Below are 55,290 nucleotides of genomic sequence, written 5' to 3' on the forward strand. Positions count from 1 at the left end.
CGTTCAGCCTCGCCTGGCGGCGGCGGGCAACCGGACGCTGCACCGCCAGCTCGGCTGGACCGGCGCCGCGCTGGCGACGATCATCGTCGGGCTTGGCATCTTCACCGGCTTTGCCGCGGTGATCCTGCACCGCCAACCGCCCTTTTTCACCGCACCCTATTTTCTCGCGCTGACCGCAATCGAAGCGATCGCTTTCGGGCTGCTTGTCTATGCTGCGATCCGCCGCCGCCGTGCCACCGACTGGCACCGGCGCCTGATGCTGGGGGCGACGATCATCGTCCTCGAACCGGCGCTTGGGCGCGTCTTGCCGCTACCGCTGATGATCGGCTGGTCCGACATTCCGATCGGCCTCGTCGAACTCGCGGTCGTCGGCCTGATCGCGCTCCATGACCGCCGCACGATCGGGCGCGTGCACCCGGCGACGATCCGGGTCGCGCTCGCGGTCGTGGTAACCCGCATTGCGGTCTACTCGCTCGCATTGGCACCGCCGGTCGAGGAGCTTGCGCGGCGCCTTGGCGGCGGCTGACCGGCCGCAGCCGACATATGCCGCGGCGGGCGCGTTTGCCCTCGCGCTGACGGCGGTGTAGGGAGCGCCCGACAAGCACCGACAAGGAACCGCCATGACTGCTCCCGTCCGCGAAAATCTCTCCGGCCTCGACCTGCGCGCCGAGATCGATCGCCTGCGCAAGGAGCGCAATGCGGTGATTCTGGCGCATTATTACCAGAAGCCGGAAATTCAGGATCTTGCCGATTTCGTCGGCGATTCGCTCGAGCTTTCGCGCAAGGCGGCCGAGACCGATGCCGATGTCATCGCCTTTTGCGGCGTCAAGTTCATGGCCGAGACCGCAAAGATTCTCAGCCCCGAAAAGATCGTGATCCTGCCCGATCTCGACGCCGGGTGCAGCCTGGAGGACAGCTGCCCGCCCGAACAATTCGCGCGGTTCCGCGCCGCCCATCCCGACCATATCGCGCTGACCTACATCAACTGCTCGGCGGCGGTGAAGGCGCTCAGCGACGTTATCGTAACCTCGTCGAGCGCCGAGACGATCATCAGCCAGATCCCGCCCGAACAGAAGATCATTTTCGGCCCCGACCGCCACCTTGGCGGCTATCTGAACCGCAAGTTCGGGCGCGACATGCTGCTCTGGCCCGGCGTGTGCATCGTCCACGAAGCCTTCAGCGAAACCGAGCTGCTGAAGCTGAAGGCGCAACATCCGGACGCGCCGGTCGCGGCGCACCCCGAATGTCCGCCCTATATCGTCGATCATGCCGATTATGTCGGATCGACCAGCGGCATCCTGCAATTCGCCAAGACCTTCGACGGCGATACGCTGATCGTCGCGACCGAACCGCATATCATCCACCAGATGCAGCTCGCGCTGCCCGAGAAGAATTTCATCGGCGCGCCGGGCGCGGACGGCAACTGCAACTGTAACATCTGCCCCTATATGGCGCTCAACACGATGGAAAAGCTCTACATCGCGCTGCGCGACCTGAAGCCGCAGATCGAACTCGACGAGGACCTGCGCCTTGCCGCGCGCAAGAGCCTCGACCGGATGCTCGAAATGGCGTCGGGAACCGTCGGCAAGGGCGATCTGGGCGCCCGCTGAGTCGCGAGTCGTCGTCGCGCGGGGCGAGTCGGATCGGCGAGTCGTCGGTCAAACCGCCTCTGGGCGAATCCGAAAATGCTGCAGCGCTGTTACAAAAATGCTGCACCGAATCCGCTTGTTGCTAATGCCGGACTTATCCACAGAAGGCGGAGTGTGCTGCGCGCGAAAGCGCGTTTTTTATTTGGCGCTCCGCGGCCTTCATGTCAGCGTCAAATCATCGGACGACAGAGACGTCGGACCGCCGGGACACGAAGGGTGGTTGCAAGACTAGCCAGAAGAGAACGGGCCGGTTGACGAGGAAATTGGCCGATAGCTCGATCACGGAACGCCGCGATTCCCACGAGTTGAGGCGAACCCGATCGGGTACGGGAAAGCAGACCGTCGCTTGGACGGCGACCGCTTCGGCGGACGCGCAGACCGGATGACGAAGGGCTTTCCGGGTGAGGCCGGCCCCCGAAAGGGGGCCGACCGAACCATCGCCGGATCGAGCCGGCGCGCGCCGCGACGCATCGTTTGGCGGGCTGCTGGTCGCCAGGCCAGCGGTTCGGGATGAAGCGGAGCGGACGCGCAACGATCGAAACCGGATAGTGGGGGTTGGCAGCGATGTCGGCCCCCATTTCGTTTGCGTGCTGCGCATTTCGCTGCCGCTGCCTGCCTTCGGCACTTTTTTTCGCGCCTGTGATGTCTGTCACAACCGCGGCGTACCAATCCCCCTAAATCCCGTCCTGCGACCCGGAGCAGTTCCCCGACCGGAACTGATCCCACTGTCCCGGCCGTGACCTTTCGGGGAAGCGGCCGGGAACTTTTCGCCCTCCATCGACATTATGATCGCATCGTTGAAGCGATGTCGCACCGCGACTGGCCGAGCGTCGGAACGGGTGCCGCATCGATGTTCGACTGTGTCCAAGGAGGAGATTGCAACATGATCGGCATTATCATCTGGCTCGTTGTCGGCGGTGTGGTCGGCTGGCTCGCCAGCATCGTTATGCGCACCGACGCGCAGCAGGGCATCCTGCTCAATATCGTTGTCGGCATCATCGGCGCCTTCATCGGCGGTCTGCTGATCGGCGGCGGTTCGATCAACAACGCGATTACGCTTTACAGCTTCCTCGTGTCGCTGCTGGGTGCGATCATCCTGCTGGCGATCGTGAATCTGGTGCGCCGCGGCAGCGTCCGCTGACGTCCGATGGCGGCGTCCTTCGGGTCGCCGCCAATTCGTTAGGCAATCGGGGCCGTTCGCGTTATCAAGCACATACCCGCAGACAGGCGGGCAACAATGATCGTAGGGGGTCAATGTCATGATCGATTTCATCATCGCTATCGTCGTGGGCGGCATCATCGGCTGGCTTGCCAGCATCGTGATGCGTACCGACGCACAACAAGGCATTTTCCTGAATATCATCGTCGGCTGCATCGGCTCGATTCTGGGGCGGTTTCTGCTCGGCGGTCTGATCGGCGGCGGCCATTTGCGCGGCGACGCTTTCGATCCCAAGACGTTGCTTACGGCCTTTCTGGGCGCCGTGATCCTGCTTGCCATCGTCAATCTGGTCCGGCGCGGCAGGGTGCGCTGACGCGCTGAAGCCGACATAGCTCCAAAGCGGAGCGAAGGTTCGAAAAGGGCGGTCTGCGGTAGCAGGCCGCCCATTTTCATGGACCATAAACGCTGGAAAAGACGGATGATTTCGTCTAGCCGCGCGCGGCTGTGTGTGGGGTGTGCACGCGCTCAATCGCCTCTTGTAAGTGGTGATGTAATAGGGTAATACACCTTCGACATATTTGTCCTGCCGTTCGGAAGAGAGGGGCGGCCGTCACGGACGGCTGCGGCACATGCCGGCGCGGAGGGATGGGGAGTTCGATGTGAACTACGAGCGGAAAGTGGATTCGATGGATAGCCTGGCGGGTTCGACCCAAAGCTTTTACGAAGAGGCGGACAATCGCCGCAAGCGCACGATCCTGATCGTCGCGCTGGTGTTGACCGCGATCGTGCTTGCCGTCGCCTGGTTTGCGTTCGGTTCGGGCAAGGCCGGCGACGGCGCGGCCTCGGGCGGCGCGGCGGGCGCCGCTGCGGGCGCCAGCACGCCGACCGTGACTGTGATGATCCCGGGCCGCCAGTCGGTCGAAGCGGTCATCGCCGCCAATGGCACCATCGCCGCACGGCGCGAGATGCCGGTCGGTGTCGCGGGCGAGGGCGGCCAGGTCGTCAGGGTCCTGGTCGAACCCGGTCAATGGGTCGGCGCAGGCCAGACGCTCGCGGTAATCGACCGCTCGGTGCAGGCGCAGCAGGCCGCGAGCCTTTCCGCATCGATCCGCGTTGCCAGGGCGGACGCCGATCTGGCGCAATCCGAGCTCGATCGCGCCGAAGCGCTGGTCAGCCGCGGCTTCATCTCCAAGGCGGATCTCGACCGCAAGCGCGCGACGCGCGACTCCGCGAACGCGCGGGTTCGCGTTGCCGAGGCACAGTATAAGGAAGCCGTTGCGCGCAACGGCCGTCTGAACATCGTCGCGCCTGCGGCGGGTCTGGTGCTTACGCGCCAGGTCGAACCGGGTCAGGTCGTCGGCGCCGGAAGCGGCGTGCTGTTCCGCATGGCCAAGGGCGGCGAGATGGAAATGCTCGCGCAGCTTGCCGAGAGCGACCTCCAGCGTGTCCGCACCGGAACGCGCGCGACCGTGACCCCGGTCGGCACCAATCTGCAGATTGCCGGACAGGTGTGGCAGGTGTCGCCGGTCGTCAATCCCGACACGCGGCAGGGCATGGTTCGCATCGCGGTTCCCTACAGCGATGCGCTGCGCCCCGGTGGTTTCGCCGACGCGCGTCTCGTCTCTGGCTCCACCGAAGCGCCGCTGCTTCCCGAAAGTGCGGTACAGAGCGGCCCCGAAGGCAATTATGTCCTGATCGTCGGCAAGGACGACAAGATCGAACGGCGCCCGGTCAAGGTCGGCACCGTCACCGATGGCGGCGTGTCGATCGCGTCGGGCCTGACCGGCAACGAAAAGGTTGTCTTGCTTGCGGGCGCCTTCCTCAACGTCGGCGACAAGGTGAAGCCGACGATCCAGAAGTCGTCGCAATAAGCCTCTCCCCCGGACCGACTGCGCACAAGGGCGTTTGAATCATGAGCTTTCGCAACATCTCCGCCTGGTGCATCCGCAATCCGGTGCCGCCGATTGTCCTGTTCGCGCTGCTGCTGCTGGCGGGGATCGTCAGCTTCAACCGGATGGACGTCAACGACAATCCCGATATCGAATTCCCGGCGGTGCAGGTCATCGTCGCGCAGCCTGGCGCTGCGCCTTCGGAACTCGAAACGCAGGTGACGCAGCGCGTCGAGGCCGCGGTGCGCAGCGTCAGCGGGGTCGATGAACTCTCCTCCTATGTCAGCGAGGGCAGCAGCCGCACCTTCATCCAGTTTGCGATCGGGACACCGATCGATCGCGCCTATAACGACGTCAATCAGGCGATTTCCCAGATCCGCAGCAATCTGCCGGACGGGATTCTCGAGCCGCAGGTGGTCCGCGTCGATATCGCGGGCGGCCCGATCACCTATTTCTCGGTCGAGGCGACCGACATGACGCTCGAGCAATTGTCGTGGTTCGTCGACAATACCGTGGCTAAAGAGCTGCTGTCGGTCCCGGGCATGAGCCAGGTGCGCCGTTCGGGCGGGGTCGACCGCGAAATCCGCGTGATCCTCGATCCCGCGCGGATGCAGAGCTATGGCCTGACCGCAAGCCAGGTGAACCAGCAGCTCCGTCAGGTCAATTTGAACGCGGCGGGCGGGCGCACCGAAATTGCCGGGTCGGAACAGGCGGTCCGCGTCCTCGGGAACGCGCAGAACGCGTTCCAGCTTGGCGAAACGCGCATTTCGATCGGCAACGGCCGGACGATTCAGCTTTCGGACGTGGCCAAGGTGACCGACGGTTATGCCGAACAGCGTAATCTGGCGAAGATCAACGGCCGTCAGGTTCTGTCCTTCTCGATCGAAAAGGCGAAGGGCTCGTCCGACGTCAGCGTTCATGACGAGGCGATGAAAAAGCTGGCGGAGATCGAGAAGAACAACCCCAAGGTGAAGTTCAAGATCCTCTTCACCCGCACCGAATATACGAAGGAACAATATCGCAGCTCGATGGCCGCGATGATCGAAGGCGCGGTGCTCGCCGTCGTCGTCGTCTTCCTGTTCCTGCGCGACTGGCGCGCCACGATGATCAGCGCGATGGCGATCCCGCTGTCGGCCATTCCGACCTTCTGGTTCATGGATCTGATGGGCTTTTCGCTCAACAGCCTGTCGCTGCTGGCGCTCAGCCTTGTCGCCGGGGTGCTGGTCGACGACGCGATCGTCGAGATCGAAAATATCGTCCGACACATGCGTATGGGCAAGACAGCCTATCAGGCGTCGATCGACGCCGCCGACGAAATCGGGCTCGCGGTTGTGGCGACGACGATGTCGATCGTCGCGGTCTTCCTGCCCGTCGCGCTGATGCCCGGCATCTCGGGCCAGTTCTTCATCCAGTTCGGGATGACCGTGGTGTTCGCGGTGCTGATGAGCCTTGCCGTCGCGCGTATGATAACGCCGATGATCGCGGCCTATTTCCTGGCCGCGCACGGCGAACAGGCGCACGCCGAAGGGCCGTGGATCGATCGGTACGAGCGCGTGCTGCGCTGGACGCTCGACAATGGCAAGCATCACGCAGTGCGCGCCCGCTACGAAGCGGTGCCGACCCGGCTCGCCTTCCTTGCCGTTCCCCTGATCCTGTCGGGCCTCTTCGTCCTCTATTCGGCCTACGCCTATTTCCAGCCGGTGCCGGTTGGACAGGATGCCCCGAATACGGCGCTGTATTTCCTGCTGCGCACGCCGGCGCTGACAGTGATCGTCTTCCTTGCGACCAGCTTGCTTGCGATCTTGCTCGGTGCGCTCGCCTGGTTTGTCGGGATGCGCCAATGGGCCTTTACCGGCTGGGCCAAGTTCATGCTGCAGCGCGCCTGGGCGCGGGCGTTCGATCACCGTGTGTGGATCGTCGGTATCGGCGCCGCGGCCTTCGTGCTGAGCATCGTCCTGTTCGCCACGTTGCCGCAGCAGTTCCAGCCGACGATCAACAGCGATTACAGCCAGATCAAATATGAACTGCCGCCGGGCTCGACGCTGGCGCAGAGCGAGCATATCGCGAACCAGGTTTCGTCGATCCTCAGCGCAAGCCCCGCCGTCGACACCGCCTTTTTCGACGTCAATGTCGGCGGCGGCAACGCCTTCCTGACGCTCAAAAAGGACCGCGACGTCAGCAGCGTCGAATGGGAACGCAGCCTGCAACCGAAGCTGACCGCGATTCCCGATGCGCGCGTGTCGTTCCAGAGCCAGTCGGGCGGCTTTTCGGGCCGCGACATCACGATGATAATCGGCGGCGACGATCCGGTCGCGCTGGAAAAGCACGCGCTCAAGATCGTCGACGAAATGAGCAAGCTCAAGGAGCTGCGCGCGCCGCGGATCGAGGGCGACATTCCGCGGCCCGAGATCATCGTCAATCCGCGCATGGATCTGGCCGCCGAGCTTGGGGTTACAACCGCGGCGCTCAGCCAGACGATCCGCATCGCGACGCTGGGCGATATCGATCAGAATGCGGCGAAATTCTCGCTGTCCGATCGCCAGATACCGATCCGCGTGCTGCTGTCCGAAGATTCGCGCCGCAGCCTCGCGACGATCGAAAATCTGCCGGTGCCGACCTCGCGGGGGACGACCGTGCCGCTGAAATCGGTGGCAGAAATCGGCTTCGGCGCCGGTCCGACCGAATTGCGTCGTTACAATCAGACGCGTCGCATCGTCATCGGGGCCGACCTTGCGCCCGGCCTTGTCACGGGCAATGCGCAGGAAAAGATCGATGCGCTGCCCGCGGTCAAGAACATGCCGCAGGGCATCCGCAAGGTCATCCAGGGCGACCAGAAGTGGCAGGCCGAGTTGATCAAGAACTTCCTGATCGCGGTCGTGTCGGGCCTGATGCTCGTGTTCTCGACGCTCGTGCTGCTCTATCGCCGCTTCCTGTCGCCGCTGGTCAACATGTCGTCGCTGCTGCTGGCACCGCTCGGCGGGTTGCTCGGCCTGCTCGTGACCGGGATGCCGATCTCGATGCCCGTCTATATCGGCCTGCTGATGCTGCTGGGGATCGTCGCCAAAAACTCGATCCTGCTCGTCGATTTCGCGATCGAGGAAATGGACAAGGGGATCGGCAAGGTCGAGGCCCTCGTCGATGCAGGGCGCAAGCGCGCGCAGCCGATCATCATGACGACCGTCGCGATGGTCGCGGGCATGGTGCCGACGGCGCTGTCGCTGTCGGGTGACGGTGCATGGCGCGCGCCGATGGGCGTCGTCGTCATCGGCGGCCTGATCCTGTCGACGATGCTGACGCTGCTGATCGTACCCGCAGGCTTCAGCCTGGCCGACAGCATCGAAAAGCGCCTTGGCCGCTTCTTCTCGAGCAATCTGCTCACCTACAAGAAGGGCGACGATACGCGGCCGCACGGCGATGCCGCGCCGCAGCCGGCCGAGTAACCGGACGCGACCGGCGACCGCGCGCGCGGTCCGCCGGTTGCAACCTTTGGCGGGCTGCCCCATTTGAACGGCATGACCAGCGTATCGCCCCCGACCGAAAGCAGGCGCGCCCACCCCGCCGGAGTGGGCGTCGCCGTTCCGACCGGCGGCATCAATGTCCGCATTGTGGCAACCGGACTGCTGCTCTTCATGGCCGCGGTCTTCGTGACCGCAAAATATTATCAGGATGTGCATCCCGCGGTCGGCTTCGTCCGCGCCTTTGCCGAAGCGGCGATGGTCGGCGGGCTGGCCGACTGGTTTGCCGTGACCGCGCTGTTCCGTCACCCGATGGGGCTGCCGATCCCGCACACGGCGATCGTGCCGCGTAACAAGAATCGCATCGGCGACACGCTGGCGCGCTTTCTGCTCACCAATTTCCTGTTGCCGCGCCTGATCGCGCGCAAGATGCAGACGGTCGACGTGGCAGGCGCGGTCGGCAAATTCCTCTCGCAGCCTGCCGAGGGTGGCGGGCGGCTGAGGCTCGGCGCGTCGCGGATCATCGCCGACGGGCTCGGCGCGCTCGATCAGCAGCGGCTCGGCGGCATGGTCAAATCGGCGATCGCGGACCGGCTGCGCGAACTCGATGTCGCGCCGCTGCTCGGGCAGGCGCTGCAGGCGGCGCTGGCCGAGGGGCGGCATCAACCGTTGCTCGACGCGATGGTCAAATGGGGGTCGAAGACGCTCGACCTCAACGAGCATCTGATCCACCAGATGGTCCACGACAATTCGGGGGCCATCGTCCGCTTCACCGGCCTCGACGAGAGCATTTCGAACCGCATCGTCGCCGGCCTGTCGAAGCTGCTCAGCGAAATGGCGGTCGACGAAACCCATCCGATCCGCATCCGCGTCGAAGAGGGGCTCGCAAAGCTGGCGCTCGATCTGCAGCATGACCCGGAAATGCAGGAAAAGGTTGCGCGGGTGCGCGACGAACTGCTCGACAACCCGGCGGTCAAGCGCTGGCTCGACGGATTGTGGGAACAGGGGCGGGGCGCCTTGCTGCGCGCGGCGCGCGATCCCGAGACGATGCTCGCGGGCCGGATCGGCGAGCTGGTGACGCAGTTCGGCGCGATGCTGGGCGAGGACCGGGCGATCAAACGCACGCTCAACCGCTACGCCCGCCGCGCCGTCGTCGGCGCGGTCGACAGCTATGGCGAGACGGCGCTGAAGCTGGTATCGGACACGATCCGCGGCTGGGATGCGAAAACGATCACCGACCGGCTGGAAAACGCGGTCGGCGACGATCTGCAATATATCCGCATCAACGGCACGCTCGTCGGCGGACTGGTGGGTGTTTTGATCCACACAATCGATATCTGGATTTGACCGTCGCCCCGCGAAGGATGGGGCCGCTGGCTTAAAGACAGGCCGCCAGTCCCTCGCGAAAACTCGGGTAGCGCGGAATCCACCCCAGCAGTCGTTTCGCCTTGCCGTTCGCAACGCGGCGATTCTCGGCATAGAAGGCGCGCGCGGCGGGCGACAGGCCGGCGGCGTCGAGCGATTGCATCGGCGGCAGCGGCGCCCCCAGTAGCGCGCAGCCCCATTCGACGAGGCGGTTCTGGTGGCACGGGGCCTCGTCGGCAAGATTGTAGACGCCCGCTGGGCCGCGGAAGGAAGCGATCACGCCGCCCGCGATATCGTCGACATGGACGCGGCTGAAAACCTGGCCGGGCAGATCGATCCGGTGCGCACGGCCTTCGCGGATACGATCGAGGATGCTGCGGCCGGGACCATAGATGCCCGGCAGCCGAAAGACGCACATGTCGCCGCGCAGCGCGGCCCACGCCGCATCGGCGGCGTTGCGGTCGGGACGGCGGCCTTTCACCGGCACGCTTTCGTCGACCCACGCGCCGCCGGTATCGCCATAAACGCCTGTCGAGGAAAGATATCCGGTCCACCCCGCCGGCGCGAGCGCCACCGCCTCGCCATAGCGGGCGAGCACCGGGTCGGTGCCGTCCGCCGGGGGCACCGACGACAGGATATGCGTCGCCGATCGCAGCGCGCCCAGCACCGCGGCCTCGTCGGCGAAGGCGATGCTGTCGCCGCGTCCGTCGCGCGTCGTCCCGCTCACCTCCCACCCGCGTGCGCGCAACCGGTCGGCGATATGGCCCGCCGCATAGCCCATTCCGAAAATCAGCATATGTCCCATCGCCGCCCTTATTGCGCGGCGCGCGGCGCAAGCCTAGACCCCCGTTATGACCGACGCTTCTTCCTCCCCCGTTCCGCCCGTCACCATCCACCGCGGCGATTATCGCCCGCCCGAATGGCAGGTGCCCGACATCGCGCTCGATTTCGCGCTCGGCCTCGACACGACGCGCGTCGGTGCGGCGCTGTCGGTCGTGCGCCATGCCGATGCGCCGACACCGCTGACGCTGCGCGGTGACGGTCTGACGCCGCTCGCGGTGCGCGTCGATGGCGAAAGCTGGAACGATTGGCACATGGAGGGGGCCGACCTGATCGTCGATCTCGGCGATCGTACCCACGCCGTCGTCGAGGTCGATACGGCGATCGATCCCGCCGCCAATACCCAGCTCATGGGCCTCTATGCCTCGAACGGCATGCTCTGCACCCAGTGCGAGGCCGAGGGGTTCCGGCGCATCACCTTCCATCCCGACCGGCCCGACGTCCTCAGCCGCTACAAGGTGCGGATGACGGGCGACAAGACGGCCTTTCCGATCCTGCTGTCGAACGGCAATTGCATTGCAAAGGGCGAGGGTGACGACGGTAGCCATTGGGCACTGTGGGAAGATCCCTGGCCGAAGCCTTCCTATCTCTTCGCGCTCGTCGCAGGCGATCTTGTCGTGAACCGCGACAGCTTTACCACCATGTCGGGGCGCAAGGTCGAACTGGGCATCTGGGTGCGCGCGGGCGACGAGGTCCGCACCGGCCACGCGATGCAGGCGCTCAAGGACAGCATGGCGTGGGACGAGCGCGTCTATGGCCGCGAATATGACCTCGACCTGTTCAACATCGTCGCGGTCAGCGATTTCAACATGGGGGCGATGGAGAACAAAGGTCTCAACATCTTCAACACGCGTTATATCCTGGCCGATCCCGATACCGCGACCGACCTCGACTATGACGGGGTGCAGGGGGTGGTCGCGCACGAATATTTTCACAATTGGTCGGGCAATCGCGTCACCTGTCGCGACTGGTTCCAGCTCAGCCTGAAAGAAGGCTTCACCGTCTATCGCGACCAGAGTTTTTCGGCCGATATGGGTTCCGCACCGGTCAAGCGGATCGAGGATGTCCGTCTGCTCCGCGCCGCACAATTTCCGGAGGATGCGGGGCCGCTTGCGCACCCGATCCGGCCCGACAGCTATCAGGAGATCAGCAACTTCTACACGGCGACCGTCTATAACAAGGGCGCAGAGATCATCCGGATGATGGCGACCCTGCTCGGTCCGCAGCGCTTCCGCGCCGGCACCGACCTCTATTTCGACCGCCACGATGGCGAGGCCGCAACGTGCGAGGATTTCGTGCGCGCGATGGAGGAGGGCGGGGCGATCGACCTGACCCAGTTCCGCCGCTGGTACGAACAGGCGGGGACGCCGCGGCTCAAGCTGACGCTTTCAGAGGATCAGGGACAGTGGGCGCTCGATGTGGTGCAGACCGTGCCGCCGACCCCCGGCCAGCCCGAAAAATTGCCGATGATGATGCCGCTGCGCATTGCGGCCTTCGACCGGAGCGGGGGAGCATCGCTGCCCGGCACATTGGTGACGCTGACCGGCGCGACGCAGCAGATCGCGCTCGGCGCCTTCGGCGCGCGGCCCGCCTTGTCGATCAATCGCGGCTTTTCGGCGCCGGTCATCGTCGATTTCGAACGCGCACCGGGCGAACTGGCCTGGCTTGCGGCGCATGATGACGACCCCTTCGCGCGCTACGAAGCCTTGCAGCAACTCATGCTCGACACGCTGGTCGCGGCGGCGGCGGGGAATGCCGCCGATCATCCGGCGGTGATCGATGCGGTGGCGCAGACGCTGCGCGGGCGCGGCGACGATCCAGCCTTCGTGGCCGAGGCGGTGCTGCTGCCGAGCGAGGCTTTCATCGGTGACCAGATGCTCACCGTCGATCCCGACGCGATCCGCCGCGAACGGCTGGCGTTGCAGGCCGCGATCGGCCGCGCGCTCGAGGACGAATGGCGCGCGATACTTGCGGGTAAGGCGCCGCCGGCGACCGACCTGTCACCGCACGCCAAGGGCGAACGGCGCCTGCGCGGCGTCGCGCTCGCCTATCTTGCCACGACGGGGATCGCCGATATCCCGGCGCTCGTCTTCGGGGTGTTTTCGGATGCCGACGGCATGACCGAGCGCCAGGCGGCGCTGGCGACGCTGGCGCATGGCGACAGCGACGAGCGCGCCCATGCGCTCGACATCTTCTACCAGCGCTACCGCGACAATCCGCTCGTGCTCGACAAATGGTTTCAGGTGCAGGCCTGGTCGATGCGGCCCGACACGGTGGAGGCGGTGAGCCAGCTGGCCGAGCATCCCGATTTCACCCTGTCCAATCCGAACCGGGTGCGATCGCTTTATGGGGCGTTCACGGGCAATCAGGCGGCGTTTCATCAGGCCGATGGCGCGGGCTATCGGCTGATCGCCGACCTTGTCATCGCGCTCGATCCGCGCAATCCGCAGACCGCGGCGCGAATGATCCCGCCGCTCGGGCGGTGGAAGCGCTTCGACGAGGCGCGGGCCGCGATGATGCGCGCCGAACTGGAACGCATCCTCGCCCAGCCCGGCCTGTCGCGCGACACGACCGAACAGGCGTCGAAGAGCTTGCTGGGCTGAGCGATCAGGCCGGCGCCGACAGCTTGGTGCCGACGACGCCGATCACGATCAACGCCATGAAGCCGATCTGCACGGTGCCGATTTTTTCGCCGAACAGGACGATACCGCCGATGATGACGCCGACCGCGCCGAGGCCGGTCCAGATTGCATAGGCGGTGCCGGCCGAAATCTCGCGCATCGCAAAGGCGAGCAGCGCCATGTTGAGGAAGCTGAGCGCGATCGGCACCGTCGAGGCCTGCCACGTGCCCAGCGTTGCGGCCCATTTCAGGCTGAGTGCCCAGCAAATTTCGGTGAAAACGGCGATTGCCAGGATGAACCATCCCATGCGCGAGTCCTTTCGTCAGGCGGGCTCGTGCGGGAGGCGCACGCCGGAAACCCGAAAGAGGCGATGCGCGAAAGAGGCGGCTATCGCGGCCGCGGCTCGCCCCTAAGGGGCAGGAGCGCAAAGCGCAAGAGCGGAGCGGCCGGGAGCCGGCGGGGCGCGCGTCAGCCGGCGAGCCAGGCGGCGACGTCGGCAGCGACCTTGTTGGCGGCGCGGGTCAGCGCCTCGCCGACCGGCTTTGCCTCGATCTTGCCGCCGATCGGTTCGCGCACCTCGAAGCGGCGCTGTGTCACCGTCTTGCCGCCCGCCGCGACGCGCATCGCCTGGAGCGAGACGACCGCTTCATTGGTGCGCGCATCGACACCGAATTCGAGCAGCTGGCTGGCAAGCTGTTCGCCCGGTGCGGTCAGATACTGACCTTCGTCGAGCACAACCAGCGGGGTTTTTGCCGCGACGGTTTCCGACAGGAGCCGCTGGAACAGGCGCTGCGGCGCCTCGACCCACTGGGCGTCCTTGACATAGGCGACGCTCGCATCGTCCTGCTGCACCGGGATGCGCGTGGTGCGCAGCTTTTGCGGCGCATTCGGGATCAGGATCGTCAGCGTCTGCGCTTCGCCCGCCGAGCGCGCCTCGCCGACGACCGGGGCGACATCGGAATCGAGCGTGAGCAGAAAGGGCGGCGCCTTGCCGCCGAAGCTGACACAGGCCGAGAGCGACAGCGCGCCCAGCGCGAGCAGCGCGGGGGTGCGAAGACGGCGAAGCGGGTGGGGCATGGCGGTCGTCATCCTCATTTCTTGTAATCGGGCAGCTTGCTGCCGCCGAGCACCGCGCCCGCGCCTTGCTGATCGAGCTTGTCGGTCAGGCTCGAAAGCGAGGAGGAGGTGCGGCGCAGGTCGCGGATCAGCGCGTTCGCTTCGGGGATCGTCGTTTCGCTGAAGGTCTTGAGGCCGGGCCGGGCGTCCGAAATCGCCGATTCGAGCGTCTGCATCGACTTGTTGGCGGAGGCGAGCGTGTCGCGCAGATTGCGCATCGCAGGATCGACATTGCGGTCGATCGTGCCCTGCGTCGCGGCGGCTAGATTGCCGATCTGTTCGGCCGCGGTCCCTGTCTGCTGGATCGCGACGCGCGTGTCGGCGAGCGCGGCTTCGATCGCCGGTCCGTTGCGGGCGAGGATCGCCGTCGATTGCTCGACATTCTTCAGGATCGCCGCGAAGCTTGCCTGATTCTTGTCGTCGGCCAGTTCGGCCAGCCGCTCGGTCAGCGTCGACAGGCGCTGGAGAAGCTGCGGCGCGGTGTTGAGCAGTTCACCGAGCCCGCCGACGCGCGTCGGAATGACCGGTTTGCCGGCGGGGCCCTTGTCGGCGATCGGCGGCGCGCCCTTGACCGCGCCGTCGAGCGAGATTTGCGATACGCCGGTGAAGCCGACGCCTTCCAGCGCCGCGGTCGTCCCCTGCAGCACCGGCACATGCTCGTCGACTTCGATACGGACGCGGACGAATTGCGGATCGTCGGGCCACAGCGCGATCTGCCGCACCTGGCCGACGGGGACGCCGGAGAATTGCACCTGTGCGCCTTTGTTCAATCCGTCGACCGACTGTTTGAAAAATATATCATATTCCTGACGCTTGCCGCCGCTGTCGTTCGCCAGCCAGACTACGAACAGCGCGAGCGCAACGGTGAACAGCAGGACGAAGGCCCCGACCAGAACATTGTTCGACCGCGTTTCCATCAGCTCTTCCTATCTGCCCGCGTCAGCGCGTCGTTGCTGCCAGAGGCGGCGCGTCCGCGCGGTCCGTTGAAATATTCCTGTATCCAAGGATGCTCGGTGGCAAGAAGTTCCGGAATCGTGCCGACCGCGATCACTTTTTTCTCGGCCAGCACCGCGACCCGGTCGCAGGTGGCGTAGAGCGAATCGAGGTCGTGGGTGATCAGGAACACGGTCAGCCCCATCGTGTCGGCCAGTTCGCGGATCAGCTCGTCGAACTTCGCGGCGCCGATCGGGTCGAGCCCCGCGGTCGGTTCGTCGAGGAACAGCAGCGCCGGATCGAGCGCCAGCGCCCGCGCCAGCCCCGCCCGCTTGACCATGCCGCCCGACAGCTCGGCCGGATATTTGGGGCCGGCATCGTTCGGCAGGCCGACCATCGCGACCTTGTAGGCCGCGATTTCGTCGAGCAGCTCTGAGTCCATGCGCGGATAGAATTCGCGCAGCGGCACCTGGATATTCTCCGCGACGGTGAGCGTCGAGAACAGCGCACCGCCCTGGAACATCACGCCCCAGCGACGACGCAGGTCGCGCGATTCCTCTTCGTCGACGATCGTGTCGAGCGTTTTGCCATAGACTTCGACCTCGCCCGCGGTCGGGATCTGCAGCCCGATGATCGACCGCATCAGCACCGACTTGCCAGTGCCCGATCCGCCGACGACTCCCAATATCTCGCCCGACCGCACGTCGAGATCGAGGTTTTCGTGGATCACCGCATCGCCGAACTGGTTGCACAGGCCGCGCACCTTGATCGCAATGTCGAATTTTTCGGGTTCGATCAGCTCGGCCATCAGTTCCAGCCCAGCGAGGTGAAGAAAACTGCGAAAAAGGCGTCGAGAACGATGACGAGGAAGATGGCGGCGACCACCGCCGAGGTCGTCCGCTTGCCGACTTGCTCGGCATTCTGGCGCACCTGCATCCCTTCGTAACAGCCGGTGACGCCGATCAGGATGCCGAAAACCGGTGCCTTGATCAGCATGATCCAGAAATCGGTCATCGGGATGATTTCACGGATGCGCTGGACATAGGTTAGCGGCGGGATTTCCAGCCCGACCCAGCAGAAGATGCCGCCTCCGATGATCGCGCAGATGCTGGCATAAAAGCCGAGCAGCGGCATGGTGATCGTCGACGCCGCGACGCGCGGCAGGACGATCGCCTCCATCGGCGACACGCCGATCGTGCGCATCGCATCGACTTCCTCGGTAAGCTTCATCGTCCCGATCTGCGCGGCGAAGGCCGAGCCCGACCGGCCGGCGACCATGATTGCGGTCATCAGCAATCCCAGCTCGCGGATCGAGGCACGGCCGACGAGGTTGATCGTGAACACTTCGAGCCCGAATTGCTTGAGCTGCACCGATCCCTGCTGCGCGATGACGATGCCGATCAGGAAGCTCATCAGCCCGATGATGGGCAGCGCGTCGACGCCGACGGTCTGGAACCGCGTGACGATCGCATTCCAGCGGATCGCGCGGCGGGCGCGGATCTGGTTGAACAGCGCGACGACCATCGCGCCGAAAAAGCCGATGATACCAAGCAGTTCGTTCCAGATCGCCACACTTGCGGTGCCGAGCTGTTCGAGCATACGCACCCACGCCGGGCGCCGGTCGCCATGGATGCGATACTCGCTGGTGTCGTTCGCCAGCGCGTCGAGCAGCCGCTGCGCATCCTGGCTCGCGCCGATGACCTTCGCGTCGTGGCGATTCATCGTGCGCGTCACGATCCAAGCACCCACGGTGTCGATGCGGGTAATATTTGAAAGATCGAGGAGCGAAATCGGTCCAAGCTCGTCGAGCCGCTGCGGCAGGTCGCCCATCCGGGCGAGCGTCAACCGGCCCGAGAAGTGGACCTCTGCGCCGTCAGCGCCATCATTCGTTTCGAAGTCCGCCCAAACCGCCATGACGCGGGCGACATTGGATTATTTGCCAGGGCACGGCAAGCGAATTGGCCGCGCTTGCGGCAGGCTGCGCTCTTGGCCGGCGGTGGGCGCGCGGTTATAGCGGGAGTATGGAGGTTCCGACGCTCGATCCCGTCCGCGACTATGCGCATCGTGTCGCGATGTACGACATGGACCGCACGATCACGCGGTCGGGGACGTATAGCGGCTTTCTGATGCACGTTGCGCGGCGGCGCCAGCAATGGCGGCTGCTGTTGCTGCCGCTGGTGGCGCTTGCCGCCGCCGCCTATTCCTTGCGTCTGATCGACCGGTCGCGGTTAAAAGCGATCAATCTGCGGCTGCTGGTCGGAAAGAGGTTTAACCGCGCCGAGATCGCTCCGCTCGCCGAAAGCTATGCCGATCAGGTCATCGCGCGCGGCGTTCACGCGGCGGCGCTCGATCAGATCGCGGCCGACCGGGCGGCGGGTTACCGCGTCCTCCTCGCGACCGCGTCCTTCCATCTCTATGTCGATGCGATCGCGCGGCGGCTGGGCATCGATGATGTGCTGGCGACCCGCCTCGACGCACCCGACGGCGCCGATCATATCCATGCGCGGCTGGCGGGCGACAATTGCTATGGCGCGGCCAAGTTCGCGCGCATCGGCGAATGGCTCGCCGATAATGCCATCACCCGCGAAGACGCGCACATTCGCGCCTATTCGGATCATGTCTCCGATCATCCGATGCTGGGCTTCGCCGACGAGGCGGTGGCAACGACACCGTCGCGCGCGCTGAAGAAGCTGGCGCCGCAGCGGGGATGGGCCGTGGTCGACTGGCGGCAGAAGACATAGCCTCCCGGTGGTGCGGGAGGGCTTGCCTCGCTTCCGCTCAGACCGCGTCCAGTGCCTGCGCGAAGTCGGCGATCAGATCGTCAGCGTCCTCGATCCCGATAGAGATGCGGACGAGATTGTCGGTGATGCCCAGCGCTTTCTTGCGTTCGTCGGGGACCGACAGATGCGTCATCGCCGCCGGATGACTCGCGAGCGTTTCGGTGCCGCCGAGGCTGACCGCGAGCTTGGCGATCTTGAGCGCGTCGAGAAAGCGGAAGCTCTCTTCCTCGCCACCCTTGATGAACAGCGAGAAGGTCGATCCCGCGCCGCTGCAGTGGCGGTCGAAGATGTCCTGCTGGCGCGGATCGGCAATGAAACCGAGATAGCCTAGTCCTTCGACCTTGGGATGATCGCGCAGGAAGGTGCAGACCTTCAGCGCATTCTCGCCCGCCCGGCTCATGCGCAGTTCAAGCGTCTCGAGGCTGCGCAGCAGCATCCATGCGGTGTTGGGATCGCAGATCGTTCCGATCGTGTTGCGCATCGGCCGGATGATATCGATCAGCCGCTGATCGCCCGCCACGCCGCCCGCAACCAGGTCCGAATGACCGCCGGCATATTTGGTCAGGCTATAGACGACGAGTTCGGCGCCCTGGTTGAGCGGTTGTTGCCAGAGCGGGCCGAGGAAGGTGTTGTCGATCGCGATCGCGGGCTTGTGGTCGCCGGGGAACGCGGCATCGCGTGCGCCGCGTACCGCCTCGACATCGACCAGCGCGTTGGTCGGGTTGGCCGGGCTTTCGAGATAAACGAGCGCGACCTTGCCGCCCTTTTCATCGGCGAGCGCCTGGGCGCGGGCGAGCACGTCGTCGATCTGCTCGCGCGTCGCGCCTGCCGGGAAATCGACGAAGCCTACGCCGAATCGCGACAGGATGCGCGCGATCAGCGTCTCGGTCGCGGCATAGAGCGGCCCCGAATGGACGACCACGTCATTCTGCCCGACGAGCGCCAGCATCAGCGTCGCGATAGCCGACATGCCGCTCGAAAAGACGAGCGCATCGTCGGCGCCGTCCCACAGCGCCAGTCGGTCCTCGACGATTTCCTGATTGGGGCCGTTGAAGCGCGAATAGACAAGGCCATCGGCGGGCCCATGTCGTTTGCCGGTGATATGTTCGAAGAAGCGCTTGCCCGCCGCTGCGCTTTCGAACGCGAAGGTCGAGGTCAGAAAGATCGGCGGCTTCAGCGCGCCTTCGGACAGAAAGGGGTCATAGCCGTGCCCCATCATCTGCGTCGCGGGGGTCAGCTTCTTGCCGCCGACTGCTTCGATATTCGCCTTGTTCTTGCCGCGCGTGGCCATGACATGCTCCTGAAAATGATCGTGCAGCTATAGCAAGGCTGGTTACGATTGAAACCGGTTCGCGGTCAGCCGGGTCAGGCAAGCGCGGCGATGGCCCAGATAATGCCGATCAGCAGCGGTACGCCGAGCAGATCGAGCGCCAGCCCCGCCTTGAGCATACGCGGCAGAGCGATGTTGCCCGTCGCCCAGGCGAGCGCGTTGGGGCCGGTTCCCGATGGCAGCATGAAGCCCCAGCTTGCCGCCATCGCGACGGGCAGGGCAAGGAGGACGGGATCGGTGCCGGTGGCCGCGATCAGCGCGGCGAGCACGGGCATGATGCCGCTCGCCGTTGCGACATTGCTGGCGAATTCGGTGATCAGGATCGTCAGCGCGACGATCACCGCCGCAAGGAGGATCGTCGGGATCGAACCGAGCGGTGCGAGAACCGCGCCCAGCCAGGCAGCAAGTCCGCTCTGGGTGATTGCGGCAGCGAGGGCAAGCCCGCCACCGAACATCATGATGACGCCCCAGGGCGCGCGATCGGCTTCCTTCCAGACGAGCAGCGGTCGGCCGGTGCCGTCGGGCACGACGAACAGCAGCAGGCTGCCCGCCACCGCGACGGTGCCGTCGGTCAGCGCGCCTTTCGGGAACAGCGGTTCGAGCCAGGGCTGCATCACCCAGGCGATCAGCACGAGCAGAAAAACGGGCACGACCCGCCGCTCGGCGGTCGACCAGATTGCCTGGTTGCCGAGCGCGGCCGCCGCCGCGCGCCCGTCGAACGGATGCTCGGAAAGTCGCTGCACGCGCGCAAGGACGATCATCGCAAAGGGCACCGACACCAGCACCACCGGCACGCCATAAATCGCCCAGTCGAGGAAGGAGGTGTGCAGGCCGAGCGTCCGCTCGATCAGGCCCGCGGCGATGGCGTTGGTCGGGCTGCCAACCAATGTGCCCAGTCCGCCGAGCGAAGCGGCGAAAGCAATCCCCATCATCACGGCGCCGGGGAAACCCTCGGTATCGCCCTCGCGAGCGCCGGCGGCTCCGACGACCGCCAGCGCGATCGGCACCATGATGAGCGCGGTCGACGTGTTGGAAATGAACATGCTGAGCAGCGCGGTCGCCGCCATGAAGGCGAAGAGCAGCCCGGTCGCGGTCGGCGACGCGCGCTTGAGCAGCGCCAGTGCGAGCCGGCGGTGCAGCCCGACGCGCTCGATTGCGAGCGCGAGGAAGGCGCCGCCCAGGATCAGAAACAGGATCGGCGAATAATATTCCTTGGCGATGGCATTGGCGTCCATCACCCCGAAGGCCGGGACGGTCAGGAAAGGAAGGAGTGCGGTGACGGTCAGCGGCATCGCTTCGGTCATCCACCAGATTGCCATCAGGACGGTCAGCGCCGCAACGCGCCACGCCGTCGGTTCCATGCCCGCGGGGGCCGGCAACGCCAGCATCGCGACGAAAGCCAGCAAGCCGCCGATCAGCCCAAGCAGGCGCGTGCGCGTCATCCGTCCCCCAATCCGATCACTGAAAGCTGCCGGCCATAGCTGTTCTCGCTTTTATGGCAGGCGCGGCGATAGCTGAAATAATCCTCTGCCCCGGCGTAGGTGTCCTGCCCGCCGATGGCAATCGTGGCGACGCCCGCCGCCGCAAGGCGCGCCGCGACATAAGCGGCGATGTCGAACATGGCGTGTCCCGGCTTGCCGGCCGCGAAGAAGCGTTCGTTGACGGGATCGTCGGAGACGAAGCGCTGCACGAAGCTGTCGTCGACCTCATAGGACGCACGGCCGATACAGGGGCCGATCGCGGCGACGACATTTCTGCGCCGCGCTCCGAGGCTTTCCATCGCGCCGAGCGCCGCGTCAGTGACCCCCGCGATTGCGCCTTTCCACCCGGCATGGGCCGCCGCGACGACGCCGGCCGAGCGATCGGCAAACAGCACCGGGACGCAATCGGCAGTGAGGATGCCGAGCAAGATGCCCGGCGTGCGCGTCGCCAGCGCGTCGGCTTCGGGGCGGGCGGCAAGGTCGCTGTCCGCATCGACGATATGGCAGCGATTGCCATGCACCTGATAAAGCCCTGTCAGCGTAGCGCCGGGCAACACGGCGGCGCCGACGCGGCGGCGATTTTCCGCAATCAGCGCGGCATCGTCTCCCGATCCCACGCCGCAGTTGAGCGAGGCAAGGTCGCCGGTCGACACGCCGCCGCGCCGTCCGAAAAATCCGTGCGCGACCCCGGCGAGCGGTGCGGCGGTGGTGAAAGGCGGGGTCACAGGTCGAGCCTCCAGATCCGGTCTTCGTCGATATGGTTGCCGACGCGGAATGCGTTGCGGCCGACATCGACGAAGCCATAGCGGCGGTAAAAGGCCTGCGCGCGCGGGTTCTCGGTGAAGACCGACAGGTAGAGGATCGATGCCCTTTGGCGCGCCCAGTCGATGCCCCATTGCATCAGCGCCGCGGCAACGCCCGTCCCTTTGGCTTCGGCGGCGACATAAAGCTGGTGGAGTTCAGTCGCGCCCTCCGCCGGCTGCCCCTCGGGCAGATCGAAATCGATGGGGCCAAGCTTGATATAGCCGAGGATCGCCTCGTCGGCGCCGCGGACGAGCGCGACTACCATCGCGGGATCGGCGATCTGCGCGCGCAGTTTCTCGGGCGGATTCCAGTCCGCGAGAAAGCTCGCAAGGTCGGCGGGATCGTAGATATGACCGAAGGTCTGCACGAAGGCGGCTTCGGCAAAACGCGACAGCGCGTCGGCGTCAGCAGCGGTGGCGAGCGTGACGTCGGTCATGCAATCTCTCCCGAACTATCGAATCCGGCGGGCTGCGGCCAGCCGGCGCCGGTCAGCGCCATCGCCTGGAACAATGTTCCCATCTGATCGGCTGCGACCAGCCGGTCGCGCTGTCCCTGCAAATCGCCCGCGCGTGCGGGCGAGGCAGCGGCCAACGTCTGCAAGCGGGCGTCAATGCCCATCGCCTGCAACCACGCGCCCTGATCAACGGGGCCGAAGACGTTCGTGCCGGGGCGCCGCGCGGCATGGGCAAGCGCCGCGAAGTCGACATGGGCGGTCAGGTCAACCTCGCCCGGATCGGCGAAGGGATCGGCGAAACGATGCGCCTTTACCGCCTGCAGCGTGTCGCCGGTGGCGGGGCCGCAATAGCCATAGTCGATTGCCAGCAGCGCACCGCCTTGCCGTGCGAGCCGTGCGCTGCACTGATGCATCACCGCGGCGGCGACGGGCGCGGTTTCGACGATCGTGCCTTCGGCGCGGTCGCGCAGCGCCGGTGGTATGGCCTCGTCGGCTGGAACCGTGTCCGGAGCAGCGGTTATGCCGTTGTCCCCACGCACGACGATGCGCTCGCGCCAGCCGTCCTTCGTTGCCACATATTGATGGACGGGCAGCGCGTCGAAAAATTCATTGGCGATGACGATGAGCGGCAGCTCGTCCGGCAGCCTGTCGATCTCGTCATGATGCTCTGCGTCCGGCAGGCGCGCCGACTGCGCCGCGCGCAGCGCTGGGCTCGTCTCGACGAGGTGGAGGCCCTGCGGCTTGCAGTCGAAGCGGGCGGCGGTGCGCAGCGCGTCGGCCGCAAGCGTGCCGCGCCCCGGCCCCAGTTCGACATAATGAAAGGCGGGGCCGCCCGCACGGGTCCACAGGTCGGCGATCCAGATGCCGACCATTTCGCCGAACATCTGGCTGATTTCGGGCGCCGTGGTGAAATCGCCCGCGGCGCCGAGCGGGTCGCGCGTCGCGTAATAATGCGCGTTCGCGGCCGCCATATAATCGGCGACCGTCACCGTTCGCGCCGCGGCAATTTCCTTCATCAGATCGTCGGGGGTCGGCCGTCCGTCAGGCAATGCTGTCGGACCCCGCGACGGGTTCGACGCGCTGGCGCCGGCCCTTGGCGGTGGCGACGAGCCAGATGCCGGCGAGCAGCATCGGCACGGTCAACCACTGGCCCATCGACAGGCCGGTCATATCGACGACCCACTGGCGCTGGACATCGGGTTCGCGGAAATATTCGACGACGAAACGGCTGACGCCATAGAGGATCGCGGCCATGCCGAACAGGAATCCGGGCTTGTAGCGCGCATCGGTGCGCCAGAAGAACCAGGCGAGCACCGCCATCATGACGATGCCTTCCAGCCCGGCTTCGTAAAGCTGGCTGGGATGTCGCGGGTCCATCGTCCCGCTTTCGGGAAATATGATTGCCCACGGCACCGTCGTGGCGCGACCCCACAGCTCGCCGTTCACGAAATTGGCGAGGCGGCCGAAGAAGAGGCCGAAGGGCACAACGCACGCAACATAGTCGCAAAAGCGCAGAAAGCTGAGCTTCTCCTTGCGCGTTACATACCAGATCGCGACCAGCACGCCGAGCACGCCGCCGTGCAGCGACATGCCGCCGTCCCACAGGCGGAAGACTGCGGCGGGATCGCGAATGTAGGATTCCAGATTGTAGAACAGGACATAGCCGATGCGTCCGCCCAGGATGATTCCGAGCATTGCATAGAAGATCATGTCGTCGGCGTGACGGCGCGCCATCGGCGAGCCCGGCTGGTCGATCAGCTTGGTAAGATACCAATAGCCGACGAAAATGCCCGCGAGATAGGCGAGGGCGTACCAACGGATCGGTAGCCCGAATACCGAAAAGGCAATCGCGCTATTGTCTCCCATCAGGTCATGGAAGTTCACATATTGCGTTGCTTCGGCTAGGGTTGCAAAAAGAAACATATATTCTCGGAACCTTCCCCAGGAGAGGGCTTCCCCATAAGGGGTAAGCGCCACGAGACCAAGAGGAGAGATACAGGATGCCATCCGCGCTCGATCTGCGCCTGGACGCCGCATATGAACTGATCACCGGCCCGGGCGGGCCGATCCAGGTCGGATCCATCGAAATGGACGGGCGTTCGCTGCCCTTCATCACCAATGCGCCGACGAATCTGGGCGATTATGTTGCGTTTTTTTGTGCGCAGCATGGCGACGCCATTTTTCTGGTCGAAGGCGATGAACGGCTGAGCTTCAAACAGGTCTATGCCGCCGCGCGGAAGGTTGCGGCGGGATTGATCGAAACGCACGGCGTCGCGCGTGGCGACCGTGTCGGGCTGGCGATGCGCAATGCCAATGCCTGGTGCGTCAGCTATCTCGGCATCCTGCTCGCGGGCGGCTGCGCGACGCTTCTCAACGGCTGGTGGCAGGGCGGTGAGCTGGCCGCGGGGATCGAGGATGCGGAGGCGAAGCTGGTGATCGCCGATCCGCAGCGCGCGGCGCGGCTGGCCGAACCCGGCGTGGCGCACAGCGCCAAGGTCGTGACGCTCGACATCACGCGCCCGATCGACGAAGCGATCGCGCCGGTGAGCGGCAGCGCCGACACTGTCTTGCCCGCGCTGACGGGTGACGATCTGGCGACGATTCTCTTTACCTCGGGTTCGACGGGCCAGTCGAAGGGTGCCTATTCTCGTCACCGTTCGGTCGTGCAGGCGATCTTCAACTATGTCACCCAGACCGCGAGCATCGTCCATCTTCTGACCGAAGACGGGCAGATGTCCGATATTCAGCCCGCGACGCTGATCTGCACCCCGCTGTTTCACGTCACCGCCGAAATCCCGGTGTTCCTGCAAAGCTTCGCGCTCGGTCGGAAGCTTGTGCTGATGCCGAAGTGGAATGCCGAAGAGGCGATGCGGCTGATCCAGGACGAACAGGTCAATTATTTCGTCGGCGTGCCGCTGATGAGCTACGAGATTCTCGTCCATCCGAACCGCAAGAATTACGATCTGTCGACGTGCAAAAGCTACGCCGGCGGCGGCGCGCCGCGCCCGCCCGAACATGTGAAGCGCCTGGCGACCGAAATGGGCGAGGGCAAGCCGCTGCTCGGCTATGGCCTTACCGAAACCAACGCCGTCGGCTGCGGCATCATCAACGAAAATTACGTCGAAAAGCCGCTTTCGACCGGCCCCGCCTCGAAACCGCTCGTCGATCTTGCGATCCTCGACGACAATGGCGCGGCGCTCGCGCAGGGACAGGTCGGCGAAGTATGCATCCGGTCGATCTGCAATTTCGAAGGCTATTGGAACAATCCGGCGGCGACCAAGGCGGCCTTTTTCGACAATGGCTATTTCCGCACCGGCGACCTTGGCTATCTCGATGCCGACGGCTATCTGTTCATCGTCGATCGCAAGAAGGATATCATTATCCGCGGCGGCGAGAATATCAGCTGTCAGGAGGTCGAGGCGGCGATCTACGAACATGCCGACGTCAATGAATGTGCGGTGTTCGGCCTGCCCGACGAGCGGCTGGGCGAAGTGGTCGGCGCTGTCGTGTGGCTGAAACCCGAGAGCAGCGTCGATGCAAACGAACTGACCGCCTTCCTGCAGGAGCGGCTGGCGGCGTTCAAGGTGCCCTATCGCATCTGGATGGCGACTGATGCGCTGCCGAAGCTGGGTAGCGAAAAGATCGACAAGGTCAGCCTGCGCAACAAATATCGCGAGGAATTTGCGGCCCAGCCCGCGGCGTGATTGCATAGGCGGCGTAACCGGAGAGGGAGCGGGAGCGAATGAGGGATATGGAAGAGGACCAGTCCCCCGTCGCCCCCGCGGCCGCCCCGCCGCCGCGCGTCTATCGCCATCGGCTGCCGACGCGGCTTTGGCACTGGATCAACGCCGCGACGCTGCTCGTCATGCTGATGAGCGGGCTGATGATCTTCAACGCGCACCCGCGCCTCTATTGGGGGCAATATGGCGCAAACTACGACCAGCCGTGGCTGTCGATCGGGTCGAAGGCGAATCGCGGCTACCTCCGCATTGCCGCGGTCGAGATCGACACGACGGGTGTGCTTGGCCGCTGGACCGACGCCAATGGCGCGACGAAGACCTGGGCCTTTCCGGGCTGGGCGACGATTCCCACCAGCTACAGCCTTGCCGACGGGCGGCGTTGGCACCTATTCTTCGCCTGGGTGCTGGCGATCAGCCTGACGCTCTATATGCTGTGGACCGCGATCGGCGGGCATTTGCGCAAGGATCTGCACGTCCGGCGTCCCGAATGGTCGCCGCGGCATATCTGGCAGGATATCAAGGATCACGCCCGGCTACGCTTTCCGACGGGCGAAGCGGCGGCGCGGTACAATATCCTGCAAAAGCTCAGCTATATCGGCGTGATCTTCGTGCTGCTGCCGCTGATGATCGCAACCGGGCTGACGATGTCGCCGGGAATGAATGCCGCGGCGCCGTGGCTGCTCGACCTGTTCGGCGGGCGCCAGTCGGCGCGCTCGATCCATTTCATCCTTGCCTGGGCGCTCGTCGCCTTCTTCCTCGTCCATATCGCGATGGTGCTGCTCGCCGGGCCGGTCAACGAACTGCGCTCGATGCTTACGGGCTGGTTCCGTCTGCCGGCCGACAAGCCGCGCGTGGGAGAAGAAGCATGACCGGCCTGATCCTGCCGCGACGCGAACTGATCGTCCGCGTGGGCGGCATGGCAGCCGCGCTGCCGCTGCTCGCCGCGTGCGATCGGGTCAACGAGGCGCCCGCGGTGCGCAAGATCCTGTCGATGGGTGAGGAGATGAACCGCGCCAGCCAGCGGGCGCTGATGGACCGCGATGCGCTCGCCCCCGAATATGGCCGCGCCGACCTGTCGCCCGTCTTTCGTGCCAACGGCACCCGCCTGCCCGAAGGGGCCGACTATGCCGCGCACGCCGCGAACGGCTTTGCCGACTGGCGTGTTCGCGTATCGGGGCTGGTTGCGCGGCCCTTGTCGCTGTCGCTCGCCGATTTGCGGGCGATGCCGCAACGCCGGCAGATTACCCGCCACGACTGCGTCGAGGGCTGGAGCGCGATTGCGGAATGGATGGGGCCGCAACTGCGCCAGGTGCTGGCGGTGGCCGGGGTGCGCGATGCGGCGCGCTATATCGTCTTTCATTGTGCCGACCGGATCGGCGGCGCGGCTTATTATGAAAGCTGCGACATGGTCGATGCGCTTCATCCGCAGACGATCCTTGCCTGGGCGCTCAACGGATCGGTGTTGCCCATCGCCAACGGCGCGCCGTTGCGGCTGCGGATCGAGCGGCAGCTCGGTTACAAGCATGCCAAATATCTGACCGGCATCGAAGCGGTCGCCAGCCTCGACAAGGTGGGGGCGGGGAAGGGCGGCTTCTGGGAAGACCGCATTGATTATGAATGGTATGCGGGTATTTAGGGAGCCGCAGGGGGCAGGCAAGACGTCGAAAAGGTCGCACCCATGTCCATTCTCCGCCCGTTCCTGGCCCGCGTCATCCGTCACGGCCGGCTGACCGTCCTGTCACCCGACGGGAGCAGCGAAAGCTTCGGCGCGCCAGCCGCCGGCTATCCCGAAGTGACGGTGCGTTTTACCACGCGAAAGGGGATGCGCCGCATCATCCTCGATCCACGGCTCGGCGCCGCCGAAGCCTTTATGGACGGCGAGATGGAGATCGTTCAGGGCGATATCATGGAGCTGATCGGCCTGCTGCGCGCGAACACGCCGTGGGACCGCGGCGCAAAGCTCAAGGACAAGACCGCGCTCGGCGAATGGTTCGAGGGGGTCAGGACGCGGCTGAATTCGATCAACCGCCGGCGCTCGTCGCGCGCGAACGTCGCGCATCACTACGACATCGGCAACGACCTCTACCGCCTCTTCCTCGACAGCGATATGCAATATAGCTGCGCCTATTGGCCGCGTCCCGATATGACGCTGGAGGAAGCGCAGGCGGCGAAAAAGGCGCATATCGCGGCAAAGCTTGCGCTCGCGCCGGGGCAGCGTGTTCTCGACATCGGCTGCGGCTGGGGCGGCATGGCGATCACGCTCGCCCAGCTGGAAAAGGTCGAAGTGCTGGGGATCACCCTGTCGGAGGAACAACTCGCGCTGGCGCGCGAGCGCGCCGCGGCGGCGGGTGTGGCCGATCGGGTGCGCTTCGAACTGATCGACTATCGCGACCTTGCCGAGCGCGAGGTCGGGGGTTTCGACCGGATCGTGTCGGTCGGCATGTTCGAACATGTCGGCGCCGCCAATTTCGAAACCTTCTTTCGCGCTTGCGCCAATCTGATGACCGCCGAGGGCGTGATGCTGCTCCACACCATCGGCCGTTTCGGCAAGCCCGGCGCGACCGACTCCTTCACGCGCAAATATATCTTCCCCGGCGGCTATATCCCCGCGCTCAGCGAAACGGTCGCGGCGAGCGAAAAGAGCCGGCTGATCGTCACCGACGTCGAAACGCTGCGGCTGCATTATGCGCGCACGCTACGCCAATGGTATGCGCGCACGCTGGCGCATCGCGACGAGATCGTCGCCATGATGGACGAACGCTTCTATCGCATGTGGACCTTCTACCTGGCTGGCGCCACCGCGGCCTTCGAAAGCGGCGGGATGGGCAATTACCAGATCCAGTTCGCCCGCAGCCGCCACGCCCTGCCGCTGACCCGCGACTATATGGCTGAGGCCGAGGGGCATTATCTTTAGCCTCGCGATGTGAAAGGCGGCAGGTGTCTGTTTCGGGGTGGAAGGGGACTTCGCCGCTCACCGCTTCGTGTTCCCCGGCGAAAGCCGGGGTCTAGGGCGTCGAACGCTGACGTCGGTGCCGTAAAGCCCTGGGCCCCGGCCTTCGCCGGGGAACACATATAGATGCTGGGCTCCACCTCAGTCGTCATCCCGGACTTGATCCGGGATCCATTATTCCGACGCTGAGTGAATGGATCCCGGATCAAGTCCGGGATGAAGATGAAGTAGATTTCTACAATTGGTCTTTAGAAGTGATTCCGTCCAAATAAGTAGGGAACGGCTGATATAGGTTTGGAAGCGAACTCTGGTTCACTGGGTTTCAGAGTTATGCATAGGGGTCTTGGCCGCTGTCATCCTGACAATTCCAAGCGCTCCTAGAGTAAGAACAAGTGCGCCATAAGCGAGGTTCTCAGGCTTCTCTAATCCTTGGACGCCATATCCATACTCGGCCAGCAGCAAGCCCAGAACCGCCCCGGCGAAGGCAATCGACAGCCGATCAAGCGCCGTCTGGATCATGGGACCTTAAGCTCCTTCAATTGGTCATATAATTTGGATTCGCGAGGTCCGCAATCAGTCGGCTGCCGCCATTTCATCCTAGCAAATCGCTGTCCTACAAAACCGGGTCGCGCTAGCCTCCTGTTTATGCCGTTTGTCCCCGCCCATATCGGTCGCTTCGCCGCTTCGAGCCGACCGCCCTTAAAGCGAAGAAGGAGATATTTTGACACTGCGCACGGGTTCTTTTGTCGCGTTTAGGCCGCCGTTGAAGCCGCGAGCGGCTGCGCGACTATGATTCGCGCGTGAAGTTTCGCAGTTTTCCGTCTCTTTTTCCGATCGGGCCGTTGCGCCGCGCCGGCAGGCCTGCTAGCCGCGCCCGCGTCATTTCCCGCCAGAAGGTGCTGCCATGTCCGAGTCCATCAAGCGCGTCGTCCTTGCCTATTCGGGGGGACTCGACACCAGCGTCATTCTGAAATGGCTGCAGGTCACCTATGGGTGCGAGGTGGTGACCTTTACCGCCGATCTGGGCCAGGGCGAGGAACTCGAGCCGGCGCGTGCCAAGGCCGAGCTGATGGGGATCAAGCCCGAGCATATCTATATCGACGACGTACGCGAGGAATTCGTGCGCGACTTCGTTTTCCCGATGATGCGCGCCAATGCGCGTTACGAGGGCGATTATCTGCTCGGCACGTCGATCGCGCGGCCGCTGATCTCGAAGCGGCTGGTCGAAATCGCCCGCGAAACCGGCGCCGATGCCGTGGCGCATGGCGCGACGGGCAAGGGCAATGACCAGGTGCGCTTCGAACTGTCCTGTTACGCGCTCAATCCCGACATCAAGGTCATCGCGCCGTGGCGCGAATGGGACCTGACGAGCCGCACTGCGCTGATCGACTTCGCCGAAAAGAACCAGATTCCGGTGCCGAAGGACAAGCGCGGCGAAAGCCCCTTCTCGACCGACGCGAACCTCCTCCACACCTCCTCGGAAGGCAAGGTGCTCGAGGATCCGTGGCAGGAAACGCCCGATTACGTCTATTCGCGCACCGTGAATCCCGAAGACGCGCCCGACGCGCCCGAATATATCACGATCGATTTCGAACGCGGCGACGGTGTCGCGCTCAACGGTCAGGCGATGTCGCCCGCGGCGCTGCTTGCGGCGCTCAACGACCTCGGCCGTAAACATGGTATCGGCCGCCTCGACCTCGTCGAAAACCGCTTCGTCGGCATGAAATCGCGCGGTATGTACGAAACGCCGGGCGGCGAAATCTATGCCCGGGCGCATCGCGGGATCGAAAGCATCACGCTCGATCGCGGCGCGGCGCACCTCAAGGACGAGCTGATGCCGAAATATGCCGAGCTCATCTACAATGGCTTCTGGTTCGCGCCGGAGCGCGAGATGCTGCAGGCCGCGATCGACCACAGCCAGGAGAAGGTGAGCGGCACCGTCCGCCTGAAGCTCTACAAGGGCAATGCCAGCGTCGTCGGCCGCAAGTCGCCGAACAGCCTCTACAGCGAAGCGCATGTGACCTTCGAGGATGATGCCGGCGCCTATGACCAGAAAGACGCGGCGGGCTTCATCAAGTTGAACGCGCTGCGCCTCAAGCTGCTCGCGAAGCGCGATCGGTGACGCGGACGGGCAAGACGGCGATCCGGCAGGCCCGGGTGCCGTGGCGCTTTGTGCTGTTTACCGTCCTGCTCGCCGACATTCCGCTCATTCATTTGCGCTTCGCCTGGCCCGAGGCGGCGTTGCTCGGTTTCGTCGCCGCGGCGCTGGTCTTCTTCGCAACGCTGGTGCCGCTGTTTCGCGACGGCAATGGCGCGATCCGCGAACAGGCCGAGCGCAACGATCCCGATCAGCTCATCTCGCTCGCGATAACCGTCGCGGTGCTGATGCTCATATTGTTCGGCGTCGGCTTCATTCTCCACGGCCGCGCCGACGCGCCGCTGCTCTGGCAGAAGATATTGGTGCTCGGTACACTGCTCGTCGCCTGGCTGTTCTTCAACATGGTGTTCGCGCTGCACTATGCGCATCTGTTCTACGCGCCCGATCGCAAGGGCGAATATCGCGGCGGCATAGACTTTCCGGGCGAGCGTCAGCCCGGATATTGGGATTTCGCCTATTTTGCCTACACATTGGGGATGACGTTCCAGACGAGCGATGTGGAGATCCACAGCCCCCATTGGCGCCGTATCGCGCTGGTCCAGAGCTTTGCCGCCTTCGTCTTCAACATCGGCGTCATCGCGTTCACGATAAACAGTCTCAGCGGCGGCTGAACCGAATTGCCGGGCCGATGGTCGCGCGACGCGGCGTTTCCGGTCTCCATTCTCCCCCGCTTATGCTAATTTGCGGAAATGGGGCGGACTCGGAGAACAGCATATGGATGCGCCGCCCGCCAATGATTCCGCCCGTCACGAATGGATACCCTGCCTCATCTGGCTGCCACGTCTGGCCCTGATCATAACGACGCATGGCATCGCCACGCGCCTGCTATTGCCCGGTGCCTATTATGTGCGCTGGTCGCGCTCGCTGGGCCGGAAAATCTATCGCCGGCGCCATTAACTTCCTTTTGAAAGGATATTGTCTCGATTTCGGGAACAAATGGCGCTGAATTTCACAAATAACGGCTTAGCATGACGTCACATCCTGCGCTAAGGGCGACGTCATGACCGCCATGCGCTTTTTTTCGGACAATGCCGCCGCCGTCCATCCCGCCGTAATGGAGGCGCTCGTCGCCGCCAATCATGTCGACACCGCCTATGACGGCGACGCGATCAGCCGGTCGCTCGACGCGGCCTTTTCAGACCTGTTCGAAACCTCTTGCGAGGTCGTGTGGATCGCGACCGGCACCGCGGCGAACAGCATCATCCTCGCCCATTTCGTGCGGCCGTGGCAGGGCATCCTCTGCTATGAGGAGGCGCATATCGAAGTCGATGAATGCGGCGCGCCGACCTTCTATTCGGGCGGCGCCAAGCTGATGACGCTGCCGGGCGCGGGCGCGAAGATCGACGCCGATGCGCTGAAGGCGCGGATCGCCGGCATCCGCAGGGATGTGCATCAGGTGCAGCCCGCCGCGATCAGCATCACCAACGCCACCGAATATGGGCTGGCGTGGCGGCCGGACGAAGTGCGCGAAATCAGCGAAATAGCGCGCGCCAACGACATGAAGCTGCATATGGACGGCGCGCGTTTCGCCAATGCGGTCGCCTTCGCCGGCTGTTCGCCCGCCGATGTGACGTGGCGCGCGGGAGTCGATGCGCTGTCGTTCGGGTTCACCAAAAATGGTGCGATGATGGCCGAGGCACTGGTTTTCTTTGGTGGCAGCGGCGGGGCGGGGGTGCGCGAGCTCAAGAAGCGCGGCGGACATCTGCTCAGCAAGGGGCGTTTCGTCGCCGCGCAGATTCGCGCGATGCTGAAGGACGATCTGTGGCTCGCCAATGCGCGCGCCGCCAACGCCGGCGCGCAGGCGCTCGCGCAGGCGTGCGGCGACCGGCTGATGCACCCCGTCGAGGCGAACGAACTCTTCGTGCGGCTGAGCGCCGAGGAAGCGGCTGAACTGCGCGCCCGGGGCTTTGACTTTTACGATTGGGGCGAGGGCGCCGCGCGTCTTGTCACGAGCTGGGACCAGGATGCCGCCGCGGTGGCGCCGCTCGCCGCTGCGATCGCGGCGCTATGACCGCACCTTCGGCGTCGCTGCTCAGCCCGCGCGTCCTGCTTCCCTTTGCGCTGGTAACGCTGATCTGGGGATCGACCTGGATCGTCATCAAGGGGCAGCTTGGCATCGTACCGCCGAGCTGGTCGGTCACTTATCGTTTCGCGGTTGCGGCGGCGGCGATGTTCGCCTTTGCCGTCGTCCGCCGCGAACGACTGATGCCGGGTCCACGCGCGCTGGCGTTTGCCGCCATGCTCGGCGTCGCGCAATTCGCCTTCAACTTCAATTTCGTCTACCGCGCCGAGCAGCATATCACGTCGGGGCTGGTGGCGGTGCTGTTCGCGTTGCTGATCGTTCCCAACACATTGCTCGGCCGCCTGTTCCTCCGCACACCGATCGAGGCGCGTTTTCTGACGGGGGCGGGGATTGCGATCGTCGGGGTGGCGATGATGATCCTGCACGAATATCGCGCCGCCGCGCTCGACGCGCACGCCGTGCTGATCGGAACCGCGCTCACCCTGTCGGGGGTGCTCAGCGCCTCGATTTCCAATGTGATGCAGGGGACGCATTTCGCGCGCGCGCAGTCGATGATCGTGATGATCGCGTGGGCCATGCTGTTCGGCGCGCTTGCCGACGGCGCCTTTGCGTGGATCACAATCGGTCCGCCGCAGATCGAGGCGACGCCGGCCTATATCGGCGGCGTCTTCTATCTCGGCGTCATTGCGAGCGCCGTTACCTTCCCGCTCTATTTCGGCGTCATCCGCGCGGTGGGGCCGGGCCAGGCGGCCTGGTCAAGCGTGCTGATCCCGATCATCGCGATGGGATTTTCGACCGCGCTCGAGGGGTATCACTGGGCGCCGCTGTCGATCGCGGGCGGCGCGGTCGCGCTTGTCGGACTGGTGATCGCGGTCGCGAAACGGCCCGCCAAACCCTCGGTCAGCGGCAATATGGTGTCGATGCCGGTCGAGAGCGACTAGCCCGCGCTGATCCGTTCGATATCGGCGCCGACCGCCTGCAGCTTTTCCTCCAGCCGCTCGTAGCCGCGGTCGAGGTGGTAGACGCGGTTGACCTCGGTCTGGCCCTGCGCCGCCAGCCCCGCGATGATCAGGCTCATCGATGCGCGCAGGTCGGTCGCCATCACCGGCGCGCCGACCAGATGATCGACGCCGCGGACGATTGCGGTGCGGCCCTTGACCTGGATGTCGCAGCCCATGCGCGCGAGCTCGGGGACATGCATGTAGCGGTTTTCGAAGATCGTCTCGGTGAACAGCGAGGCGCCCGTGCCGAGCGTCGCCATCGCCATGAACTGCGCCTGCATGTCGGTGGCAAAGCCGGGGTAGGGCGCGGTCGACAGCGTGACGGGGTCGGCGCGGCCGTCCATAGCGACGCGGATCCCGGCCTTGGTCGTCTCGACCGTCGCACCGGCTTCGCGCAGCGCGGCGAGCGTCGCTTCCATCTCGTCGGCCTTGGCACCGACCAGTTCGACATCGCCCTGGGTGATCACCGCGGCGCAGGCGTAGCTGCCCGCCTCGATGCGGTCGGCCATCACGCGATAGGTCGCGCCGTGCAGGCGGTCGACGCCTTCGATCGTCAGCGTTTCGGTCCCGATGCCGTCGATATGCGCGCCCATTGCGACCAGGCAGTTGCACAGATCGACGATCTCGGGCTCGCGCGCGGCGTTTTCGAGAACGCAGGTGCCCTTGGCGAGAACTGCCGCCATCACCGCATTTTCGGTCGCGCCGACCGAGACGACGGGGAAGGTGAACTTGCCGCCGGCAAGGCGCCCGCCGGGGGCGACGGCCTTCACATAGCCCGACGCAAGCTCGATCTCGGCGCCGAAAGCTTCCAGCGCCTTCAGATGCAGGTCGATCGGGCGGTTGCCGATGGCGCAGCCGCCCGGCAGCGACACGGTGGCTTCGCCCGCGCGCGCGAGCAGCGGGCCGAGCACGAGAATCGAGGCGCGCATCTTGCGGACGATGTCATAGGGCGCGACGGTCGAGGTCAGCGTCGTCGCGCGCGCGGTCATCACGCGGCCGAAATCCTCGGGCCGCGATCCTTCGATCGTCGTCGAACAGCCGAGCTGGTTGAGCAGATGCCCGAAGCCATCGACGTCGGCGAGCCGCGGCAGGTTGCGCAGGGTCAGCGGCTCGTCGGTCAGCAGCGCACAGGGCAGAAGGGTGAGCGCGGCGTTCTTGGCGCCCGAGATGGGGATACGGCCCTTGAGTCGCTGGCCGCCGCGAATGACGATCTGATCCATCGGGGCGTCTTTAGCGGATGCGTGGGTGCGTGCAAGCGGATGCGGTGTTCGGGTTGCGACCGAAGCACGATGTTTACGGCATCGTCATCCCGGACTTGCACCCCGGCTTGCGCCGGCGAACGCAAGGCGATTTGCCGCAACGTCCGCTCTCCAACCCAATGCCGCCAATCCGCCAAACGCCGCCGCAGTCGCCACCGACCCGCCATTTGTTGCAGCTTGCCAGCGGCGCCGCGCTCGGCCAGACGGTTTTGAAATGAAACCAGAGGAGCGATGCATGAGCGGCGATTTCGATCAGGTGCGGGTCAGGCTGGCGACGGGGGTCGAACTCGACGTTGTTGATATGGGGCCGCGCGATGCGCCGGTGCTGATCTTCCTCCACGGCTTTCCCGAATCGCACCGCACCTGGCGCTTTCAGCTGCCGCATTTCGCGCAGCATTTCCGCTGCATCGCGCCCGATCAGCGCGGCTATCGCGGGTCGTCGAAGCCGCAGGACGCCGCCTCCTACACCCCCGACAAGCTGATCGCCGATATCTTCGCGCTCGCCGACGCGCTGGACGTCGGCGATTTTACGGTCGTCGGGCATGATTGGGGTGGGGCGATCGCGTGGGGCGTGGCGCTCGGCGGTCAGCCGGGAGGGCTGCATCCCGAATGGTCGGGCCGCGTCACGCGGGCGGTCATCGCCAATGCGCCGCACCCCGCGATCTTTCAGCGCCTGCTGCTGACCAATGCCGAACAGCGCGCCGCGAGCCAGTATATCCGCACCTTCCGCGATCCCGCCAGCGATGCGATTATCGAGGAGCATGGCATCGCGGGCATCCTTGCCCATGCCTTTGCGGGCAGGGTGCCGAGCGGCGGGATCCAGCCGCCCGACGAGATCGCCCGGCTACTCAAGGATTGGGAGGATCGCGACACCTGTCGCGCGATGATCAACTGGTATCGCGGTTCGCCCGCCAATGTGCCCGCAATGGACGACCCCTATGCCGAGCCGCCGGCGATGCCTTTTCCGAAGCTGACGATCCCGACGCTGGTCGTCTGGGCGCTCGACGATGTCGCGCTGCCCCCGTGCAACCTCGACGGGATCGAGGAACTGGTGCCCCATATCACCATTGTGAAGGTGCCGGGCTGCGGCCATTTTGTGCCTTGGGAAGCGCCCGATGCGGTCAACGCCGCGATGGACGAATTTCTCGCCGCAAACTGACCCGCGTCGCCGTTTAGCGGAGCCCGAAAAACGGCGGACGACTATAACAGTCGCCCGCCGGAGGGGTCGGTTTTGGGGTGCACCTTCAGTCCGTCCACTGGTTTGCGACCCAAAAACTGAAGGTGCGATTTAACCATAGATTTGGCCTATATTGCAGGCTTTCAGATTCTCCCGCATTCGGCATATTCGCTGGATGAACGCGGGAGAAGTCAGGGCAATCGCCAAGGTCGACCGGATCGACGGCCCGAGCAGTTGGACGGTGTCTGGCGATTGTCACATCCTGATCCTTTACGAAGCGGGCAGCTACCACTGGCTCGAGACATGGCTCGACGGACGGCGGACATCGCTCGGCGATCCGATCCCCGGCGAAATGTGGCTGGCGCCCTTCGGTCACGAATATCGCGCGACGGCGCAGGGCGGCGCGGTGCGTAGCATCGAGGTTGAAATTCCGCATCACCGGCTCGCCGTTTCGCCCCATGCGCGGGCGATCGCGGGGCATGACGATCCGGCGATGGCGGCGCTCGCCCGCGCGCTCGCGGCGGGCGATGCCCAGGCGGGCGACGCCCTGATCGCCGCGATCGCCGAACGGCTCGCAACCACGGCAACGCTTCCGGTACAGCCGGGCATCGCGCGGCGCATCGACGATCTGATGCGCTATATCCAGAAGGGCCTTGAAACCCAGCTGTCGGTGCACGAACTTGCCGAGGAAGCCGGCATGTCGGTCAATAATCTGATCGTCCAATTCGCGCGCGCGACAGGCCGGACGCCGGCGCAATATGTGCTGCATCAGCGGCTGCGCCGCGCCTGCTGGTTTCTGCTCAACCGGCCGCTGAGCGTCGCCGAAATCGCCTTTGCAACCGGCTTTTCGAGTCACGCGCATCTTTGTGCTGTGTTTCGGCGCAGGCTTGCTATGTCTCCCGGCCAGTGGCGCAAACTTATGAAGGGGAGGGCGAGCGTCGATGGCGAGGACCAATCTGTTTCGGGCGCGTGACGCGCACGGCCATGCGCCGGTCACCTATATCGAGTTGTTCTTCGACCTCGTTTTCGTCTTCGCGATAACCCAGCTTTCGCACGGCCTGCTCGCGCATCTGTCGCTGCTGGGGGCGTTGCAGGCGCTGATCCTGCTGTTCGCGGTCTGGTGGGTGTGGATTTACACGACCTGGGTTGCGAACTGGCTGAACCCCGACCGCGCCAATGTCCGCCTCATGCTGATCCTGCTGATGCTCGCGGGGCTCGCGCTGTCGAGCGCCATTCCCTATGCGTTCGGCAAGAATGGCTGGCTGTTCGCCGCCGCCTATTGTTCGATGCAATTGGGGCGGTCGCTTTATGTCATCTGGGCAAGCTGGGGGATCCACGACGGGCGCGCCCGCAATTTCGCGCGCATCGCCTTCTGGTCGCTGCTCACCCTGCCCCTGTGGATCGCGGGCTGCTTCGCCGATGCCGGGGTGCGGATGCTGTGCTGGGCGGCGGCGCTCGCCATCGAATATGCCGGTCCTTTCGCCTTTTTTGCGACGCCCGGGCTGGGCCGGTCGAACGCGGCTGACTGGGACATCGCCGGGGCGCATATGGCCGAACGCTGCGCGCTGTTCATCATCATCGCGCTGGGCGAGGGGGTGCTCGTCACCGGGGCGACCTTTGCGACGTTGCCGCAGGACGCGCTCCACTGGACGGCTTTCGTGACCTGCTTCCTGGGCAGCGCGGCGCTGTGGTGGCTCTATTTCGACACCGGCGCGGTGCGCGGAAGCAAGCTGATCGAGGCGAGCGGCGACGCCGGGCTTCTCGCGCGCAACGCCTATACCTATTGGCATATCCCGATCGTCGCGGGGCTCGTCGTCTCGGCGGTCGCCGACGAAATGCTGCTCGCTCACCCCAAGGGGCATATCGAGCCGGCCTATCTCGCCGTTGCCGTCGGCGGCGCGCTGCTCTTCCTTGTCGGCAATATGGGGTTCAAGCGCGCGACGAACGATCGGCCGCTGCCGCCCTTTTCGCATATGCTCGGCTGCGCGCTGCTGCTCGCGATCGGCGCCGCGGCCTGGTTCGGCCATTGGCAGCCGCTAACGCTCGGCATGGGGATTTTCGGCGCGCTGTTGTTCACCGCGATCTGGGAATGGGGATCGCTCAACGGCGGCTGGCAGCGCTGGGCGCCGGGGCTCGGCCGCCTGTTCGGCGCCGATCCCGATGCGTAGCCGGATGTTTCAGGGGAGGAATTCATGTCGCACACCATGATCATGCTCATCGCCGCGCTGGCCCTGCTGGTCCTGCTGCGCCTGTCCATACGCGACGCCGCCCGCGCGACCCGGCTGTTTCTGGTCCTGTGGTTGGTCGTATCGGTCGCCAATCTGCTCTTCGGCGTGCTTTCGGCCGGCTATGGCTGGGGCGAGGAGGCGACGGTGTGGCTGCTCGTCTTCGGCGTCCCCGCGGCTTTCGCGCTGATCACGCAGCGGTTCAGGGTGCGGGATTGATCAGGCAGCCATTGGCGCCGGCATAGCGCGCGCTGCGCGATGCGAGCAGCGGCACGCTGCCCGTCACCGTCTTCGTCGCCGGATCGTCGCTGAGCGACACCAGTTCCATGCCGGGTTCGAAGTCCGTCTGGCAACTGTCGAGGCTGCGTCCCTGGACATAGCGGCACGAACAACCGACGCGCGCGGCATAGGCCGAGCCGAGTTCGGCCTGCGCCTTGAACGACGGAAATTGCCAGATCAGGAAGATCAGCAACAGAACGCCGAAGCCCGCCGTCCATGGCAGGCAGCCGCCCCAGCGGCTCGCCCCGCGCTTGCGGCCGTGCAGGCGGCGCGGCACGTCGGGGCGCTCGCCGGTCGGCGTCGGCGCCGCGGCCGGTTCGCCCGTTGCCGTTTCGGGTGGGTTGGTGTTACTCACGGGCGGCCATGATCACGAAAAAACTCCTGCTGGCAAGTGCCGCGCTCGCGCTTCTGGGTGGCTGGTCGCTGACGCACGCCGCCGGGCAGGGCAGCATGGCGCCGCCCGCACCAGCACCGCGGCTGGGCGCGTCGATCGACGATGTCGTGCCGGTCGCTGCGTCGCCCGCGCTCCCGGCGCTCGGTCCGGTGGTGAAGGCGAAGGCCGATGCGCTGTTCGACGATGCCGGCGATGTCGGCGAGACGCGCGCGCTGTTGGTCCTGCGCGACGGCAAGCCGATCTACGAACGCTATGGCGCCGGCTTCGGCCCCGATACCAAGCTTATCAGCTGGTCGATGGCCAAGAGTATCACTGCGGTGCTGACGGGCTTTCTGGTCGCCGACGGCCAATTGTCGCTCGATGGCCCGGCGCCGGTCGCGGCGTGGCAACGCAGCGGCGATCCGCGCGGCACGATCACGCTCAGGGATCTGTTGCACATGTCATCGGGCCTTGAGCATGTCGAGGAAGGCGACCCGGTTTGGCGCGGCGACACGGTCGACATGCTGTTCGGCAAGGGGGCGCAGGATATGGCCGCCTTTGCCGAGGGCAAGCCCGCGATCGCCAAACCGGGTGAAGTCTTCAACTATAGTTCGGCGACCAGCGTCATCCTTGCCGACATCCTGACCGATGCACTGACCCCGTCCTCGAACCCCGACGCGCGGCGCGACGCGATGCTCGATTTCATTCACGGCCGTTTGACCGAGCCGCTGGGAATGACCAGCCTGACCCCCGACTTCGACGCGCATGGCACGATGGTCGGCGGATCGATCATGCACGCGACCGCACGCGACTATGCGAAGTTCGGCGAATTCCTGCGCAATCATGGCGTTGCGAACGGCCAGCGCCTGCTCCCCGAAACCTGGATGCGCTTCATGCTGACGCCGTCGCCAAACGATGCCGGCTATGGCGGGCACATCTGGCTCAACCGCGCGCGGCCCGCGGGCGTGGGGGCGGCGCTATGGCCCGATCGCGGGCCGAACGACCTGTTCGCCTGCATCGGGCATCAGGGGCAATATATCATCGTGTCGCCGTCGCAGCGGATCACGATGGTGCGGCTCGGCATAACGAAGGACAAGCAGTTCCCGGCGCTCCGCCGCCATCTCGCCGATCTGACTGCCGCGCTCTAAGGCGCTACGCCGCGATCGTCAGAGCAGGAATTCGCCGGTCAGCGTCGTGACGCAGCGACCCGAAAGCTCGACCTGATCGCCGTCGATATGACAGCCGACTCGCCCGCCGCGCTCGCTCGCCTGCCAGGCGGTAAAGCGGTCGCGCGCCAGTCGGCGCGTCCAATAAGGGGTAAGGACGCAGTGCGCCGACCCGGTGACGGGATCTTCATCGATCCCCGCGCTTGGCACGAACACGCGGCTTACGACATCGGCGCCTGCTGGGTCGCCCGCGCCGTCGGCGGTGGCGATCGCCTGTACATCGCCCAGCGCCTTGAGCGCCGCCATGTCGGGCGCCAGCGCGCGCACCTCGCGCGGATCGGCATAGACCAGCAGCGCATAGCGCCCGTCGTGCCACAGCGTCTCGACCGGCGACCCGCCGACCGCGGCTGCGATCTTTGCCAAGGGCTTGGGTTCGGGGCGATAGGCGGGCAGGCGCATGCGATATCCGTCCTCGTCATCGCGCGCGACAACGAGGATGCCCGCGTGGCGCGTGCGAAACCGCATGTCGCCGCGCCACTGGGCGGTGGTCAGCAGCACATGCCCGCTCGCCAGCGTCGCGTGGCCGCACAGCGCGACCTCTTGCCTGGGCGTGAACCAGCGCAGTTCGTAATCCGCCTCGCTCGTTTCGTCGGGGACGACGAAGGCGGTTTCGGAAAGGTTATTCTCCGCCGCGATCGCCTGAAGCATCGCGTCGCTCATCCACTCATCAAGCGGCATGACGGCCGCCGGATTGCCCTCGAACGCCCGCTCGGCAAAGGCGTCGACGCGCGTGATCGGCAGGCGGCGCCAGCTCATGGGTAGAGCAGTCCGCTCGTCCAGCCATCGCCCGCGCGCACGAACAACGTGCGTTCGTGCAGGCGATGCGCCCGGTCCTGCCAGAATTCGATTCGCTCGGGCGTCACGCGCCAGCCCGACCAGCGTGGCGGACGCGGCACGTCCTGCCCTTCGAAGCGCGCCTGCATTTCGGCAAAGCGGCTTTCGAAGCTTTCACGCGCGTCGAGCGGACGCGACTGCTGGCTGGCCCAGGCGCCGAGCTGGCTGTCGCGGCTGCGCGTCGCGAAATAGGCATCGGCGGTTGCGTCGTCGACGGTCGATACCGGGCCTTCGATGCGAATCTGTCGGCGCAGCGACTTCCAGTGAAAGAGCAGTGCGACATGCGGGTTCGCCGCAAGTTCGCCGCCCTTGCGGCTGTCGAGATTGGTGTAGAAGACGAACCCGTCGGGGCCATGACCTTTCAGCAGGACCATCCGTACCGACGGATGGCCGTCCGCCGTCGCGGTCGCCAGAGCCATCGCATTGCTGTCATTGGGTTCACTCGCGCGTGCCTCGCCATACCATAGGTCGAATAGCGCGAAAGGATCGGTCGTCGTCATGCCGGCTCAATACTCCGCGTCGCGCCTCTGGTCGAGCAAAAGCGTCGGGAACTTGACCCTCTGCGCAGCCATTACCACATGGCGCGCAATCGGCCCTTCACGGCCAGTCACTTATCGGGCTACAGGAGACAGATGGCAGATCCCTATTCCACCCTCGGCGTGGCGAAAAACGCGAGCGAAGCGGAAATCAAATCCGCTTATCGCAAGCTTGCAAAAGAGCTGCATCCCGACCGGAACAAGGAAAATCCGAAGGCGTCGGAGAAATTCTCCGACGTCACCAAAGCCTATGACCTGTTGTCCGACAAGGAAAAGCGCGCGCAGTTCGATCGCGGCGAAATCGATGCAGAGGGCAATCCCGCCATGCCGTTCGGTTTCGGCGGTGGCGGCGGGGGCTTTCGGGGCGACCCGCGCGGCGGGCCGCAGGGGGGCTTCGGCGGTTTTGGTGGCGAGGGCGCCGACTTCGGCGACATATTCGAAGGCCTGTTCGGCGGTCGCGGTGGTGGCGGCGGATTTGGTTTCGGCGGGGGACGCAGCGCGCCGCCGCAAAAAGGCGCCAATGTCGCCTATCGGCTGAGCGTTTCGTTCGTCGACGCGGCGACCCAGGCGATGCAGCGGATTACGCTTGCCGACGGCAAGACGATCGACCTCAAGCTGCCGGCCGGGGTCGAAACCGGAACGCAGATGCGCCTTGCGGGCAAGGGGCAGCCGGGGCCCGGAGGCAATGGCGACGGCATCGTGACGATCAGCGTCAAGGATCATCCCTTCTACGAACGCGATGGCGACAATATCCGGCTCGACTTGCCGATCACGCTGAACGAAGCGGTCAAGGGCGCGAAGATCAAGGTGCCGACCGTCGACGGACCGGTGATGTTGTCGATCCCAGCGGGTTCCTCGTCGGGCAAGGTGATGCGCCTCAAGGGCAAGGGGTTCAGCAGCAAGGGCGGCGGCCGCGGCGACCAGCTCGTCCGGTTGATGGTGGACATTCCTTCGGGCGACACCGCGCTCGAAAAGGCGCTCGAAAAGGCGCTCGAAGGTTGGACCGATACGCGGCCGGTGCGGGCCGATCTTGGCGTGTGATGCGTGGTTGAACGTCCCGGGCAGCAAGACGCCGCAGCGCTCGAACGTCAGGTCGCCGAAGAGGTCGGCAGGGAATTTCTGGCCGAAGGCCACTCGCCCCATTCGCCCGAGGCACGCGCCGAGCGCGCCAAGCGCATGCGCCTGCGCGGGCGGGCACAGGGCGTCATCGAACGCGGACGCGAAACGCTCGGCCCCGGGACACGCATCTTTCGTGTCGCGCGCCGGGTGGTGGTCGGCACCTATACCGACGGGTTCATCCACGCTGGCAATCTTGCCTATCTTGCGCTGATCGCGCTCTTTCCCTTCTTCATCCTGCTCGCTGCGGTGCTCAGTCTCGTGGGCGGCGCTTATGGCAGCGAGCGGGCGATCGAAGCGGTCTTTTCGACGATGCCGCCATCGGTTGCGCGCGCGCTCGCGGGGCCGATCGCCGAGGTGATGAGCGCGCGGACGGGCATTTTCCTCTGGCTCGGCGCGCTCGTCGCGCTGTGGACCGTCGGCAGCCTGATCGAAACGATCCGCGACATCTTGCGCCGCGCCTACGGCACCCATTTTTCCAAGGGCTTTTTCCACTATCGGCTGGTGTCGATCGGCATCGTCACCGGCGCGGTCGTGCTGATGCTGATCTCGTTCAGCATGCAGGTGCTGATCGTCGGCATCGAACAGTTCGTCGAACGCGTCCTGCCCTCTGCCTATCAGTCGGCGGGCGTCGTCGCCATTTCGCGCGGCGTATCGGGGCTGGGGCTGTTTGCCGCCATCTATTTTCTCTTCCTGTCGCTGACGCCGTCGAAATATCGCGGGCGACAATTTCCCAAATGGCCCGGCGCGCTCTTCACCACCCTGTGGTGGATGGCGGTCACTCTGGCGCTTCCGCCTTTGCTCGCCAGCCTGTTCCGCTATGACGCGACCTACGGCAGCCTTGCCGGCGTCATGATCGCGCTGTTCTTTTTCTACCTCGTCGGATTGGGTATGGTGATCGGCGCCGAACTCAATGCAGCGCTCGTCGAGGTTGAGGATTTGGGCCACGACGCTATTGGGCGCGTCGACGATATTGTGGTCGGTAACGACAAGACCGGAGAATGACATGGAGCTGATGAAGGGAAAGCGCGGGCTGATCATGGGGCTTGCGAACGACAAGTCGCTTGCCTGGGGCATCGCGAAGGCCCTGCATGCGCAGGGCGCCGAACTTGCCATTTCCTATCAGGGCGAGGTGATGGAAAAGCGGGTGAAGCCGCTCGCCGACCAGCTCGGCTGCGATTTCCTGATCGATTGCGACGTCAGCGACATGGCCAATCTCGACCAGGCCTTTGCCACGCTGGCGGCGCGTTGGCCGACGATCGATTTCATCGTCCACGCGATCGGCTACACCAACAAGGAGGCGCTGCGCGGCGCCTATGCCGATGTCGGGCTCGAAGATTTTCTGATGACCATGAACATCAGCGTCTACAGCTTCACTGCAGTCGCCAAGCGCGCGGCGGCGATGATGACGCCCTATGATCCCGAAACGGGGCAGGGCGGCGGCGCGATGCTGACGCTCAGCTATTATGGCGCCGAAAAGGTCATTCCGCATTACAATGTGATGGGCGTCGCGAAGTCGGCGCTCGAAACCAGCGTCAAATATCTCGCCAACGACTATGGGCCGCAGGGCATTCGCGTCAACGCGATCTCGGCGGGACCGATCAAGACGCTGGCAGCGAGCGGGATCGGCGATTTCCGCCTGATCCTGAAGTGGAACGAATATAACGCGCCGCTGCGTCGCAATGTGACGATCGACGACGTCGGCGGCTCGGCGCTCTATCTGCTCAGCGACCTGTCGAGCGGCGTCACCGGCGAAACCCATCATGTCGATGCGGGCTACCACACCATCGGCATGAAGCAGGAAGACGCGCCGGACATCGCGCTTGCCTGATGCGATCGCGGTCCGCCGCGCCTGCGCGACGGACGCGGCGGCAATCGCGGCGGTGCATCGGGAGGCCTTCACCGCAACCGGCTTCGGCTATCAGGGCGAGGCCGAACTCGTCGCGATGATCGAGGCCGATGGCGATGCGCTCGTTTCGCTCGTTGCCGAGCGTGCTGGTACGGTCGCCGGGCATATCCTCTTCAGTCGCATGAGTGCGGTCGCAGACGACCGGCCTCTTGCTGCGGCCGGACTCGCGCCGGTGGCTGTGCTTCCCGATTGGCAGGGGCAGGGCGTCGGCGGCCTGCTGATCCGCGGGGGACTCGCGGCGCTGCGCGATCAGGGGATAGCGTTGTGCGTCGTGCTTGGCGATCCGGCCTACTACACGCGCTTTGGCTTTTCCGCCGATCTTGCGGCGCGCTTCGCTTCGCCGTTCGCGGGCGAGCATCTGATGGCGATGATGCTCGATCCGGCGGCTGTCTGGCCGGTCGCGGGCCGGGCCGATTATGCCCCTGCCTTTGCGCGGATGGGCTGAGCGCGCTTGAATTGCGGCGCGATTCCCGCCATCGGCGGGGCATGGATTTCGCGCTTGCCCTCGATCATGTCCAGATCGCCATTCCGGTGGGCGGCGAAGCGCGGGCGCGCGCTTTCTATGGCGCGCTTCTCGGCCTCGCCGAATTGCCCAAGCCCGCCGACATGGCGGCGCGCGGGGGTTGCTGGTTCGCGCTTGGCGACCGGCAATTGCATCTGGGGGTCGAGGGCGATTTCCGGCCTGCCAGAAAGGCGCATGTCGCGCTCGCCACCGACGGGCTCGACGCGTTGCGCGCACGGGTCGAGGCGCATGGCCATCCGACGAAGGATGACAGCCCCGTCGATGGGCGTTACCGTTTTTTCACCGAAGATCCTTTCGGCAACCGCATCGAGTTCATGGACAGGACGCCGCGCACATGAGTTTCAACAGCTTCGGTCGCGTTCTGCGCTTCACCACATGGGGTGAGAGCCACGGGCCGGCGCTCGGCGCGGTGGTCGATGGCTGTCCGCCGCGCCTCGCGCTGTCCGAAGCCGATCTTCAGCCTTGGCTCGACAAGCGCCGCCCGGGCCAGTCGCGGCACACGACGCAGCGGCAGGAGCCCGATCAGGTGCGCATCCTGTCGGGGGTGTTCGAGGGCAAGACCACTGGCACGCCGATCAGCCTGATGATCGAGAATGTCGACCAGCGGTCGAAGGATTATGGGGAGATTGCCCAGGCCTATCGCCCCGGCCACGCCGATTATGCCTATGACGCCAAATATGGCATCCGCGACTATCGCGGCGGTGGCCGGTCGAGCGCGCGTGAGACCGCGGCGCGCGTCGCGGCCGGCGGGGTCGCGCGGCTGATCCTGCCCGAGGTGCAGATCCATGCCTGGGTCGCCGAAATCGGCGGCGATGCGATCGACCCGGCGAACTTCGATCTCGAAGAGATTGATCGCAATCCCTTTTTCTGTCCCGACCCGGCCGCGGCGCAGCGCTGGGAAGGGCTGATGGACGCCGCGCGCAAGTCGGGCAGTTCGCTCGGCGCGGTAATCGAATGTGCCGCGAGCGGCGTTCCGGCGGGCTGGGGCGCGCCCATCTATGCCAAGCTCGATGCCGACCTCGCCTCTGCGATGATGGGTATCAATGCCGTCAAGGGCGTCGAAATCGGTGCGGGCTTCGGCGCGGCGCGGCTGCGCGGCGAGGAAAATGCCGATCCGATGCGCCCCGCGAGCGACGGCAGCAACCGCCCCGATTTCCTCTCGAACAATGCCGGCGGCATTGCGGGCGGCATCTCGACCGGCCAACCGGTCGTGGTGCGCGTCGCCTTCAAGCCGACCAGTTCGATCCTGACCCCCGTGCCGACGGTGAACAAGGCGGGCGAGGCGACCGACATCGTCACCAAGGGGCGCCACGATCCCTGCGTGGGTATCCGCGGTGCGCCGGTGGTCGAAGCGATGATGGCGCTCGTCCTCGCCGACCACAAGCTGCTCCAGCGCGCGCAGTGCGGATAGTCGCCGAATGATCGCCGCGGCGCAGGCCTTTATCGCCCAGCATCAGGCGATCATCGGCCTTGTCGTGCTCGCCCTGATGTTCGTCGGCTTCGTGATGGAGCGCTTCCCGGCGACCGTCGTCGCGATCCTCGGGACCTGCACCTTCCTCTTCCTCGGCATCCTGTCGGGCAAGGATCTTTTTTCGGTCTTTTCCAATTCGGCGCCGGTGACGATTGGCGCGATGTTCATCCTGTCGGGCGCCTTGTTGCGCACCGGCACGCTCGATGCGATCGCAAACCGCATCATCGCCCGGGCGCAGCGACGCCCGAAGCTGGCGCTCGCGGAGATGTTCTTCGGCGTCTATGTCGCCTCGGCCTTCCTCAACAACACGCCTGTCGTGGTCGTGATGATCCCGATCATGCTCAAGCTGGCGAGCGCGCTGGGGATCAGCGCCAAGCGGCTGCTGATGCCGCTGTCCTTCGTCTGCATCCTCGGCGGCACGACGACGCTCATCGGCACTTCGACCAACCTGCTCGTCGCCGCGGTGGCGCAGGATAATGGCCTCGATCGCTTCGGCATCTTCACCATCACCCCGGTCGGGCTCGTTGCGGGGGTAGCGGGGACGCTGGCGCTGCTGCTAATCGCGCGCCGCTTTCTGCCCGACGATTCGCCGTCGCAGATCGCGCTCAGCCAGGAACATCGCACCTTCCTCTCTGAAGTGCGCATCCTGAAGGACGGTAATCTGGTCGGACGCCGCGTCGGCGACGTGCCCTTCGTCAAGCGCGCCAATGTGAAGCTCGTCGCGATGAAGCGCGGTGCGACGCTGCGCCGGTCGAACTTGGCCGACGATATATTGGAGCCCGACGACCGCCTCGTCCTGCGGCTCGAGCTTGCCGAACTCCTGTCGCTGCGCGCGAACAAGAATGTCGCCATCGGCCTGACCGCCGGGCACGACAATGCCGACCAGAATGACGAGGCGATCGTCGAGGCGATGATCGCCCCCAGCCACCCGGCGATCGGCCGCCGGCTGATCGAAATTCCGTTTCTCTCGTCGCTCAAGGTCCGCATCCTCGGCATGGCGCGCTTTCGCAAGACGCCGGGCCCGGACCTCCCCAATGCGCGCGTTCAGGCGATCGATCGCGTGCTGGTAACGGGGCCGGCGGACCAGATCGAACAGCTCTACGGCCATCCGCACCTCTATGGCGTCGGATCGACCAGCGAGCGCGAATTTCGCCGCAACAAGGCGCCTATCGCCATCGGCGCGCTCGTCGGCGTCATCCTGCTGGCGACCTTCAATGTCATGGACATCGGCGTCGCCGCGATCATCGGGGTCGGGCTGATCCTGGTGACGCGCTGCATCGACGCCGACGAGGCGTGGGATTCGATCGACGGCAATGTCCTCGTCCTGATCTTCGCGATGCTCGCGGTCGGGCTGGCGCTCGAAAATTCGGGCAGCGTCGAACTCGTCGTCGGCGAACTGACGCCGTTGCTGCGCAACGTGCCGCCGTGGGGGCTGGTCCTCGCAACCTATGTGCTTTCGGTGCTGCTGACCGAAATCATCACCAACAACGCGGTCGCCATTCTGGTGACGCCGCTGGCGATCGCGGTGGCGCGGCAATTGGGGGTCGATCCCTATCCGCTGGTGATCGCGGTCATGTTTGCCGCATCGGCCAGCTTCGCGACACCGATCGGCTATCAGACGAACACGCTGGTCTATGCGGCGGGCAATTACCGCTTCATCGACTTTTTCCGCGCGGGCATTCCGCTGACGCTTGCCGTTGGCGCCGCGACCTGCGCAGCCATTACTTTTCTTGTGTAGGCTCTGAAGATTCTGGCGATTGCTCCGCGGGCAACGGGCTGTTAGGCCCGCCATTTACATTCGGCGGGGACCGGAACAGGGGAGCGAATTGATGGCGAAACGCCTCACAATCTACATTTTGATCGGCATGGTTCTGGGGGTCGTCGCCGGCTATCTGGTGCGCGTTATGGTGCCCGCGGGCAGCGAGGCCTTCGATAATTGGCTGCGCGGCTTTTCGATGCTCGCCAATATTTTCCTCAATCTGATCAAGATGCTGGTTGCGCCGCTGATCCTGGGCACGCTGATCGCGGGGATCGCGCATATGGGCGACAGCTCGGCGCTCGGCCGCATCGGGGTTCGCGCCATTTCGTGGTTCATCATCGCCAGCCTGATCTCGATCAGCCTCGGCCTGATCATGGTCAATGTGCTCGAACCGGGCGCCGGGCTGCATCTGACCGTCGGCGCCCATTTGGCGGCGGAAGTCGGCGAGGTCAAGAAACTCGACCTGTTCGAATTCGTCGAACATATCTTTCCCAAGAATATCGTCGCCGCAATGGGCGAAAATAACGTTCTCCAGATCCTCGTCTTTGCGCTGTTCGCGGGCGTCGGCCTGTCGGCGATCGGCGAAAAGGGCGCGCCGCTCGTCCGCGGGGCCGAGGCGCTTGCCGAGCTGATGCTCCAGATCACCGGCTATGTCATGCGCCTCGCGCCGCTCGCGGTGTTCGGTGCGCTCGCCAAGGTGGTGGCGCAATATGGGCTCGGCATCCTTGCGACCTACGCCGAACTGCTCACCGAATTCTACATGTCGCTCGTCGTACTGTGGGCGCTGCTGCTCGGCATCGGGTCGATCTTCCTCGGCAAGCGGATCGTCGAACTGATCCGCTATATCCGCGAACCGATCCTGATCGCCTTCTCGACCGCCTCGTCCGAAGCCGCGATGCCGAAGCTGTTCGAACAGCTCGACCGCTTCGGGGTGCCGCGCCGCATCTCGGGCTTCGTGCTGCCGCTCGGTTACAGCTTCAACCTCGACGGGTCGATGATGTACGCCAGCTTCGCGACCATCTTCATCGCGCAGGCCTATGGCATCGAATTGTCGATCACGACGCAGATCCTGATCCTGCTGACGCTGATGGTGTCGTCGAAGGGCATTGCGGCAGTGCCTCGCGCCAGCCTGGTCGTCATCACCGCGACGCTCGCCATGTTCGATCTTCCGGTCGAGGGCGTCGCGCTCGTCTTCGCGATCGACCAGTTCCTCGACATGGGGCGCACCGCGACCAACGTCGTCGGCAATGCGGTGGCGACCAGCGTCATCACCAAATGGGAAGGCATGCTGGAGGTCGAAGATCCGGCGTTCGACGACCGTCCGCATGCACCGGCGCATACGTCGCATCACGGGATGCGGGGGCTGGACCTTCAGGAAGATATGGTCGAGGATAGGACCACGCCCCCGGCCGACCGCGCCTGACGCCCAGCTTTTCGGCCGCTCCCACCAACGGGCGCGCAAGGAGCTGAGCCATGACCGAAACCAAAGCCCCGCCCGGCGGGGATGAGGAGGCGCGCGCCAAGCAATTGCAATGGCGTATGCTGTTCGGTTTCGTCGGCGGCCTGATCGCCGGACTTGCCGCGCATTATGGTGCGGCGGGCGCCGGCTGGGTCGACAGTGCGACGACATACGTCACCGGTCCGATCGGCCAGATTTTCCTGCGCCTGCTGTTCATGCTCGTGATCCCGCTGCTGGTGTCGGCGCTGATCGTCGGTGTCGCCGAAATGGGCGAGATGCGGGCGTTGAAATCGGTGGGCATCCGGACGCTGCTCTACACGGTCGTCGTCTCGTCGATTGCCGTCGCGATCAGCCTGTTGCTCGTCAATCTCATCCAGCCCGGGGCGGGGGTCGATCCGGCGCTGGCCCGGAATCTGATCGCCGAGGGCGCCGAAGGCGCCAGGGCGATTACCGACCGCGCGGGCGAGGCGAAGTCGGGGATGGATGCGCTCGTTACGATCGTGCCGAGCAATTTCATCGGCGCGATGAGCGAGAATGATGTGCTCGCCGTCATGTTCTTCGCGCTCTTCTTCGGTATCGGCCTGATGCTCGTCCGGACGCCGCAGACGGCGGCGCTCAAGACCGCGATCGAGGGTGTGTTCGAAGTGTCGATGAAGCTGATCGGCCTCGTCATCCGGCTCGCACCGATCGCCATCTTCTGTTTCATGTTCAATCTTGCCGCGCAGTTCGGCTGGGATCTGATGGTGCGCCTGTCGGCTTATGTCGGGGTCGTGCTGCTGGCCCTCGCACTCCAGATGTTCATTGTCTTTCCGGTGATGTTGCGGCTGCTTGCGAACAAGTCGCCGACGGCCTTCTTCCGCCAGACGCAGGAAGCGTTCGTGATGGCCTTCGCGACATCGTCGTCGAATGCGACGCTGCCCACCGCGCTGCGCGTTGCGCACGACCGGCTGCGCCTGCCCGACCAAGTGGCGCGCTTCGTGCTGACGCTCGGCGCTACCGCAAACCAGAACGGCACCGCCATGTTCGAAGGCGTGACCGTGATCTTTCTTGCGCAATTCTTCGGCATCGACCTGACACTTCAGCAGCAGCTGATGGTGATGCTCGTCTGTATCCTCGGCGGTATCGGCACTGCGGGGGTACCGGCGGGGTCGCTGCCGGTTATCGCGCTGATCCTCGCCTCGGTCGGCGTGCCGCCCGAAGGGATCGGCCTGGTGCTCGGCGTAGATCGTTTCCTCGACATGTGCCGCACGACGCTCAACGTGATCGGCGACCTTGTTGCGGCGACCGTGGTTTCGGCGGGCACGAAGGACGAAGCGCGGCCATCACCCGCCTGATCGGGGCCGGCAGCCCGGCATCGGTCAGTTTTCGCGAACGTGTCCGGACCGGTCGTCACGGCTCCGGCGCGGTGCATCGCCTGTGGGACGCGTCGGCGGCGGTGCGCTTACTGCAGGCGGCCGCGGGGGCGGCGTCCGCAAGGCAGGTGAAGGTCGCTGCGGAGCCGGGGCCGTGCGGTTGGCAGGCGGCGCGGTCACAACCGGAGACGAGCGTTGCCTGCTTCCTGTCCATTCGCCCGTAGGCGCCGGTCGCGTGCTGATTACACCCGGGCCACCCGCTGGGCGCCGCGGTACAGTGAATTGATCGCCAGGCTCTGTCGTCGGGGTGCTGCCCACCGGCGGACGCGGGCGGATGACGCCCGGACCGCGATCGGGGCGTCCGGGGTTGCCGCTGGTCGGCGGGGTACCGGCGCCGGGCCGACCGCCGGGCGGGCGCGTCCCATGCTGGCCGTCGCCGTCCCGATCATGCCCCTGCCAACCGCCGGGGCGATGGGGGCGACCGCCGTGATCGCCGCCGCTCGACGGCGGGCGGCCTTGCCAGTGGCCGTCGCCGCGGTCGCCGCGATGCTTCCACCAGGCGCGGCGCCCGCCCCAATAGTTCAGATACTGGCCGCGCAGCGGGTAGCGGTTGCGATAATTGTCGAACATCCACATGCCGTAGCCGGGGTAATAATAATTGTCGTACCAACCGCCGCCGAAGCCGATCTGGACGAAGCCGCCGCTATAATCGGTCGGATCATAGCAATCATAGCCATAGCCGTCCGAATAGGCATAGGGATCATAGTCGTAATAGTCGTTCGCGCAGACCCCCGCCGAGGCATAGCTCGGGCCATAGAGATCGCCGTCATAGTAGCAGCCGCCGAGCGTCGCGGTGGCGAGAGCGCCGAGCGCGAGGGAGAGGGGCTTTTTGAGGCTGTTGGGCATGATGCCATCCTTCCTTGGCGCCGCGATGGAGGCGCCATATCGGAATCGAAACTGCACGAAGCGAGTTGAATTTGCGGTGAATGGTCGCCGCCGCCGGAATAAGACTTACTTGCAACAATGTCAGTAAGCCGATAGTCTGCGCCGACATCGGACAAAATGAAGGATTTGCCGCGATGAATGCCCCCACGACGATCGAATGGTCGGAACGCCGCTTCGGACCCGAGACCGCGCACTGGATGCCGCGCAACGCGGAGACCGCGCTCGATCATATTCCCGGCGACGACGGGATTCCCGTGCTCGGTACGACGCTGGCGCAGCTCAAGGATCCGGTCGGCTTCACTAACCGCATGGTCGCGCAGCACGGCAAGGTCTATCGCGCCAAAAGCTTCGGCGGCCGCGGCGTGTCGCTCGTCGGGCCCGAAGCGAACGAGCTTGTCCTGTTCGATCGCGAAAAGATCTTCTCGTCCGAACAGGGGTGGGGGCCGGTGCTCAACCTCCTGTTCCCGCGCGGCTTGATGCTGATGGACTTCGAAAAGCATCGCGCCGATCGCAAGACGCTGTCGGTCGCCTTCAAGCCCGAACCGATGCGGCATTATGCCGGCGCACTGAACGAGGGTATCGGCAGCCGCATCGGCGCATGGAGCGGCAAGAGCTTCAAATTCTATCCGGCGATCAAACAGCTGACGCTCGACCTGGCCGCGACGAGCTTTCTCGGCATCCCCTGGGGGCCGGAGGCGGAACGGATCAACAAGGCGTTCGTCGACATGGTGCAGGCGTCGATCGGCATCATACGCGTGCCGATGCCTTTCACCGCCATGGGCCGCGGGGTCGCCGGGCGCAAATTCCTCGTCGATTATTTCACGCGGCTGGTGCCCGAACGCCGGGCATCGGAGGGCGAGGATATTTTCACCCAAATCTGTCACGCCAAGGACGATGACGGCGAATATCTCAGCGTCGAGGCGATCGTCGATCACATGAATTTCCTGATGATGGCGGCGCACGACACCATCACCAGTTCGATCACCTCGCTCGTCTGGCTGCTCGCCCGGCATCCCGAATGGCAGGACCGGCTGCGCGACGAAATGCTGTCCGTCGCGCCGGCGGGCGCGGGCGTGGGGCACAACAGCCTCGGCGAGCTTGAGCTGACCGAAATGGCGTTCAAGGAAGCGTTGCGACTGATCCCGCCGGTGCCCGCCATCCCGCGCCGCGCGCTCCGGGATTTCGAATTCGGCGGCTACCATATTCCCGCCGGCACCAATGTCGGGATCAACCCCAGCTATACGCATATGATGGCCGAATATTGGCCGGACCCCGAACGCTTCGACCCGCTGCGCTTCGCGCCCGAAGCGGTGCGGGGTCGCCACAAATATGCATGGGTTCCCTTCGGCGGCGGCGCGCATATGTGCCTGGGGTTGCACTTCGGCTATATGCAGGCGAAAATCTTCTTCCATCATGTGCTGACGACGCATCGCATCCGCATCGCCGACGGCTATGCGCCCGACTGGCACATGTGGCCGATCCCGCGCCCGAAAGACGGGCTGACGGTCACCTTCGAACCGCTCTGATCTTCGCCCGGCGATTTCAGCGGCTTGCGCCGCGACCCGTCCACCCTATCTCTGTCTTTCAACCGAAAGGCAGGGGGACAGGATATGGCATTGGCGGCTTTTCTTGCGGGGCTGGTGGCGGCGATGCTGCTGGCACCGGACACGCCCGCGGCGCGCTGGCTTCACCGCCATTGCGTCGAAGAACTGCTCGATCTCGCGAGCCGGCTCGAGCGCAAGCATATCCTGTTCCTCGTCGTCGGCCTCGTGTCGATCCAGGCTTTCGCGATGGCCCTGCCCGCCGAACTGGCGGTGGCGATGGCGTGGGATGTCACCGTCTATGTCGATCTGGTCGTCGCCGTCTGGACGTTCTCCGCCTTCGCGCGCGTCCGGTCGATGAAGGCCTGGGTCGCGATGAAAATCCGCGGGTCACTGCTGCGGCTGCACGGTCGCCGGGTGCGGGCGCGCCGCGTGCGCCGACCCGTCGAAAGCCATAGCGCCGCAAATGACGACGACCCGGCGCCGGCGCGCGTTGCGCTGGCGGCCTGAGCGCCGCCGTGGCACGCCGTCGCGGGCCGATGCTGTCCCTGCTGCTGCTGGCGCTGCTAGGTGCGGGCTTGCTGGTCGGCTGGCGCTGGCTGCGCGCGCATCCCGAACATGACCCCTTTGCGCCCTTTGACCTCGCGCAGCCGAGGGGCTGGGCAACGCATCGCAAGCTCGTCGGACTGGCGGGCGAGGATGAGGCCTGTTTTGCGGTGTTCGACCGCGCGGGCGAGCGATACGCGCGGCGCCCTGCGGTCGGCGCGGGGCAATGCCTTGCGAGCCAGCGCATGATCCTCGCCGGCAATCGCCTTGTCCCCTCGATGCGTCCCGCGAACGCCGCACCCGGCTGCGCCGTGACCGCGGCGCTGGCGCTATGGACGCGTGATGTGGTTCAGCCCGCGGCGCAGGACCATTTCGGACAGAAGGTTGTCGGCCTTGAAAATCTGGGCAGCTATAATTGCCGCAAAATCGCCGGGCGACAGGCGCAAAGCGAACATTCGACCGCCAATGCAATCGACATTTCGGCCTTCATCCTTGCTGACGGGACGCGTGTGGCGCTGCGTGCCGACTGGGACGATCACGGTGCGAAAGGAGCTTTCCTGCACGCGGTGCGCGATCGGTCGTGCGGGCTGTTCAGTACGCTGCTGTCGCCCGATTATAATCGGGCGCACGCCGACCATTTCCACCTCGATATGGCGGCGCGGACGGCGGGGTGGACGGTCTGCCGCTAGGGTCCCTGACCCTAAGATCGACCGTCAGACCGTAAAGCTCTCGCCGCAGCCGCACGCGCCCTTGGCGTTGGGGTTCTCGAATACGAAACCCGCTGCGAAATCATCTTCTACCCAGTCCATGGTGCTGCCGATCAGATAGAGCACCGACGCGCCGTCGATGTAAAACACGCCGCCGGGCGTTTCGATCTTCTCGTCGAATTTCTGCTCTTCGGTCACATAGTCGACCGAATAGGCAAGGCCTGAACAGCCGCGCCGCGGCGTCGACAGCCTGACCCCGATCGCGCCGTCGGGCGCGGCCGCCATCAGCTTTGCGATGCGCGCTT

Annotated in this window: 55 protein-coding genes (2 of these 55 running past the window's edge); 36 read left to right on the forward strand and 19 right to left on the reverse strand. The window is 65.1% G+C overall.

Annotated features, from left to right (window positions below; translation table 11 throughout):
* The 7 genes from P1IM2_RS18015 to P1IM2_RS18045 all read left to right on the forward strand — a co-directional run.
* Positions 1 to 526: the 3' portion of an adenylate cyclase gene (locus tag P1IM2_RS18015; RefSeq protein ID WP_186403367.1), read on the forward strand. Its footprint begins 188 nt before the window's first position; only the last 526 of its 714 coding nucleotides appear in the window; its start codon lies beyond the left edge, outside the window; the stop codon is at positions 524 to 526.
* A gap of 94 nt (positions 527 to 620) precedes the next feature.
* Positions 621 to 1,610 carry a quinolinate synthase NadA gene (gene nadA, locus P1IM2_RS18020; RefSeq protein WP_062902002.1) on the forward strand — a complete coding sequence of 330 codons (990 nt, stop codon included), beginning with the start codon at positions 621 to 623 and terminating at the stop codon, positions 1,608 to 1,610.
* Positions 1,611 to 2,535: 925 nt separating this feature from the next.
* Entirely contained in the window at positions 2,536 to 2,790 is a 255-nt protein-coding gene (locus P1IM2_RS18025) for a GlsB/YeaQ/YmgE family stress response membrane protein (RefSeq protein WP_058812925.1), read from the forward strand.
* A 118-nt stretch (positions 2,791 to 2,908) separates the two neighbouring features.
* Positions 2,909 to 3,181 (forward strand): GlsB/YeaQ/YmgE family stress response membrane protein, encoded by a 273-nt coding sequence (locus P1IM2_RS18030; RefSeq protein ID WP_058812897.1) that lies wholly within the window; start codon positions 2,909 to 2,911, stop codon positions 3,179 to 3,181.
* 313 nt (positions 3,182 to 3,494) lie between these two features.
* Complete coding sequence (locus P1IM2_RS18035) at positions 3,495 to 4,679, forward strand: efflux RND transporter periplasmic adaptor subunit (protein WP_186403368.1); 1,185 nt, start codon at positions 3,495 to 3,497, stop codon at positions 4,677 to 4,679.
* A 41-nt stretch (positions 4,680 to 4,720) separates the two neighbouring features.
* Complete coding sequence (locus P1IM2_RS18040) at positions 4,721 to 8,137, forward strand: efflux RND transporter permease subunit (RefSeq protein ID WP_186403369.1); 3,417 nt, start codon at positions 4,721 to 4,723, stop codon at positions 8,135 to 8,137.
* Between the two features lie 72 nt (positions 8,138 to 8,209).
* Positions 8,210 to 9,499, forward strand: coding sequence for a DUF445 domain-containing protein (locus P1IM2_RS18045; RefSeq protein WP_242664733.1), 1,290 nt, complete (start codon positions 8,210 to 8,212; stop codon positions 9,497 to 9,499).
* A 31-nt stretch (positions 9,500 to 9,530) separates the two neighbouring features.
* Here the strand turns inward: P1IM2_RS18045 and P1IM2_RS18050 are convergent, their stop codons facing one another.
* Positions 9,531 to 10,322, reverse strand: a complete 792-nt coding sequence (locus P1IM2_RS18050; RefSeq protein ID WP_186403370.1) for an SDR family NAD(P)-dependent oxidoreductase — start codon at positions 10,320 to 10,322, stop codon at positions 9,531 to 9,533.
* Between the two features lie 46 nt (positions 10,323 to 10,368).
* Here P1IM2_RS18050 and pepN point away from each other — a divergent pair, with 46 nt between their 5' ends.
* Positions 10,369 to 12,960 carry an aminopeptidase N gene (gene pepN / locus P1IM2_RS18055; protein WP_186403371.1) on the forward strand — a complete coding sequence of 864 codons (2,592 nt, stop codon included), beginning with the start codon at positions 10,369 to 10,371 and terminating at the stop codon, positions 12,958 to 12,960.
* A 4-nt stretch (positions 12,961 to 12,964) separates the two neighbouring features.
* Here pepN and P1IM2_RS18060 read toward each other — a convergent pair whose 3' ends face one another.
* From P1IM2_RS18060 to P1IM2_RS18080, 5 genes are all read right to left on the reverse strand, one after another.
* Positions 12,965 to 13,285 (reverse strand): DMT family transporter, encoded by a 321-nt coding sequence (locus P1IM2_RS18060; RefSeq protein ID WP_003049205.1) that lies wholly within the window; start codon positions 13,283 to 13,285, stop codon positions 12,965 to 12,967.
* Between the two features lie 161 nt (positions 13,286 to 13,446).
* Positions 13,447 to 14,067 (reverse strand): ABC-type transport auxiliary lipoprotein family protein, encoded by a 621-nt coding sequence (locus P1IM2_RS18065; RefSeq protein WP_062765570.1) that lies wholly within the window; start codon positions 14,065 to 14,067, stop codon positions 13,447 to 13,449.
* Between the two features lie 2 nt (positions 14,068 to 14,069).
* Complete coding sequence (locus P1IM2_RS18070) at positions 14,070 to 15,011, reverse strand: MlaD family protein (protein ID WP_003049211.1); 942 nt, start codon at positions 15,009 to 15,011, stop codon at positions 14,070 to 14,072.
* Positions 15,011 to 15,835 (reverse strand): ABC transporter ATP-binding protein, encoded by an 825-nt coding sequence (locus P1IM2_RS18075; protein WP_186403372.1) that lies wholly within the window; start codon positions 15,833 to 15,835, stop codon positions 15,011 to 15,013. The genes P1IM2_RS18070 and P1IM2_RS18075 overlap by 1 nt, the downstream gene beginning before the upstream one ends.
* Positions 15,835 to 16,941 carry an MlaE family ABC transporter permease gene (locus tag P1IM2_RS18080; protein WP_186403373.1) on the reverse strand — a complete coding sequence of 369 codons (1,107 nt, stop codon included), beginning with the start codon at positions 16,939 to 16,941 and terminating at the stop codon, positions 15,835 to 15,837. Before P1IM2_RS18080 ends, P1IM2_RS18075 begins: the two co-directional genes overlap by 1 nt.
* A gap of 107 nt (positions 16,942 to 17,048) precedes the next feature.
* On the opposite strand from P1IM2_RS18080, the gene P1IM2_RS18085 reads away from it, so the two are divergent.
* Positions 17,049 to 17,768, forward strand: a complete 720-nt coding sequence (locus P1IM2_RS18085; protein ID WP_186403374.1) for an HAD family hydrolase — start codon at positions 17,049 to 17,051, stop codon at positions 17,766 to 17,768.
* A gap of 37 nt (positions 17,769 to 17,805) precedes the next feature.
* Here P1IM2_RS18085 and P1IM2_RS18090 read toward each other — a convergent pair whose 3' ends face one another.
* From P1IM2_RS18090 to lgt, 6 genes are all read right to left on the reverse strand, one after another.
* A complete protein-coding gene (locus P1IM2_RS18090; protein ID WP_186403375.1) occupies positions 17,806 to 19,098 on the reverse strand; it encodes a cystathionine gamma-synthase family protein in 1,293 nt (430 codons plus the stop codon).
* 74 nt (positions 19,099 to 19,172) lie between these two features.
* Entirely contained in the window at positions 19,173 to 20,579 is a 1,407-nt protein-coding gene (locus P1IM2_RS18095; protein WP_186403376.1) for an SLC13 family permease, read from the reverse strand.
* A complete protein-coding gene (gene pgeF / locus P1IM2_RS18100; RefSeq protein WP_186403377.1) occupies positions 20,576 to 21,343 on the reverse strand; it encodes a peptidoglycan editing factor PgeF in 768 nt (255 codons plus the stop codon). The genes P1IM2_RS18095 and pgeF overlap by 4 nt, the downstream gene beginning before the upstream one ends.
* On the reverse strand, positions 21,340 to 21,858 hold the full coding sequence (locus P1IM2_RS18105; protein WP_003049233.1) for a GNAT family N-acetyltransferase: 519 nt from the start codon (positions 21,856 to 21,858) through the stop codon (positions 21,340 to 21,342). Before P1IM2_RS18105 ends, pgeF begins: the two co-directional genes overlap by 4 nt.
* The gene (locus P1IM2_RS18110) at positions 21,855 to 22,892 is read right to left on the reverse strand and encodes a class I SAM-dependent methyltransferase (protein ID WP_186403378.1); all 1,038 of its coding nucleotides are present in this window, start codon (positions 22,890 to 22,892) and stop codon (positions 21,855 to 21,857) included. Before P1IM2_RS18110 ends, P1IM2_RS18105 begins: the two co-directional genes overlap by 4 nt.
* A 25-nt stretch (positions 22,893 to 22,917) precedes the next feature.
* Positions 22,918 to 23,799, reverse strand: a complete 882-nt coding sequence (lgt, locus tag P1IM2_RS18115; RefSeq protein ID WP_186403379.1) for a prolipoprotein diacylglyceryl transferase — start codon at positions 23,797 to 23,799, stop codon at positions 22,918 to 22,920.
* 77 nt (positions 23,800 to 23,876) lie between these two features.
* Here lgt and P1IM2_RS18120 point away from each other — a divergent pair, with 77 nt between their 5' ends.
* Genes P1IM2_RS18120 through P1IM2_RS18135 form a run of 4 tightly spaced genes read left to right on the forward strand, consistent with a single transcriptional unit; the run spans position 23,877 to position 28,530 of the window.
* Positions 23,877 to 25,580, forward strand: a complete 1,704-nt coding sequence (locus P1IM2_RS18120; RefSeq protein WP_186403380.1) for a class I adenylate-forming enzyme family protein — start codon at positions 23,877 to 23,879, stop codon at positions 25,578 to 25,580.
* A gap of 47 nt (positions 25,581 to 25,627) precedes the next feature.
* On the forward strand, positions 25,628 to 26,485 hold the full coding sequence (locus P1IM2_RS18125; RefSeq protein WP_186403420.1) for a cytochrome b/b6 domain-containing protein: 858 nt from the start codon (positions 25,628 to 25,630) through the stop codon (positions 26,483 to 26,485).
* Positions 26,482 to 27,252, forward strand: coding sequence for a molybdopterin-dependent oxidoreductase (locus P1IM2_RS18130; protein WP_186403381.1), 771 nt, complete (start codon positions 26,482 to 26,484; stop codon positions 27,250 to 27,252). The genes P1IM2_RS18125 and P1IM2_RS18130 overlap by 4 nt, the downstream gene beginning before the upstream one ends.
* A gap of 42 nt (positions 27,253 to 27,294) precedes the next feature.
* Positions 27,295 to 28,530 (forward strand): cyclopropane-fatty-acyl-phospholipid synthase family protein, encoded by a 1,236-nt coding sequence (locus P1IM2_RS18135; protein ID WP_186403382.1) that lies wholly within the window; start codon positions 27,295 to 27,297, stop codon positions 28,528 to 28,530.
* 348 nt (positions 28,531 to 28,878) lie between these two features.
* Here the strand turns inward: P1IM2_RS18135 and P1IM2_RS18140 are convergent, their stop codons facing one another.
* The gene (locus P1IM2_RS18140; RefSeq protein WP_086456030.1) at positions 28,879 to 29,085 is read right to left on the reverse strand and encodes a hypothetical protein; all 207 of its coding nucleotides are present in this window, start codon (positions 29,083 to 29,085) and stop codon (positions 28,879 to 28,881) included.
* 385 nt (positions 29,086 to 29,470) lie between these two features.
* Between P1IM2_RS18140 and P1IM2_RS18145 the strand changes: the two genes are divergently transcribed.
* From P1IM2_RS18145 to P1IM2_RS18165, 5 genes are all read left to right on the forward strand, one after another.
* Positions 29,471 to 30,688: an argininosuccinate synthase gene (locus P1IM2_RS18145; RefSeq protein ID WP_186403383.1), complete on the forward strand. Its 1,218-nt coding sequence runs from the start codon at positions 29,471 to 29,473 to the stop codon at positions 30,686 to 30,688.
* On the forward strand, positions 30,685 to 31,335 hold the full coding sequence (locus tag P1IM2_RS18150; RefSeq protein ID WP_186403384.1) for a DUF1345 domain-containing protein: 651 nt from the start codon (positions 30,685 to 30,687) through the stop codon (positions 31,333 to 31,335). The genes P1IM2_RS18145 and P1IM2_RS18150 overlap by 4 nt, the downstream gene beginning before the upstream one ends.
* Before the next feature lie 103 nt (positions 31,336 to 31,438).
* Entirely contained in the window at positions 31,439 to 31,621 is a 183-nt protein-coding gene (locus P1IM2_RS18155) for a hypothetical protein (RefSeq protein ID WP_062765533.1), read from the forward strand.
* Positions 31,622 to 31,733: 112 nt separating this feature from the next.
* Positions 31,734 to 32,735: a threonine aldolase family protein gene (locus P1IM2_RS18160; RefSeq protein ID WP_186403421.1), complete on the forward strand. Its 1,002-nt coding sequence runs from the start codon at positions 31,734 to 31,736 to the stop codon at positions 32,733 to 32,735.
* Positions 32,732 to 33,688, forward strand: coding sequence for a DMT family transporter (locus tag P1IM2_RS18165; RefSeq protein ID WP_186403385.1), 957 nt, complete (start codon positions 32,732 to 32,734; stop codon positions 33,686 to 33,688). The genes P1IM2_RS18160 and P1IM2_RS18165 overlap by 4 nt, the downstream gene beginning before the upstream one ends.
* On the opposite strand, the gene murA is transcribed toward P1IM2_RS18165, so the two are convergent.
* Complete coding sequence (gene murA / locus P1IM2_RS18170) at positions 33,685 to 34,968, reverse strand: UDP-N-acetylglucosamine 1-carboxyvinyltransferase (protein WP_186403386.1); 1,284 nt, start codon at positions 34,966 to 34,968, stop codon at positions 33,685 to 33,687. The two genes, P1IM2_RS18165 and murA, sit on opposite strands and share 4 nt — an antisense overlap.
* Before the next feature lie 29 nt (positions 34,969 to 34,997).
* On the opposite strand from murA, the gene P1IM2_RS18175 reads away from it, so the two are divergent.
* From P1IM2_RS18175 to P1IM2_RS18195, 5 genes are all read left to right on the forward strand, one after another.
* Positions 34,998 to 35,225 carry a hypothetical protein gene (locus P1IM2_RS18175; RefSeq protein WP_186403387.1) on the forward strand — a complete coding sequence of 76 codons (228 nt, stop codon included), beginning with the start codon at positions 34,998 to 35,000 and terminating at the stop codon, positions 35,223 to 35,225.
* 17 nt (positions 35,226 to 35,242) lie between these two features.
* A complete protein-coding gene (locus P1IM2_RS18180) occupies positions 35,243 to 36,166 on the forward strand; it encodes an alpha/beta fold hydrolase (protein ID WP_186403388.1) in 924 nt (307 codons plus the stop codon).
* A gap of 193 nt (positions 36,167 to 36,359) precedes the next feature.
* Positions 36,360 to 37,157 (forward strand): AraC family transcriptional regulator, encoded by a 798-nt coding sequence (locus tag P1IM2_RS18185; protein WP_186403389.1) that lies wholly within the window; start codon positions 36,360 to 36,362, stop codon positions 37,155 to 37,157.
* Entirely contained in the window at positions 37,126 to 38,352 is a 1,227-nt protein-coding gene (locus P1IM2_RS18190; protein WP_186403390.1) for a low temperature requirement protein A, read from the forward strand. Before P1IM2_RS18185 ends, P1IM2_RS18190 begins: the two co-directional genes overlap by 32 nt.
* A 24-nt stretch (positions 38,353 to 38,376) precedes the next feature.
* Positions 38,377 to 38,628 carry a hypothetical protein gene (locus P1IM2_RS18195; protein ID WP_186403391.1) on the forward strand — a complete coding sequence of 84 codons (252 nt, stop codon included), beginning with the start codon at positions 38,377 to 38,379 and terminating at the stop codon, positions 38,626 to 38,628.
* Here the strand turns inward: P1IM2_RS18195 and P1IM2_RS18200 are convergent.
* A complete protein-coding gene (locus tag P1IM2_RS18200) occupies positions 38,612 to 39,043 on the reverse strand; it encodes a hypothetical protein (protein ID WP_186403392.1) in 432 nt (143 codons plus the stop codon). The two genes, P1IM2_RS18195 and P1IM2_RS18200, sit on opposite strands and share 17 nt — an antisense overlap.
* Before the next feature lie 8 nt (positions 39,044 to 39,051).
* Between P1IM2_RS18200 and P1IM2_RS18205 the strand changes: the two genes are divergently transcribed.
* Complete coding sequence (locus P1IM2_RS18205) at positions 39,052 to 40,209, forward strand: serine hydrolase (RefSeq protein WP_186403393.1); 1,158 nt, start codon at positions 39,052 to 39,054, stop codon at positions 40,207 to 40,209.
* A gap of 18 nt (positions 40,210 to 40,227) precedes the next feature.
* On the opposite strand, the gene P1IM2_RS18210 is transcribed toward P1IM2_RS18205, so the two are convergent.
* Both P1IM2_RS18210 and pdxH read right to left on the reverse strand, forming a co-directional pair.
* A complete protein-coding gene (locus tag P1IM2_RS18210) occupies positions 40,228 to 41,043 on the reverse strand; it encodes a PhzF family phenazine biosynthesis protein (RefSeq protein WP_186403394.1) in 816 nt (271 codons plus the stop codon).
* The gene (gene pdxH, locus P1IM2_RS18215; RefSeq protein WP_003047963.1) at positions 41,040 to 41,621 is read right to left on the reverse strand and encodes a pyridoxamine 5'-phosphate oxidase; all 582 of its coding nucleotides are present in this window, start codon (positions 41,619 to 41,621) and stop codon (positions 41,040 to 41,042) included. The genes P1IM2_RS18210 and pdxH overlap by 4 nt, the downstream gene beginning before the upstream one ends.
* Positions 41,622 to 41,753: 132 nt before the next feature.
* Here pdxH and P1IM2_RS18220 point away from each other — a divergent pair, with 132 nt between their 5' ends.
* The 9 genes from P1IM2_RS18220 (at position 41,754) to P1IM2_RS18260 (ending at position 51,228) form a co-directional block, all read left to right on the forward strand.
* Positions 41,754 to 42,698 (forward strand): DnaJ C-terminal domain-containing protein, encoded by a 945-nt coding sequence (locus tag P1IM2_RS18220; RefSeq protein ID WP_186403395.1) that lies wholly within the window; start codon positions 41,754 to 41,756, stop codon positions 42,696 to 42,698.
* 3 nt (positions 42,699 to 42,701) lie between these two features.
* Complete coding sequence (locus tag P1IM2_RS18225; RefSeq protein WP_186403396.1) at positions 42,702 to 43,778, forward strand: YihY/virulence factor BrkB family protein; 1,077 nt, start codon at positions 42,702 to 42,704, stop codon at positions 43,776 to 43,778.
* Between the two features lie 10 nt (positions 43,779 to 43,788).
* The gene (locus tag P1IM2_RS18230; protein WP_269208168.1) at positions 43,789 to 44,604 is read left to right on the forward strand and encodes an SDR family oxidoreductase; all 816 of its coding nucleotides are present in this window, start codon (positions 43,789 to 43,791) and stop codon (positions 44,602 to 44,604) included.
* On the forward strand, positions 44,597 to 45,127 hold the full coding sequence (locus P1IM2_RS18235) for a GNAT family N-acetyltransferase (RefSeq protein WP_186403398.1): 531 nt from the start codon (positions 44,597 to 44,599) through the stop codon (positions 45,125 to 45,127). The genes P1IM2_RS18230 and P1IM2_RS18235 overlap by 8 nt, the downstream gene beginning before the upstream one ends.
* Before the next feature lie 41 nt (positions 45,128 to 45,168).
* A complete protein-coding gene (locus P1IM2_RS18240) occupies positions 45,169 to 45,543 on the forward strand; it encodes a VOC family protein (protein WP_186403399.1) in 375 nt (124 codons plus the stop codon).
* Complete coding sequence (gene aroC, locus P1IM2_RS18245; RefSeq protein WP_062902027.1) at positions 45,540 to 46,616, forward strand: chorismate synthase; 1,077 nt, start codon at positions 45,540 to 45,542, stop codon at positions 46,614 to 46,616. The genes P1IM2_RS18240 and aroC overlap by 4 nt, the downstream gene beginning before the upstream one ends.
* 7 nt (positions 46,617 to 46,623) lie before the next feature.
* On the forward strand, positions 46,624 to 48,414 hold the full coding sequence (locus tag P1IM2_RS18250; RefSeq protein WP_186403400.1) for an SLC13 family permease: 1,791 nt from the start codon (positions 46,624 to 46,626) through the stop codon (positions 48,412 to 48,414).
* Positions 48,415 to 48,505: 91 nt separating this feature from the next.
* A complete protein-coding gene (locus tag P1IM2_RS18255) occupies positions 48,506 to 49,858 on the forward strand; it encodes a dicarboxylate/amino acid:cation symporter (protein WP_186403401.1) in 1,353 nt (450 codons plus the stop codon).
* Between the two features lie 50 nt (positions 49,859 to 49,908).
* Positions 49,909 to 51,228, forward strand: coding sequence for a dicarboxylate/amino acid:cation symporter (locus tag P1IM2_RS18260; protein ID WP_186403402.1), 1,320 nt, complete (start codon positions 49,909 to 49,911; stop codon positions 51,226 to 51,228).
* 24 nt (positions 51,229 to 51,252) lie between these two features.
* Here the strand turns inward: P1IM2_RS18260 and P1IM2_RS18265 are convergent, their stop codons facing one another.
* Complete coding sequence (locus P1IM2_RS18265) at positions 51,253 to 52,152, reverse strand: hypothetical protein (RefSeq protein ID WP_186403403.1); 900 nt, start codon at positions 52,150 to 52,152, stop codon at positions 51,253 to 51,255.
* Between the two features lie 173 nt (positions 52,153 to 52,325).
* Here P1IM2_RS18265 and P1IM2_RS18270 point away from each other — a divergent pair, with 173 nt between their 5' ends.
* The 3 genes from P1IM2_RS18270 to P1IM2_RS18280 all read left to right on the forward strand — a co-directional run bounded on the left by P1IM2_RS18270 (position 52,326) and on the right by P1IM2_RS18280 (position 54,967).
* The gene (locus P1IM2_RS18270) at positions 52,326 to 53,717 is read left to right on the forward strand and encodes a cytochrome P450 (RefSeq protein ID WP_186403404.1); all 1,392 of its coding nucleotides are present in this window, start codon (positions 52,326 to 52,328) and stop codon (positions 53,715 to 53,717) included.
* Between the two features lie 84 nt (positions 53,718 to 53,801).
* On the forward strand, positions 53,802 to 54,242 hold the full coding sequence (locus tag P1IM2_RS18275; protein ID WP_186403405.1) for a hypothetical protein: 441 nt from the start codon (positions 53,802 to 53,804) through the stop codon (positions 54,240 to 54,242).
* An 8-nt stretch (positions 54,243 to 54,250) separates the two neighbouring features.
* Complete coding sequence (locus tag P1IM2_RS18280) at positions 54,251 to 54,967, forward strand: extensin family protein (RefSeq protein ID WP_254535846.1); 717 nt, start codon at positions 54,251 to 54,253, stop codon at positions 54,965 to 54,967.
* 24 nt (positions 54,968 to 54,991) lie between these two features.
* Here P1IM2_RS18280 and P1IM2_RS18285 read toward each other — a convergent pair whose 3' ends face one another.
* A protein-coding gene (locus tag P1IM2_RS18285) for a HesB/IscA family protein (RefSeq protein ID WP_058812758.1) crosses the window boundary here: on the reverse strand, positions 54,992 to 55,290 show its 3' portion. 73 nt of this gene lie beyond the right edge of the window; the window shows 299 of its 372 coding nt (coding positions 74-372); the start codon falls outside the window, past its right edge; it ends in the stop codon at positions 54,992 to 54,994.

Source organism: Sphingopyxis sp. P1IMeth2 (assembly GCF_900185685.1).
GTDB lineage: Bacteria > Pseudomonadota > Alphaproteobacteria > Sphingomonadales > Sphingomonadaceae > Sphingopyxis > Sphingopyxis terrae_A.

Bases quoted from the DNA above. Each gene is read 5' to 3' on its own strand.
- nadA (WP_062902002.1), top strand. From the start codon at position 621: ATGACTGCTCCCGTCCGCGAAAATCTCTCCGGCCTCGACCTGCGCGCC.
- P1IM2_RS18030 (WP_058812897.1), top strand. From the start codon at position 2,909: ATGATCGATTTCATCATCGCTATCGTCGTGGGCGGCATCATCGGCTGG.
- P1IM2_RS18035 (WP_186403368.1), top strand. From the start codon at position 3,495: ATGGATAGCCTGGCGGGTTCGACCCAAAGCTTTTACGAAGAGGCGGAC.
- P1IM2_RS18040 (WP_186403369.1), top strand. From the start codon at position 4,721: ATGAGCTTTCGCAACATCTCCGCCTGGTGCATCCGCAATCCGGTGCCG.
- P1IM2_RS18045 (WP_242664733.1), top strand. From the start codon at position 8,210: ATGACCAGCGTATCGCCCCCGACCGAAAGCAGGCGCGCCCACCCCGCC.
- P1IM2_RS18050 (WP_186403370.1), bottom strand. From the start codon at position 10,322: ATGGGACATATGCTGATTTTCGGAATGGGCTATGCGGCGGGCCATATC.
- pepN (WP_186403371.1), top strand. From the start codon at position 10,369: ATGACCGACGCTTCTTCCTCCCCCGTTCCGCCCGTCACCATCCACCGC.
- P1IM2_RS18060 (WP_003049205.1), bottom strand. From the start codon at position 13,285: ATGGGATGGTTCATCCTGGCAATCGCCGTTTTCACCGAAATTTGCTGG.
- P1IM2_RS18065 (WP_062765570.1), bottom strand. From the start codon at position 14,067: ATGACGACCGCCATGCCCCACCCGCTTCGCCGTCTTCGCACCCCCGCG.
- P1IM2_RS18070 (WP_003049211.1), bottom strand. From the start codon at position 15,011: ATGGAAACGCGGTCGAACAATGTTCTGGTCGGGGCCTTCGTCCTGCTG.
- P1IM2_RS18075 (WP_186403372.1), bottom strand. From the start codon at position 15,835: ATGGCCGAGCTGATCGAACCCGAAAAATTCGACATTGCGATCAAGGTG.
- P1IM2_RS18080 (WP_186403373.1), bottom strand. From the start codon at position 16,941: ATGGCGGTTTGGGCGGACTTCGAAACGAATGATGGCGCTGACGGCGCA.
- P1IM2_RS18085 (WP_186403374.1), top strand. From the start codon at position 17,049: ATGGAGGTTCCGACGCTCGATCCCGTCCGCGACTATGCGCATCGTGTC.
- P1IM2_RS18090 (WP_186403375.1), bottom strand. From the start codon at position 19,098: ATGGCCACGCGCGGCAAGAACAAGGCGAATATCGAAGCAGTCGGCGGC.
- P1IM2_RS18095 (WP_186403376.1), bottom strand. From the start codon at position 20,579: ATGACGCGCACGCGCCTGCTTGGGCTGATCGGCGGCTTGCTGGCTTTC.
- P1IM2_RS18105 (WP_003049233.1), bottom strand. From the start codon at position 21,858: ATGACCGACGTCACGCTCGCCACCGCTGCTGACGCCGACGCGCTGTCG.
- P1IM2_RS18110 (WP_186403378.1), bottom strand. From the start codon at position 22,892: ATGAAGGAAATTGCCGCGGCGCGAACGGTGACGGTCGCCGATTATATG.
- lgt (WP_186403379.1), bottom strand. From the start codon at position 23,799: ATGTTTCTTTTTGCAACCCTAGCCGAAGCAACGCAATATGTGAACTTC.
- P1IM2_RS18120 (WP_186403380.1), top strand. From the start codon at position 23,877: ATGCCATCCGCGCTCGATCTGCGCCTGGACGCCGCATATGAACTGATC.
- P1IM2_RS18125 (WP_186403420.1), top strand. From the start codon at position 25,628: ATGGAAGAGGACCAGTCCCCCGTCGCCCCCGCGGCCGCCCCGCCGCCG.
- P1IM2_RS18130 (WP_186403381.1), top strand. From the start codon at position 26,482: ATGACCGGCCTGATCCTGCCGCGACGCGAACTGATCGTCCGCGTGGGC.
- P1IM2_RS18135 (WP_186403382.1), top strand. From the start codon at position 27,295: ATGTCCATTCTCCGCCCGTTCCTGGCCCGCGTCATCCGTCACGGCCGG.
- P1IM2_RS18140 (WP_086456030.1), bottom strand. From the start codon at position 29,085: ATGATCCAGACGGCGCTTGATCGGCTGTCGATTGCCTTCGCCGGGGCG.
- P1IM2_RS18145 (WP_186403383.1), top strand. From the start codon at position 29,471: ATGTCCGAGTCCATCAAGCGCGTCGTCCTTGCCTATTCGGGGGGACTC.
- P1IM2_RS18155 (WP_062765533.1), top strand. From the start codon at position 31,439: ATGGATGCGCCGCCCGCCAATGATTCCGCCCGTCACGAATGGATACCC.
- P1IM2_RS18160 (WP_186403421.1), top strand. From the start codon at position 31,734: ATGCGCTTTTTTTCGGACAATGCCGCCGCCGTCCATCCCGCCGTAATG.
- P1IM2_RS18165 (WP_186403385.1), top strand. From the start codon at position 32,732: ATGACCGCACCTTCGGCGTCGCTGCTCAGCCCGCGCGTCCTGCTTCCC.
- murA (WP_186403386.1), bottom strand. From the start codon at position 34,968: ATGGATCAGATCGTCATTCGCGGCGGCCAGCGACTCAAGGGCCGTATC.
- P1IM2_RS18180 (WP_186403388.1), top strand. From the start codon at position 35,243: ATGAGCGGCGATTTCGATCAGGTGCGGGTCAGGCTGGCGACGGGGGTC.
- P1IM2_RS18185 (WP_186403389.1), top strand. From the start codon at position 36,360: ATGAACGCGGGAGAAGTCAGGGCAATCGCCAAGGTCGACCGGATCGAC.
- P1IM2_RS18190 (WP_186403390.1), top strand. From the start codon at position 37,126: ATGGCGAGGACCAATCTGTTTCGGGCGCGTGACGCGCACGGCCATGCG.
- P1IM2_RS18195 (WP_186403391.1), top strand. From the start codon at position 38,377: ATGTCGCACACCATGATCATGCTCATCGCCGCGCTGGCCCTGCTGGTC.
- P1IM2_RS18205 (WP_186403393.1), top strand. From the start codon at position 39,052: ATGATCACGAAAAAACTCCTGCTGGCAAGTGCCGCGCTCGCGCTTCTG.
- P1IM2_RS18210 (WP_186403394.1), bottom strand. From the start codon at position 41,043: ATGAGCTGGCGCCGCCTGCCGATCACGCGCGTCGACGCCTTTGCCGAG.
- pdxH (WP_003047963.1), bottom strand. From the start codon at position 41,621: ATGACGACGACCGATCCTTTCGCGCTATTCGACCTATGGTATGGCGAG.
- P1IM2_RS18220 (WP_186403395.1), top strand. From the start codon at position 41,754: ATGGCAGATCCCTATTCCACCCTCGGCGTGGCGAAAAACGCGAGCGAA.
- P1IM2_RS18230 (WP_269208168.1), top strand. From the start codon at position 43,789: ATGAAGGGAAAGCGCGGGCTGATCATGGGGCTTGCGAACGACAAGTCG.
- P1IM2_RS18240 (WP_186403399.1), top strand. From the start codon at position 45,169: ATGGATTTCGCGCTTGCCCTCGATCATGTCCAGATCGCCATTCCGGTG.
- aroC (WP_062902027.1), top strand. From the start codon at position 45,540: ATGAGTTTCAACAGCTTCGGTCGCGTTCTGCGCTTCACCACATGGGGT.
- P1IM2_RS18250 (WP_186403400.1), top strand. From the start codon at position 46,624: ATGATCGCCGCGGCGCAGGCCTTTATCGCCCAGCATCAGGCGATCATC.
- P1IM2_RS18255 (WP_186403401.1), top strand. From the start codon at position 48,506: ATGGCGAAACGCCTCACAATCTACATTTTGATCGGCATGGTTCTGGGG.
- P1IM2_RS18260 (WP_186403402.1), top strand. From the start codon at position 49,909: ATGACCGAAACCAAAGCCCCGCCCGGCGGGGATGAGGAGGCGCGCGCC.
- P1IM2_RS18265 (WP_186403403.1), bottom strand. From the start codon at position 52,152: ATGCCCAACAGCCTCAAAAAGCCCCTCTCCCTCGCGCTCGGCGCTCTC.
- P1IM2_RS18270 (WP_186403404.1), top strand. From the start codon at position 52,326: ATGAATGCCCCCACGACGATCGAATGGTCGGAACGCCGCTTCGGACCC.
- P1IM2_RS18275 (WP_186403405.1), top strand. From the start codon at position 53,802: ATGGCATTGGCGGCTTTTCTTGCGGGGCTGGTGGCGGCGATGCTGCTG.